The 57671-nt window shown below is 31.6% G+C and carries 52 protein-coding genes (1 of these 52 running past the window's edge); 41 read left to right on the forward strand and 11 right to left on the reverse strand.

Going from position 1 to position 57671, the window contains the following annotated elements; all coding sequences use genetic code 11:
- Positions 1-433: 433 nt before the first annotated feature.
- Positions 434-1573, forward strand: coding sequence for an SGNH/GDSL hydrolase family protein (locus L3X37_RS13415; RefSeq protein ID WP_237240681.1), 1140 nt, complete (start codon positions 434-436; stop codon positions 1571-1573).
- A 683-nt stretch (positions 1574-2256) separates the two neighbouring features.
- On the opposite strand, the gene L3X37_RS13420 is transcribed toward L3X37_RS13415, so the two are convergent.
- On the reverse strand, positions 2257-2610 hold the full coding sequence (locus L3X37_RS13420) for a 4Fe-4S dicluster domain-containing protein (protein WP_237240682.1): 354 nt from the start codon (positions 2608-2610) through the stop codon (positions 2257-2259).
- Between the two features lie 68 nt (positions 2611-2678).
- On the opposite strand from L3X37_RS13420, the gene L3X37_RS13425 reads away from it, so the two are divergent.
- The 8 genes from L3X37_RS13425 (at position 2679) to L3X37_RS13460 (ending at position 11369) form a co-directional block, all read left to right on the forward strand.
- A complete protein-coding gene (locus L3X37_RS13425; protein ID WP_237240683.1) occupies positions 2679-3737 on the forward strand; it encodes an acyl-CoA reductase in 1059 nt (352 codons plus the stop codon).
- Positions 3738-3907: 170 nt separating this feature from the next.
- Positions 3908-4972, forward strand: coding sequence for a 3-phosphoserine/phosphohydroxythreonine transaminase (serC, locus tag L3X37_RS13430; protein ID WP_237240684.1), 1065 nt, complete (start codon positions 3908-3910; stop codon positions 4970-4972).
- 48 nt (positions 4973-5020) lie between these two features.
- A complete protein-coding gene (locus L3X37_RS13435) occupies positions 5021-5971 on the forward strand; it encodes a D-2-hydroxyacid dehydrogenase (protein WP_237240685.1) in 951 nt (316 codons plus the stop codon).
- A gap of 121 nt (positions 5972-6092) precedes the next feature.
- Positions 6093-6731 (forward strand): DUF937 domain-containing protein, encoded by a 639-nt coding sequence (locus tag L3X37_RS13440; protein ID WP_237240686.1) that lies wholly within the window; start codon positions 6093-6095, stop codon positions 6729-6731.
- Between the two features lie 208 nt (positions 6732-6939).
- Entirely contained in the window at positions 6940-7383 is a 444-nt protein-coding gene (locus tag L3X37_RS13445; RefSeq protein WP_237240687.1) for a DUF6146 family protein, read from the forward strand.
- 35 nt (positions 7384-7418) lie between these two features.
- Positions 7419-7913 (forward strand): DUF6787 family protein, encoded by a 495-nt coding sequence (locus L3X37_RS13450; protein ID WP_237240688.1) that lies wholly within the window; start codon positions 7419-7421, stop codon positions 7911-7913.
- Positions 7914-8308: 395 nt separating this feature from the next.
- On the forward strand, positions 8309-10534 hold the full coding sequence (locus L3X37_RS13455; RefSeq protein ID WP_237240689.1) for a TonB-dependent receptor: 2226 nt from the start codon (positions 8309-8311) through the stop codon (positions 10532-10534).
- 268 nt (positions 10535-10802) lie between these two features.
- Positions 10803-11369: a fatty acid desaturase gene (locus L3X37_RS13460; protein WP_237240690.1), complete on the forward strand. Its 567-nt coding sequence runs from the start codon at positions 10803-10805 to the stop codon at positions 11367-11369.
- 30 nt (positions 11370-11399) lie between these two features.
- Here the strand turns inward: L3X37_RS13460 and L3X37_RS13465 are convergent, their stop codons facing one another.
- Both L3X37_RS13465 and folE read right to left on the reverse strand, forming a co-directional pair.
- Positions 11400-11690, reverse strand: a complete 291-nt coding sequence (locus L3X37_RS13465; RefSeq protein WP_237240691.1) for a hypothetical protein — start codon at positions 11688-11690, stop codon at positions 11400-11402.
- A 44-nt stretch (positions 11691-11734) separates the two neighbouring features.
- Positions 11735-12322 carry a GTP cyclohydrolase I FolE gene (folE, locus tag L3X37_RS13470; RefSeq protein WP_237240692.1) on the reverse strand — a complete coding sequence of 196 codons (588 nt, stop codon included), beginning with the start codon at positions 12320-12322 and terminating at the stop codon, positions 11735-11737.
- Between the two features lie 246 nt (positions 12323-12568).
- On the opposite strand from folE, the gene L3X37_RS13475 reads away from it, so the two are divergent.
- A complete protein-coding gene (locus tag L3X37_RS13475; protein ID WP_237240693.1) occupies positions 12569-13231 on the forward strand; it encodes an ABC transporter ATP-binding protein in 663 nt (220 codons plus the stop codon).
- 52 nt (positions 13232-13283) lie between these two features.
- A complete protein-coding gene (locus L3X37_RS13480; RefSeq protein WP_237240694.1) occupies positions 13284-14048 on the forward strand; it encodes a TIGR02757 family protein in 765 nt (254 codons plus the stop codon).
- Positions 14049-14222: 174 nt separating this feature from the next.
- On the opposite strand, the gene L3X37_RS13485 is transcribed toward L3X37_RS13480, so the two are convergent.
- A complete protein-coding gene (locus L3X37_RS13485) occupies positions 14223-16115 on the reverse strand; it encodes a M61 family metallopeptidase (RefSeq protein ID WP_237240695.1) in 1893 nt (630 codons plus the stop codon).
- 102 nt (positions 16116-16217) lie between these two features.
- Here L3X37_RS13485 and L3X37_RS13490 point away from each other — a divergent pair, with 102 nt between their 5' ends.
- The 6 genes from L3X37_RS13490 to L3X37_RS13515 all read left to right on the forward strand — a co-directional run bounded on the left by L3X37_RS13490 (position 16218) and on the right by L3X37_RS13515 (position 22124).
- Positions 16218-17225 carry a glycosyltransferase family 2 protein gene (locus L3X37_RS13490; protein WP_237240696.1) on the forward strand — a complete coding sequence of 336 codons (1008 nt, stop codon included), beginning with the start codon at positions 16218-16220 and terminating at the stop codon, positions 17223-17225.
- Positions 17226-17262: 37 nt separating this feature from the next.
- A complete protein-coding gene (locus L3X37_RS13495; protein WP_237240697.1) occupies positions 17263-17874 on the forward strand; it encodes a 3-keto-disaccharide hydrolase in 612 nt (203 codons plus the stop codon).
- A 71-nt stretch (positions 17875-17945) separates the two neighbouring features.
- Complete coding sequence (locus L3X37_RS13500; protein ID WP_237240698.1) at positions 17946-19871, forward strand: vWA domain-containing protein; 1926 nt, start codon at positions 17946-17948, stop codon at positions 19869-19871.
- Positions 19868-21124: a dihydroorotase gene (locus tag L3X37_RS13505; protein ID WP_237240699.1), complete on the forward strand. Its 1257-nt coding sequence runs from the start codon at positions 19868-19870 to the stop codon at positions 21122-21124. Before L3X37_RS13500 ends, L3X37_RS13505 begins: the two co-directional genes overlap by 4 nt.
- A gap of 1 nt (position 21125) precedes the next feature.
- Entirely contained in the window at positions 21126-21467 is a 342-nt protein-coding gene (locus L3X37_RS13510; protein WP_237240700.1) for a hypothetical protein, read from the forward strand.
- A complete protein-coding gene (locus L3X37_RS13515; protein WP_237240701.1) occupies positions 21468-22124 on the forward strand; it encodes an alpha/beta hydrolase in 657 nt (218 codons plus the stop codon).
- Between the two features lie 14 nt (positions 22125-22138).
- Here the strand turns inward: L3X37_RS13515 and L3X37_RS13520 are convergent, their stop codons facing one another.
- Positions 22139-23155 carry a LacI family DNA-binding transcriptional regulator gene (locus L3X37_RS13520; RefSeq protein WP_237240702.1) on the reverse strand — a complete coding sequence of 339 codons (1017 nt, stop codon included), beginning with the start codon at positions 23153-23155 and terminating at the stop codon, positions 22139-22141.
- Positions 23156-23476: 321 nt separating this feature from the next.
- Here L3X37_RS13520 and L3X37_RS13525 point away from each other — a divergent pair, with 321 nt between their 5' ends.
- The 17 genes from L3X37_RS13525 to L3X37_RS13605 all read left to right on the forward strand — a co-directional run bounded on the left by L3X37_RS13525 (position 23477) and on the right by L3X37_RS13605 (position 44326).
- The gene (locus L3X37_RS13525; protein ID WP_237240703.1) at positions 23477-24739 is read left to right on the forward strand and encodes a DUF6807 domain-containing protein; all 1263 of its coding nucleotides are present in this window, start codon (positions 23477-23479) and stop codon (positions 24737-24739) included.
- An 87-nt stretch (positions 24740-24826) separates the two neighbouring features.
- Positions 24827-25615: a ThuA domain-containing protein gene (locus tag L3X37_RS13530; protein WP_237240704.1), complete on the forward strand. Its 789-nt coding sequence runs from the start codon at positions 24827-24829 to the stop codon at positions 25613-25615.
- Between the two features lie 17 nt (positions 25616-25632).
- Entirely contained in the window at positions 25633-27009 is a 1377-nt protein-coding gene (locus L3X37_RS13535) for a Gfo/Idh/MocA family protein (protein WP_237240705.1), read from the forward strand.
- A gap of 169 nt (positions 27010-27178) precedes the next feature.
- Complete coding sequence (locus L3X37_RS13540) at positions 27179-28495, forward strand: putative oxidoreductase C-terminal domain-containing protein (RefSeq protein WP_237240706.1); 1317 nt, start codon at positions 27179-27181, stop codon at positions 28493-28495.
- Positions 28496-28500: 5 nt separating this feature from the next.
- A complete protein-coding gene (locus tag L3X37_RS13545) occupies positions 28501-29319 on the forward strand; it encodes an SDR family oxidoreductase (protein WP_237240707.1) in 819 nt (272 codons plus the stop codon).
- An 18-nt stretch (positions 29320-29337) separates the two neighbouring features.
- Positions 29338-30534, forward strand: a complete 1197-nt coding sequence (gene uxuA / locus L3X37_RS13550) for a mannonate dehydratase (protein WP_237240708.1) — start codon at positions 29338-29340, stop codon at positions 30532-30534.
- A gap of 67 nt (positions 30535-30601) precedes the next feature.
- Positions 30602-31279, forward strand: a complete 678-nt coding sequence (gene trmD, locus L3X37_RS13555) for a tRNA (guanosine(37)-N1)-methyltransferase TrmD (protein WP_237240709.1) — start codon at positions 30602-30604, stop codon at positions 31277-31279.
- 18 nt (positions 31280-31297) lie between these two features.
- Positions 31298-31798: a hypothetical protein gene (locus L3X37_RS13560; protein WP_237240710.1), complete on the forward strand. Its 501-nt coding sequence runs from the start codon at positions 31298-31300 to the stop codon at positions 31796-31798.
- 282 nt (positions 31799-32080) lie between these two features.
- Positions 32081-32431, forward strand: a complete 351-nt coding sequence (rplS, locus tag L3X37_RS13565) for a 50S ribosomal protein L19 (protein WP_099563257.1) — start codon at positions 32081-32083, stop codon at positions 32429-32431.
- Positions 32432-33295: 864 nt separating this feature from the next.
- On the forward strand, positions 33296-35503 hold the full coding sequence (locus L3X37_RS13570) for an NADP-dependent isocitrate dehydrogenase (RefSeq protein WP_237240711.1): 2208 nt from the start codon (positions 33296-33298) through the stop codon (positions 35501-35503).
- Positions 35504-35577: 74 nt separating this feature from the next.
- Complete coding sequence (locus L3X37_RS13575; RefSeq protein ID WP_237240712.1) at positions 35578-37953, forward strand: TonB-dependent receptor; 2376 nt, start codon at positions 35578-35580, stop codon at positions 37951-37953.
- A gap of 93 nt (positions 37954-38046) precedes the next feature.
- The gene (locus L3X37_RS13580; RefSeq protein WP_237240713.1) at positions 38047-38913 is read left to right on the forward strand and encodes a DUF4249 domain-containing protein; all 867 of its coding nucleotides are present in this window, start codon (positions 38047-38049) and stop codon (positions 38911-38913) included.
- A 182-nt stretch (positions 38914-39095) separates the two neighbouring features.
- Positions 39096-40340, forward strand: a complete 1245-nt coding sequence (locus L3X37_RS13585) for an efflux RND transporter periplasmic adaptor subunit (protein WP_237240714.1) — start codon at positions 39096-39098, stop codon at positions 40338-40340.
- A 1-nt stretch (position 40341) separates the two neighbouring features.
- Positions 40342-41718, forward strand: coding sequence for an ABC transporter permease (locus L3X37_RS13590; protein WP_237240715.1), 1377 nt, complete (start codon positions 40342-40344; stop codon positions 41716-41718).
- 69 nt (positions 41719-41787) lie between these two features.
- Positions 41788-43248 (forward strand): TolC family protein, encoded by a 1461-nt coding sequence (locus tag L3X37_RS15485; RefSeq protein WP_237240716.1) that lies wholly within the window; start codon positions 41788-41790, stop codon positions 43246-43248.
- Between the two features lie 30 nt (positions 43249-43278).
- Positions 43279-44100, forward strand: a complete 822-nt coding sequence (murQ, locus tag L3X37_RS13600; protein ID WP_237240717.1) for an N-acetylmuramic acid 6-phosphate etherase — start codon at positions 43279-43281, stop codon at positions 44098-44100.
- A complete protein-coding gene (locus L3X37_RS13605) occupies positions 44087-44326 on the forward strand; it encodes a DUF6095 family protein (protein WP_237240718.1) in 240 nt (79 codons plus the stop codon). The genes murQ and L3X37_RS13605 overlap by 14 nt, the downstream gene beginning before the upstream one ends.
- Before the next feature lies 1 nt (position 44327).
- Here the strand turns inward: L3X37_RS13605 and L3X37_RS13610 are convergent, their stop codons facing one another.
- Complete coding sequence (locus tag L3X37_RS13610; RefSeq protein WP_237240719.1) at positions 44328-44828, reverse strand: hypothetical protein; 501 nt, start codon at positions 44826-44828, stop codon at positions 44328-44330.
- A 286-nt stretch (positions 44829-45114) separates the two neighbouring features.
- On the opposite strand from L3X37_RS13610, the gene L3X37_RS13615 reads away from it, so the two are divergent.
- The gene (locus tag L3X37_RS13615) at positions 45115-46662 is read left to right on the forward strand and encodes an FG-GAP repeat domain-containing protein (protein ID WP_237240720.1); all 1548 of its coding nucleotides are present in this window, start codon (positions 45115-45117) and stop codon (positions 46660-46662) included.
- Between the two features lie 331 nt (positions 46663-46993).
- Here L3X37_RS13615 and rocD read toward each other — a convergent pair whose 3' ends face one another.
- On the reverse strand, positions 46994-48238 hold the full coding sequence (gene rocD, locus L3X37_RS13620) for an ornithine--oxo-acid transaminase (RefSeq protein ID WP_237240721.1): 1245 nt from the start codon (positions 48236-48238) through the stop codon (positions 46994-46996).
- Between the two features lie 581 nt (positions 48239-48819).
- Between rocD and rlmD the strand changes: the two genes are divergently transcribed.
- From rlmD to L3X37_RS13635, 3 genes are all read left to right on the forward strand, one after another.
- On the forward strand, positions 48820-50235 hold the full coding sequence (rlmD, locus tag L3X37_RS13625) for a 23S rRNA (uracil(1939)-C(5))-methyltransferase RlmD (RefSeq protein ID WP_237240722.1): 1416 nt from the start codon (positions 48820-48822) through the stop codon (positions 50233-50235).
- A gap of 64 nt (positions 50236-50299) precedes the next feature.
- On the forward strand, positions 50300-50821 hold the full coding sequence (locus tag L3X37_RS13630) for a DUF6452 family protein (RefSeq protein WP_237240723.1): 522 nt from the start codon (positions 50300-50302) through the stop codon (positions 50819-50821).
- Positions 50787-51515, forward strand: coding sequence for a DUF6048 family protein (locus L3X37_RS13635; RefSeq protein ID WP_237240724.1), 729 nt, complete (start codon positions 50787-50789; stop codon positions 51513-51515). The genes L3X37_RS13630 and L3X37_RS13635 overlap by 35 nt, the downstream gene beginning before the upstream one ends.
- A gap of 172 nt (positions 51516-51687) precedes the next feature.
- Here the strand turns inward: L3X37_RS13635 and L3X37_RS13640 are convergent, their stop codons facing one another.
- Positions 51688-53142 (reverse strand): Gfo/Idh/MocA family protein, encoded by a 1455-nt coding sequence (locus L3X37_RS13640; RefSeq protein ID WP_237240725.1) that lies wholly within the window; start codon positions 53140-53142, stop codon positions 51688-51690.
- 178 nt (positions 53143-53320) lie between these two features.
- Positions 53321-54478 (reverse strand): THUMP domain-containing class I SAM-dependent RNA methyltransferase, encoded by a 1158-nt coding sequence (locus L3X37_RS13645; protein WP_237240726.1) that lies wholly within the window; start codon positions 54476-54478, stop codon positions 53321-53323.
- Between the two features lie 185 nt (positions 54479-54663).
- Here L3X37_RS13645 and L3X37_RS13650 point away from each other — a divergent pair, with 185 nt between their 5' ends.
- The 3 genes from L3X37_RS13650 (at position 54664) to L3X37_RS13660 (ending at position 56674) form a co-directional block, all read left to right on the forward strand.
- Positions 54664-55395 carry a class I SAM-dependent methyltransferase gene (locus L3X37_RS13650; RefSeq protein WP_237240727.1) on the forward strand — a complete coding sequence of 244 codons (732 nt, stop codon included), beginning with the start codon at positions 54664-54666 and terminating at the stop codon, positions 55393-55395.
- Between the two features lie 52 nt (positions 55396-55447).
- Entirely contained in the window at positions 55448-56122 is a 675-nt protein-coding gene (locus L3X37_RS13655; protein WP_237240728.1) for a ZIP family metal transporter, read from the forward strand.
- Positions 56123-56245: 123 nt separating this feature from the next.
- Positions 56246-56674, forward strand: coding sequence for a DUF4268 domain-containing protein (locus L3X37_RS13660; protein ID WP_237240729.1), 429 nt, complete (start codon positions 56246-56248; stop codon positions 56672-56674).
- Positions 56675-56774: 100 nt separating this feature from the next.
- Here L3X37_RS13660 and L3X37_RS13665 read toward each other — a convergent pair whose 3' ends face one another.
- Positions 56775-57269: a GNAT family N-acetyltransferase gene (locus L3X37_RS13665; RefSeq protein ID WP_237240730.1), complete on the reverse strand. Its 495-nt coding sequence runs from the start codon at positions 57267-57269 to the stop codon at positions 56775-56777.
- A 21-nt stretch (positions 57270-57290) separates the two neighbouring features.
- On the reverse strand, positions 57291-57671 hold the 3' portion of the coding sequence (gene trhA, locus L3X37_RS13670; RefSeq protein ID WP_237240731.1) for a PAQR family membrane homeostasis protein TrhA. Its footprint extends 246 nt past the window's final position; 381 of the gene's 627 nt are visible here — the last part of the coding sequence; the start codon falls outside the window, past its right edge; it ends in the stop codon at positions 57291-57293.

Genomic DNA, 57671 nt, shown 5'->3' on the forward strand with positions numbered 1-57671 from the left:
AATTAATTTATACAACCAAATAAGATTACATTTATCTTTAGACTATAAAACACCTAATATGGTATATTTAAAAACAGCTTAATTCAATTTTAACCTGTAGCCATATTTCAGGACTAGACATTCCCCACATCACGAAAACGAGATTAATTTCTCAAGCTAACGTGAAATTTTTAGGGGATTTTAATAAAATTTGGTTCGAAATATTGCTGAATAGACTACGAATAAAGAGATACAGAATAAAAACAACAAAATTTAACATTAGTCTCAATTATCAATATCGTTTTCATATAGAGATTAACTTCAGTAATTGAAATGAGAATTTTAGCTTTGTATAAAGTTTTATGTGATTGGATTGGATTGGATTAGCTGAGATGTATATAAAAATAAATTTCAATATTAACTTTAAATTGACTAATAATAGAGGGAATTAAACATGAAAAAAATTACTATTAAATCTTACCTGTACATACTGTTTAGTTTGTTTACACTTCAGTCGTTTGCCCAAGGAGACGTCTCTACTACAGGAACGAAAGCGAAACTTGGGGAAAATAACATCAAAAATTTAATTGCACCTAATAACGGTAAACTAATCTATAATGGCGTACTCTTTTCACTTGTGACAGAAACACAAGCTGAGTTGTATCGTTATTCCGAGGATTATTTTAATAAAGGAATGGATGGTACATTGAATTTGAAAAAAGCAAGGACTCAACCGGGAATCAGCATTAGTTTCAAAACAAATAGTCCCTTAATCAAGTTAAAATTTGCCGAATTAGAAAATAGCTCAATCAGAAAAAGAAGGTTTTCTGTTTTTAAGAATGGAATATTGGCATTTGATAATATTTCTGATATAGAATTTACCATTGCAAATCCAGCTAAAGATATCGCCAAATGGGAGGTTTATTTACCCTCCTTTTCGGGTGTAAAGTTTTTAGGTATGGAATTGACTAATGACTATACTCTATATGATTTGCCTGTTGAAGACAAACCACTCTACATGGCTATTGGCAACTCAATAACACACGGTACTGGACAAAGTGGAACAATCGATACTTACCCATACAGAGTGGCTGAATCCCTTGGATTCAGGCTTATTAATTTGGCTACGGGCGGTTCCCGTATCTCCACCTCAACTCTGAGAAATTTTAATGATGTATCTCCAAGGCTTATAACCATTTTATGGGGGTATAATGATGTAAATCAAAAAAAACCACTGTTAGATGTTATGCCAGTATACGATTCTTTGGTAAGTAGCTTATGTTCCAAATACCCACAGGCTGATATATATTGCATATTACAGACATTTACCACTAAAGTGGTTGGTACAAGGAATGATGACAACCGCATTGATTCATTACGAAGCTGGACTCGCTCAACTGTTGAAAATCTTCAAAAAACTCATAGCAATCTGTATCTAATAGATGGTGCAGACTATGTAATATCAGAAGCAGACTTAAATGATAAGGTGCATTTGAATAATCAAGGGGCTAAGAAATTAGCTGTTGGTATTGTTACTGAATATAATGCCAATATACGTAAACAGTCTGTCAATGACGCCTTAAAAATGGATTGAGAAATTAGGAAACAAAATCAAGCTGAATAAAACGCCATACCTAAAAAGATCATCCTAACGCTATTTGTATTAAGTGGGCTTGGGTTGAAAGCCCAAGTGAACCTAGATTCACTCTACGCTGTTTGGCAAGATCAATCCCAATCTGATTCTGTTAGATTTAAAGCATACTCGGACTCAAATCTGGAAAACATATAATATTTTATGACTTGATTTCGAAAGATAGAATTCAAATTATAAGAATATTAAGCGAAAGAATGGATTTAAAAAATAGATTGACTGAATAAAAACTACACCCAACAAAGACGTGTATAATTAATGGCTAGTTCTCGCCTACTTACGAAAATCCTCGCGGATTTTCTATTCGGTTTGTATTTGCTAAATTAGTTGCTGAAACACGCAACGAAATCATACACAAAACCGTTATCCTATAATACTGAATACTAAAATCTCTTTATTTTTTTTCCTTGTTTTTTTAACGTAACACATTGAAATTTTGCAACTTATACTCAAGTGTTTCAGTTTCTTGTCCGAAAAGAAAAAGGCAGTTTAAAACAAAAAAGAACATTAAGGGTATTTTGATTTTATATCGATTAATTATTTAAATATTTTTAAAATATTCTCGTAGAAATAAAAAACCCCGAGCTTTCGCTCAGGATCTATATTATATTAAATGTCATTATTTACTAACCATTAGGATGCATAAAACGCTGCTTAGCCAATAATTCTTCTTCAGTTTCGACAACATCTTCATCTGGCACACAACAATCTACTGGACAAACCGCAGCACATTGCGGCTCATCATGAAACCCTTTACACTCAGTACACTTATCTGGTACTATATAATAAATTTCATCACTAACAGGTTCTTGCGCTTCATCAGCATCAACTTCGTTTCCATTTGTAAGCACAACTTTTCCTTCTAAACTTGTTCCATCTTTATAGCGCCAATCGTCTGCACCTTCATAGATTGCAGTATTTGGGCATTCTGGCTCACAAGCACCACAATTTATACATTCGTCTGTTATTATAATTGCCATAGCGTTTTTTTCTTTCTAAATTTGCAGACGCAAAAATAACGCCAAAACCATTCATAACCAAATAGAGAATGAATTTACAACAAAGAATTAACGCTTTTGTAAAATTAGGAGATTTTATAAGTCAATTTTCTAATGAAGCTATCCAAAAAAAGGATAATGTGGAACACAACGATGTATTCTTTGACGGTTTTAAGCACCAATTAAAATTAGCCGAAGAGCATAACGGCTGGTTTACTCAAGAAAATATAAAATTTGCATTAAATGGATGGTCAAACTCTTTAACTCTAGAAAATTTAACAAAGTGGTTACAACCTTATAATTTAAAGGTTTCTAGCCCTAAAAAAGTTGTCATAATTATGGCAGGAAATATTCCATTAGTTGGGTTTCATGATTTTTTATCGGTGCTAATTTCAGGGCATCAGGTTTTGGTTAAACAATCTTCAAATGATAAACATTTACTTCCTTTTTTAGCAAAATATATAGAATATGTTGAAAATGATTTTAAAGGTAAAATTAAATTTACTGAAGAAAAAATTAAAGATTTTGATGCAGTAATTGCCACTGGCAGTAATAATACTGCGCGGTATTTCGAGCACTATTTTAAAGGGAAACCAGCAATTATAAGAAATAACAGAAACTCGATTGCTGTTTTAAATGGCAAAGAATCTACTAAAGATTTAAAAAACTTATCCGAAGACATTTTTAGGTACTACGGATTGGGTTGCAGAAATGTGTCAAAACTTTTTGTTCCTAAAGACTATAAATTTGATGCTTTTTTTGAAGCCATATATCATTGGCATCCTATTATAGAAAAAGCTAAATATGCAAATAATTACGACTATAATAAAGCCGTTTATTTAATGAGTGAATTTGATATGCTTGAAAATGGTTTTTTTATGATTAAAGAAGATAAAAGCTACGCATCGCCTATTGCCTCCTTGTTTTACGAATATTACAATAATGTTAAAGAATTAAAGCAAAAAATTGAGGACGATAAAAATCAAATTCAGTGCATTGTTTCTCACGGATTTATAAACCATGAAATTGCATTTGGCAAAACACAAAATCCTCAACTTTGGGATTATGCAGATGATGTAGATACTATTGCATTTTTGTTAGCAAATTGATGAAAAAATTATTGATTATTCAACAAAAATTCTCATATAAATTAAGACATTTGCAACTTAAAATTTCAATCATTAAAAAATGAAACATCCATGATTAATATTTAATCACACAACCAAATGATTATTTAGGATGTTACATGTGACCGTTGAATAACAATAAATATAAACACATGAAAAAACATAACTTTAGTGCAGGGCCATGTATTTTACCTCCAGAAGTATTATTAAAAGCTTCCCAAGCTGTTGTAGATTTAGACGGAAGTGGTTTATCTTTAGTTGAAATATCACACAGAAGTAAAGCTTTTGTTGATATTATGGAAAAAGCCAGAGCATTAGCTTTAGAATTACTTGGTTTAGAAGGTAAAGGTTATAAAGCTTTATTTTTACAAGGCGGAGCAAGCACGCAGTTTTTAATGGTTGCTTTAAACCTTTTAGAAAAAAGAGCAGGCTATTTAAACTCTGGCACATGGGCAGATAAAGCTATTAAAGAGGCGAAAATTTATGATGACATTTATGAAGTAGGCTCTTCTAAAAATGCTAATTACAACTATATTCCAAAAGGTTACGATATTCCTTCAGATTACGATTATTTTCATTGTACATCAAACAACACCATTTTTGGAACACAAATGAAATCATTCCCAAAATGTGATATCCCTTTGGTTTGTGATATGAGTAGCGATATTTTTTCTCGAAAACTAGACTTTACACAATTTGATTTGATATATGCTGGCGCACAAAAAAATATGGGTCCAGCAGGAACTACACTTGTAGTAATTAAAGAAGATATTCTTGGAAAAGTATCACGTAAAATTCCATCTATGATGGATTACAAAGTACATATTAGTAAAGGCAGTATGTTTAATACGCCCCCTGTATTTGCAGTATATACTTCTATGTTAACCCTAGAATGGCTAAAAAACCTTGGTGGAATTGAGACCATAGAAAAGGAAAATGAAAAGAAAGCACGCTTAATGTATTCTGAAATTGATTTAAACCCATTATTTAAAGGTTTTGCTACTAAAGAAGATCGATCTAGCATGAATGCAACATTCACTTTAGAAAACGAAAACCTAAAAGAAACATTTGAAACCATGCTAAAAGAAGGTGGTATTAATGGTTTGAATGGGCACAGAAGTGTTGGTGGCTACAGAGCATCAATGTATAATGCATTGCCACTAGACAGTGTTAAAGCATTAGTAGAAATAATGAGCGAATTAGAAAGTAAAGCATAAATTAACTATAAAGCATATTCGCTTTTGCGGAAATAAAAAATTAAAAAAATGAAAGTATTAGCAAACGACGGTATTTCTCAAAGTGGTATAGATGCACTTGAAAAAGCTGGTTATAATGTAAGCACAACCACAGTAGCTCAAGAACAATTAATTAATTACATCAACCAAAACGATATTACTGTTTTATTAGTACGAAGCGCAACTACGGTTAGAAAAGATTTAATAGACGCTTGCCCTAGCTTAAAAATTATAGGGCGTGGTGGTGTTGGCATGGATAATATTGATGTAGAATATGCACGCGAAAAAGGGCTTTCAGTTATAAACACACCCGCGGCATCATCACACTCTGTTGCTGAGTTAGTATTTGGACATCTTTACGGTTTATCACGTTTTTTACACAACTCTAACAGAGATATGCCACTAGAAGGTGACAGCAATTTTAAAGGCTTAAAAAAAGCCTACGCTAAAGGAACCGAGTTAAAAGGAAAAACTTTAGGTGTTTTAGGTTTTGGTCGAATTGGTCAAGCTACTGCAAAAGTGGCTCTAGGAATTGGCATGAAAGTAATTGCTTTTGATCCGTTTTTAGAAAAAGCCAATTTAGAACTAGAGTTTTTTGATGGTCAAACCGTAAATTTTAATATTGAAACTATTTCTAAAGAAGATGTTTTAAGACAATCTGATTTTATTACTCTGCATGTTCCTGCTCAAAAAGATTATGTTATTGATGAGGCAGAGTTTAATATCATGAAAGATGGCGTGATTTTAGCCAATGCAGCTCGTGGTGGTGTAGTAAACGAAATTGCTCTTGTAAAAGCAATAGAAACTGGAAAAGTAGCAAGAGCTGCTTTAGATGTTTTTGAAAAAGAACCTAAACCAGAAATCCAATTATTAATGAATCCTTCGCTTTCGTTAACTCCTCACACAGGCGCCGCAACTAACGAAGCACAAGATAGAATTGGTACAGAACTAGCATCACAAATAATAAGCATTCTTGGATAAAAGAATTGTTTTAAAATAAAATGTGACCTAAAAGGTATATTTGAGTCCTAACTATATGTTGGGACTTTTTTTGTACCTTCAACATCCAATTTTATTAACCCTTTAAAAACAAAATATAATCATGTCAGGAATTTTAGATTTATTAAACAGTGACTTAGGAAAAACCATTATTAGAGGTGTTTCTAATCAAACCAATCAACCTCAAAACAAAACACAAGATGTCTTAACTATGGCTTTACCTGTATTAATGCAGGCTATGAAACGAAATGCTTCAACTCCACAAGGCGCTGAAGGTTTACTAGGTGCTTTAAAGGGTAAACACGATGGTAGCATTTTAGATAACTTAGGAGGCTTGTTTGGCGGCGGTATTGATTCTAATGTACTTGAAGATGGTGGTAAAATTTTAGGGCATGTTTTAGGTAATAAGCAACAAAATGTACAAAATGCATTAAGCCAAAAATCTGGAATGGATGCTGGTTCTATTGCTCAAATACTTAAAGTTGCAGCTCCAATTTTAATGGGGGTTTTAGGAAAACAAACTAGACAACAGCAAGTAAGTAGTCCAAGCGGTATTGAAGGTTTACTTGGAGGCTTATTAAAAGGAAACTCTCCACAACAAGAACAAAGCTTTTTAGAATCTATTTTAGATGCTGATGGCGATGGTAGTGTAATTGATGATGTTGCAGGAATGGTGCTTGGTGGCAACAAAAAGAAAGGAGGGCTTGCTGGTTTACTAGGTGGCCTTTTTGGAGGGAAATAAATTTCACTTAAATATATTTTAAAAATAGTTAAACATCAAGTTTAGCTATTTTTTTGTTAAAAGGATTCCAAAATAATAGACAGAGGAATGATTTTTGTATTTTTACTTAAAAAAAGTATAGTTCACTCACAGAAATAGTTCGTTAACTCATTCTAACTATTACGGCTTTTTAGTTATCTATACATTTGAAAAAGAAAAAAATATTCTCATGAAAAAAATTATTTACACCCTGATGGTCTTTGGATTTATGTATAGTTGCAATACTCCAAAGACAACGGTTTCTCAAAAAAAGAAATCAGAAAAAGAACTTGCTATAGCAAGTAACGACACCGTTACAATTGCTAATGAAGACTTAGAATACGAACTTATCATTATTGAACCTGGTTTTAATGTTTGGCTTCAAAGTATAGCAAAACCAGAAGGCTTTTATTCTCAAGATTTTTTAGAAAACAGAAATTACCTTTTTGTAACTGAATGGAACCAAAGAGTACTTCAACCTTTCCGTTTTAATACTGATTTATATCAATTCCAGATTGATTATCAACCCACTATAGATTATGGCTATGAGTTAAATTATAAATTGTATAATTACTTCATTTACTTTCAGTTAAATTACAAACAACAATTAACTGGTTTTGTGCCCAGAATTTAAATCACTTTAATTACTTTTGCTTCTAAAATTTTAAAGTGAAGAAATTTAAAGAGTACTGGCAAATACAAAAAAACTGGCAACTTATTTTTCCTTTTTTAGGACTAGTTGGCTTGGGTTATTCATCATTAAAATTATCCAAAATCTTTATAAATGATGAAAATATTGTTTTTAGTTTATTGTTAAGTGTTATTCTATTTTTTTTACTTTTAAAATTAATTTTATTTATTTTTAGAAAATTAGAAAAAAAATGGGAAGTTAGCTTTAAATGGGAAATGATAAGTATTTTTTTAGTGTTCGCCATTACGGGTTCATCATCTATTTTTATAGGTAAACCATTAATAAAGCTAATGGGTATAAACAAAGAAAACTTACCAACCTATGTATATTGGGCCTTATATATTGTCTTGGGCTTTATATTTTATCAAGTATTACTAGTTTTAATTGGCTGGATTTTTGGTCAATATAAGTTTTTCTGGAATTTTGAAAAAAAGATGCTTCGTAAAATTGGCTTTAAACGTTTTTTAAATTAGTGCAAAGCATAAAAAAACATACCGCTTTTAAAGTAATAACTTTGGTTATTGCAGTTGTATTTTTAGCACCATCAGCTGTAAAATTCTCGCACATATTTACTCACCACACCCACAAGGTTTGTAAGGGAGAACAAACCACGCATATACATAAAATTGATTTTGATTGTGATTTTTATAAATTTCAACTTAATAAGAACTTTACCCAGTCGCTTTTTTATATTGACTTATTTTTAGATAAAAACAAGCCTCAATTAATTGCTTCACAATATCATTTTTTAAGTAAATATAAACGTTTACAAAGTTCTCTTCGCGGTCCTCCTGCCTTAATTTAATAATCATATTACATGCTGAAGTTCTTTCAGCTAAACTATTATTAAATTAAAATCAAAAAAATAATGAAGTTATTTATTAAAATGATTATAGCATTAGCTATATCAAATTTATATTCTCAAAACTCAATTGAAGGCGTTGTAACAGAGGTCGAAACCAATTCTAAATTAGCTTATGTAAATGTATATATCCCGCATTTAGAAAAAGGAACAAGTACAAATGATAATGGAGGTTTTGTAATAAATAATATACCTACTGGTACATATAGTATTATATTTTCTAGCATTGGTTATAAAACCAAATCAATTCAAATTACTATTCCAGTTAACACCCCCATAAAAATTCAATTAATCCCAACTGCAATAGAAATGGAAAGTATTATTGTTTCAACACCTTTTCATAAGATACAGCGTGATAATGTAATGAAAGTTGAGCATAAAAATATTTCAGATTTAAAAACAAATGGTGCAATAACCTTAGCCGATGGAATTACTAACATAGCAGGTGTAGAGAGTGTTACAACTGGTTTAGGCATAGGCAAACCTGTTATTAGAGGATTGAGTTCTAATCGTGTATTAGTATACACACAAGGCGTTCGATTAGAAAATCAACAATTTGGGAGCGAACACGGTTTAGGTGTTAATGATGCAGGAATTGAAAGTATTGAGGTTATAAAAGGTCCTGCATCACTACTTTACGGTAGTGATGCATTAGGTGGAGTGCTTTACCTTAATCCAGAAAAATTTGCCAATAATAATACTGCTTCTGGTGATTTTGGAGGTTCCTATTTTAGTAATACAAGAGGGTTTAATACCAATGCCGGGTATAAGTCTTCTGAAAATAATTTTAAATTTTTATTTAGAGGAAGCTTAACGGAACATTCAGATTACAATACAAAAACATACCGAGTTACTAATACACGCTTTAGAGAACAAGATTTTAAAGCAGGACTAGGGTATCAAAAAAATAATTTTAAAACCGAGCTTAGGTACAATCTTAATAATTCTAAGTTAGGGATTCCTGAAGAAATTGGAGAGCAGTCGTTAAACAGAACACCTTTACTGCCTTTTCAAAGTATTACAAATCATGTATTTAGTTCAAAATCAACTTTGTTTTTAAATCATTCGAAATTAGATATCAATTTAGGTTATATCTATAACGATAGAAAAGAGTTTGAAGACCATCACCATGATGAACATGAAGATGACCATGATGAAGATAAACACGAGGGTGAAATTGAAGAACTTGAAGCGGCACTTCATATGAAGCTTAAAACACATAATTATGATGTAAAATATTATCTACCAAAACTTGGAAAATTTGAAACCATTGTAGGTGCACAAGGCATGAATCAAACCAATACAAATTATGGTGAAGAACAACTTATACCAGATGCAACAACCAACGATTTTGGCGTTTTAGCGACATCTCATATTCATTTTGAAAAATTAGACATTCAACTTGGGGCACGTTTTGACAATCGAAATATAAATATTACTTCAGGTATTAATAAAAAATTTAACAGCTTTAATGGTGCTTTTGGTATTAAAAAAAATATATTTAAAAATATTACTGCGCGATTAAATTTAGCAACTGGTTTTAGGGCTCCTAATTTATCTGAATTAGCATCAGATGGAACTCATGAAGGGACTAACAGATACGAAATAGGAAATGCTAATTTAAAAAGTGAGCAAAATTTTCAAACCGATTTAGCTTTAGAATTTAAAAATGAGCATTTAGAAATTTTTGTAAATGGTTTTTACAACAGTATAAATAACTATATTTTTCTTTCACCAAATGGGAATATTATTGATGATACTCCTGTTTTTGTTTATTTACAAAACGATGCAAAACTTTATGGTGGTGAATTTGGGCTGCATTTTCATCCACATCCTTTAGATTGGTTGCATTTTGAATCGAGTTTTGAAACTGTTACTGGAAAGCAGAATAACGATACTTATTTACCACTAATTCCAGCAAACTCAATTAGTAATACTGTTAGGGTTGAATTTGAAGAACGTTGGATTAGTAAGGGTTATGCATTTATAAAACTTAGATCTACATTCGATCAAAATAATGTGAGTGGTTTTGAAACAAATACAAATGGGTTTAACCTTTTAAGTGCAGGATTAGGTGGTAATGTTTTAGTATTCAATAATGAATTAAATATTACAATATCTGGAAACAACTTAACAAACAAAACCTATATAAATCATTTATCGCGTTTAAGGCCTGATGGCATTTTTAATATGGGTAGAAATATAACTATTGGCTTAAATTATTACCTATAAAAGATTAATATCCTGTTTTAAACAATCTAGCCAAAATAGATTATTTAAACACCTTATGCTAAAAGTATTGTTTCACTAATTATTTTATGTTTAATTTTTTTGTATTTTTGTTAAACAATATTTAATTTAAATTAACTTGAGGGAGAAAAAATTAATACATAAGGCAACGGATCCTTTTGGTTTAATAATTAGTGCAATAATTATTATTTGCTGGTTTATCAGTTTGTATTTATTACTAACTTGGGAGCTAAATTACTTTAACACTGGTATGTATCTAGCCATACTTTTACAAACACATTTGTATACAGGCTTGTTTATAACAGCTCACGATGCAATGCATAGTTCTGTTTCTAAAAACAGAAAATTTAACAACCTTACAGGCTGGATAACCTCAATATTATTTGCCTTTAATTTTTACGATAGATTATTAGTTAAGCACCATGAGCACCATAAGTTTGTTGCAACAGAAAAAGACCCGGATTATCATGAATCTGGTAAGCTATGGCTATGGTACTGGAGTTTCATAAAACGCTATGTTACTTTAAAACAACTCATTCTAGTAACTATTACTTTGCAACTGTTAAGACTTGTGTTTCCTTTAGAAAATTTAGTTATATATTGGGTTTTACCTAGTATTTTATCAACATTTCAACTCTTCTATTTTGGCACATATATTCCGCATAAAAAAGGACACGAACACAATAATAAACATAAATCTACAACACTAAAAAAAAATCATCTTTGGGCATTTGTAAGTTGCTATTTCTTTGGGTATCATTACGAGCATCATGATACCCCTGGTGTGCCTTGGTGGCGATTATGGAAAACGAAATAAAAAAAAGATTTTTTTATAATTATAACATTGTTATTCATTTTTAACTTCAACCTCAACTGCAATAGGTTTTTCTTTTTTATTAAATACATAAGTTAAAAACCACATAATGGTAAATGTTGGTACAATATCAAATCCAGGAATAATTTCTTCAACAAAAGACACAACACCTGCTATTTTACCTTTATTACCTTTATACATTTTGCTCATTAAATATGCTGATGCTGGCGCCCAAATTATATCAATAATGGTTAGCATACCCACAATATCAAACACTATACTTAGTGCTAATTTTTTATTTTTACTTAAATCTTCTAAATTCATAACTGTTTTACTTTAATAATTATAACACAAATAACATACCAAAATTATTTGCCAATCAACTTTAAAAACTCATTTCTTGTTTCAATTTTTTCGAACTGCCCTCTAAACCCAGAAGTAGTGGTTATAGAGTTTTGTTTTTGTACACCTCGCATCATCATACACATATGTGATGCTTCAATAACTACCGCTACACCTTGCGGTTTTAAAGTATCATTTATACAATCTAAAACCTGCTCTGTTAACCGCTCTTGCACTTGTAAACGTCTTGCAAACACATCAACAATTCTAGGTAATTTACTCAAACCAACTATATGTCCATTTGGTATATAAGCAATATGCGCTTTACCAAAAAATGGCAAAATATGGTGCTCACAAAGCGAATATAATTCAATATCTTTTACAATAACCATTTCGTTGTATGATTCTTTAAACATAGCGCTTTTTAGAATTTCAACAGGATCTTGATTATAACCTTGAGTTAAAAACTGCATAGCTTTGGCTGCACGCTCTGGAGTTTTTACTAATCCATCTCGCTCTGCATTTTCACCTAAATCTTCAATAATGTTTTTATATCTTTCTTTAACATCATCGGTTACTTGCATGTTATATTCTTCAAAACTCTTATATGGCATTCTTAATTATAATTAATAAAAATTGGACATTTATATATATTGGTTTTAAAGTTAACTAAATTTTAGCTCTCTTCAATTTATATTTTTAAAGACTTATTTTTTAACTTTAAATTATGCTAATATTTTATTTAAGGCTTAAATAGCCTATAGACTATGGCTCAATTAAAAAAGTATTCAACAATAAAACAAATTGTTAATTGTACATGACAGCTTAAAGTAGTATTTTCACAATTCTTATTTAGTACAATGATTAAAGCAAAAAACATTCATAAATTCTACAACGATTTACACGTATTAAAAGGTGTAGATATTAATGTAAAAAAAGGTGAAATCGTATCTATTGTTGGTGCTTCTGGTGCTGGTAAAACAACATTATTACAACTTTTGGGCACTTTAGATAGAGCTTCTACAAAAGAAGATTTCAGTATCATTATAAACAAAACCAATATAAATTCGTTAAACGATAAAACTTTAGCTAAATTTAGAAATGAACATATTGGTTTTATCTTTCAATTCCATCAATTATTACCAGAATTTACTGCTTTAGAAAATGTTTGTTTACCAGCCTTTATAAAAGGCACAAAAAAAGTTGATGCCCAAAAACGCGCCAAAGAGCTTTTAGATTTTTTAGGGTTGTCGCATCGATATAACCATAAGCCTAATGAGCTTTCTGGCGGCGAACAACAACGCGTTGCTGTTGCTAGAGCATTAATAAATAATCCTGATTTAATTTTTGCCGACGAACCTTCTGGCAATCTTGACAGTGAATCTGCCGAAACTCTACACAGTCTGTTTTTTAAGTTACGCAAAGAGTTTGGACAAACCTTTGTAATTGTTACTCACAATGAAGAGCTTGCCAATTTAGCTGATAGAAAATTAACTATGGTTGATGGTAAAATTGTAAATTAGCTTTTATTTTATCTTAATCGTTTTATTGGTTTTAGCTATCTAAATTTTTAAATTGAAAAAAGCAGAACTTAAAGAATTTCTAGATGAGAAAGTCGTTCAATACAACAATCCAAAGTTTATTGAAAGCGATCCTATTCAAATCCCACATCAATTCAATAAAAAAGAAGATATTGAAATTTCTGGCTTTTTAACTGCAACTATTGCTTGGGGAAACCGTAAAAGCATTATAAACAACGCAACACGGTTAATGGTTTTGTTAGATAATTCGCCTTTTGATTTTGTTTTAAATCATAAAGAAACTGATTTAGAAAAACTACAGTCCTTTGTTCATAGAACTTTTAATGGCAATGATTGTGTACAATTTATTAAGTGCTTAAAGCATATTTATTTAAATTATTCTGGGCTAGAAGATTTGTTTGCTAAACATGCTGAAACTGATTCGCTACAAAAATCTATTTCAAATTTTAAATCTACCTTTTTTGAGATTGAACACTTACAACGCACACAAAAGCATGTGAGCGATCCTCTTAAAAATTCGGCAGCAAAACGTATTAACATGTTTTTACGTTGGATGGTTAGAAATAGTAATACTGGTGTAGATTTTGGAATTTGGAAAAGCCTCTCCCCTAGTCAGCTTTCATGCCCGTTAGATGTCCATTCTGGAAACGTTTCTAGAAAATTAGGCCTTTTAAAACGAAAACAAAATGATGCCAAAGCCTTACTAGAATTAGATACTGCCCTACGCAAACTAGATCCAAAAGATCCTGTTAAATACGATTTTGCTTTATTTGGTTTGGGTATTTTTGAAGGGTTTTGAGTTTAGATTAGGGATTGAGGCATACTTCGGGCTAGACTAAGCACAGGTTTGTTGGAGCTCGCCAACGTAGGAGTATGTGACTACCTAAAACCCTACCCTTAGGGTAATAGGATAAAAAACGATTGATAAGTTGTTCATCAATCGTTAATCTTAAATCTTAACGATAAAGTATAATTAGCCTTTTAACCAAGCTTCTTTTAAACTTTTTTGAGATTCGGTAGCATCATCTAAAGGTAAAATACCTTTTCCAATAGTATAGGTTTTAGTAGTTTTTGTTTTTATAACAATGTCTTCTCCTGCTCTATTTAAAACAACTTCGACATCCATTCCTGGTTTCCAAGAAAACACTCCTTGTAATACATTGTTAGCATTCAGCATGGTTAAGTCTGTACCATTAATAGATTTTATTACATCGTTTGGTTGGGCACCATTATCTGCCCAAAAACTATTCTCTGATACCATATCTGTAAAAAATATAGTGCCCTTTTGTCCGTCACCACTAACTATTGGAGCGCCATTCATAAGTATATAATTGGTTTCTACTTTGCCTTCTCTTATTTCTAATCCAACTTTTTCTAAAAAATCATTGTAGTTTATTGGAATATCTCCTATAACGTGATCATCAAAAAACTCGCGCAACGAAGGGTAAGTCATAGCCACAATTTCATCTATTAATTTATCATCTTCAAACGGTTTGTTTTTGCCATATTTATTTGATAATTCTTTCATTAAAGATAAAATACCTCTGTTGCCATTACTTGCTTCTCGCATTAAAATATCAATGCACATACCAATTAATGCCCCTTTTTGATACACGTTTAAATATTGATCTTTATATGGTGCTTTTAAAACATTTTCGCTCATAATAGTAAAACTCATGGCGTCATTCATTTGAGAAGCCATTTGAATTTTACCCATCATTTTATTGCAAAAAGAAGTCTCATCAACTAAACCTTCGCTTACTTGAAATAATGATGCAAAATACTCGGTTACACCTTCATACATCCACAAATGCTTTGAAAATGTAGGGTTGTTATAATTAAAATAATGTATATCCTCAGAGTGCACACTAAGTGGTGATACAATATGAAAAAACTCATGAGAAACCACATCTGTTAAACCTTCTTCTAAGGCTTCCTTTGGCATTGCTTCTGGCATAACTACCACAGTTGATGTATGGTGCTCTAAGGCTCCAAATCCTTTTGGTGAGGTTTCTTTTCCTTCAGATAAGTATATGTAAATATCGTAACGCGGTGTTGTATTAATATCTCCTAAATACGTTTTTTGAGCCTGCATCATTTTAAAGATTGTTTCTTTTAACGATTTAGCAGAATGTACTTTGTTTGGCGAATAAACGCTTAAAACTATTTTAATATCGCCTACCATAAACTCTTCAACATCCATATTGCCATACATCATTGGGTTATCAGTAATATCAAAATATCTAGGAGCAAAATAACTTGAGGTAGTATTTTTACCATCATCACTTAATTTTGAACCCATATTTTGCAATGCTGAAGTTCTCAATAAATCCGTTGAAGCCGTTACATCTAGTTTGTACTGGCTATTCTTTAAAGAATCAAAATACCCAATAAAACCATGTAAATTCAAAACATAATTATTAGCTTCAATATTTGTTCCTGCTGGTGAAAACGGCGTGTCTTTACCTATGCCGCCTTCTTGCTCAATATCAAAAGTATCATTAACTAGATATGTGATTTTATCTAATTTAGTGGCATCATTAATTGTCCAAGAATTAGTATCTGTTTTAGTAACTACCATTTCATTTCCTTTGTAATCATAGGCTTTAAAATCTTCAACATAACTTCCAAAATTACTAATTGAATAAGTGCCTTGGATCACTTTTGGCAATCTATAAGTTACAGTTTCTACGGTAAAACGCCCAGGGTTTATAGTTACAGGTGCTTTGTCATCAACAACTTTATCTAAATGTATTGCGGTTTCAATAGGCAAATTAATTGCTAAGTCGGTAGTAGTCTTTTTTGCTGAACTACAACTGGCTAGTAGTATTCCTGTAAATAGTGCTATTAATATTTTATTATTCATATTCAAAGTATAGATTTTGTTTATTGACGCCAAAAATAAGATTATGTTACGGCGACTAATCTTAAGGTTATGTTAAAAAGATGAATTGTGTATTTTTGCAACATGCAAAATCCGCTGATAAGCATATTAACTCCTTTTAAAAATACTGAAGTCTTTTTAGAAGACTGCTTAAATTCTATTATAAATCAAACTTACACGAATTGGGAACTGCTTATTATTGATGATGCTTCAACAGACTCAAGCTACAATATTGCGCAAAATTTTGCGAAAAAAGAGAATAGAATTAAACTGTTAAAAAATTCTGGCAATGGTATTATTGATGCCTTAAAACTCGCATTTAATAACAGTAAAGGCCAGTTAATTACCAGAATGGATAGTGATGATGTAATGCAACCCATTAAATTAGAAGTATTAGCAAATAAACTTTTAACTTATGGTAAAAAACATGTGGCTATTGGCTTGGTTAATTATTTTTCTGAAGATGGTATTAAAGCAGGTTATAAAAATTATGAAGTTTGGTTAAACAGTCTAACTAAAACAGGTAGTAATTATTCTGAAATTTATAAAGAGTGCGTTATCCCATCTCCTTGTTGGATGGTTTACAAAAGCGATTTAATTGCTTGTAATGCTTTTAATCCAAACACCTATCCTGAAGATTACGATTTAGCTTTTAGGTTTTATAAACATAATTATAAGTGTATTCCTTGTGATGAAGTAATACATAATTGGCGCGATTACAGTTCGCGAACATCAAGAACAAATGTGCATTATGCCGAGAATCATTTTATAGATTTAAAACTTCATTATTTTTTAGAGTTAGACTACAACACCAATAAAACACTCGTAGTTTGGGGAGCAGGCAATAAAGGCAAAGTAATAGCAAAAACATTGATTAAAAAAAATGTGTCTTTTAAATGGATTTGTGATAATCCAAATAAAATTGGGCGCGATATTTATGGAAAAATAATGCATCCTTTTTCATATTTAAAATCTATAAAAAATCCACAAAGCATTATTACTGTGGCTAATAGAACAGCCCAAAAAGAAATAAAAATGTATTTAAAATCAATGTATCAGATTAATGATAAAAATTACTTCTTCTTTTGCTAACAAATTCTTATATTCACTTACTAAAATTTTTCATATTATGAATTTAAAATCATTTTCAGCTTTATTACTTTTTTTAGTGTTTTTTTCAAGTTTGAGCATTACGGCACAAAAAAAAATATCCCTTTTTAATGGAAAAGATCTTAGTGGTTGGGTCGCTTATGGTACCGAAAAATGGTATGTAGAAGATGGCTATTTAATATCTGAAAGCGGTCCAGATAAAGAATATGGATATTTAGCAACTGAAAAACATTACAAAAATTTTGAGCTTACTTTACAATTTAAACAAGAAACAGATAATGGTAATAGTGGTGTTTTTATTCGTTCGACTATTGAAGGTACTAAAGTTAGTGGCTGGCAGGTAGAAGTTGCTCCTCCAAATAAACACACTGGAGGGATTTACGAATCTTACGGTCGTGGTTGGTTAATAAAGCCTGCTCCAGAAAAAGAATCTATTTTAAAATCAGGAAAATGGAATAAATTAAAAATTAGAGCTGTCGATGGTAAAATTACTTCTTGGTTAAACGGTGTACAAATGGTAACTATTGATGATAAAAAAATTGGAGAAGGTAACGGTAGTATTGCATTACAAATACATAGTGGCGGAGGTATTTTAATTAAATGGCGCAAATTACGTCTTAAAAAGCTTTAAATAAGAAAGTTTTTTTCTTTTCTATTTTACTTTTATTAAAAAAAATGTAGGTTTGACAAATCTAAAAAGGAATGCAGTTTAAACATCCCGAACTTCTTTACGCATTATTCTTTCTGCTTATTCCAATAATTGTCCATTTATTTCAACTCCGGAAATTTAAAAAGGTAGCCTTTACCAATGTGGCTTTTTTAAAAGAAGCAACGCTTAAAACACGTAAAAGTTCACAAATAAAAAAATGGCTAATTCTTTGTACAAGATTATTATTATTAGCTGCTATTGTTTTAGCATTTGCACAACCTTTTACTTCTAAAACAGATGCTCTAAAAACAGAAAAAGAAACTGTTATTTATCTAGATAATTCGTTTAGCATGCAAGCTAAAGGTGCCAATGGAGATTTACTAAAACGCGCCATACAAGACCTTATTAATAATATTCCAGAAAACGAAAACATTACATTATTTACCAATAATGCTATTTATAAAAACACGACTTTAAAAGCTATAAAAAATGATTTATTGCAAATTGATTATACCGCTAGTAGCTTAAATACTGAAGCCGTATTATTAAAAGGCAATACACTTTTTAACAGTAAAACAAATACTTTAAAAAACATTATTTTAATATCTGATTTTCAACAAAATAAAGAAAATTTAAATATTAAAAAAGATTCTTTAACAAACTTGTACTTTGTTAAATTACAGCCTGTAAACTCAAACAATATTATTATAGATAGTGCTTATATTTCTAACACCTCTCCAACAAATATTGAGCTTAGTGTTAAGCTAAAACAAAGCGGAGCAAAAGTTGAAAGCATTCCTATTTCATTATTTAATAATAATAATTTAATTGCTAAAACTTCGGTACAAATTGACGATGAAGCGACTACTAATTTTTCGCTCCCTGTAAATGAAATTATAAATGGAAAACTAACCATTAACGATGCTCATTTGCAATTTGATAATAACTTGTTTTTTAATATTAATAACGAATCAAAAATTAATGTATTAGCTATAAATGAAGTAGATGATTCATTTTTAAAACGCATTTACAATAATGAAGAATTTAATTATACATCAACTTTAACTAATAAAGTAGATTATAATACTATAGACAATCAGCACCTTATTGTTTTAAATGAAATAAACAATATCCCTAACGCTCTAGTTTCGGCTGCTAACGCATTTACAAATCAAGGTGGCTCATTAATTATTATTCCTTCAAAACATCTCGTAAAATCGTCCTACAATACCCTACTTTCAAACTACGCTACTTCTTTTAATGATTTAATAGCAACTGAAAAACGAATTACAACCATAAATTATTCACACCCATTATACAGTAATGGTGTGTTTGAAAAACAGGTGCGCAACTTTCAATACCCTAAAGTAAATAGTTTTTATAATGTGGTTTCAAATAGTGCTTCAAAAGTTTTAAGTTTTGAAGATGATAAAGCCTTTTTATATCAAAATAAAAATACATTTATATTTACAACACCTATAAATAGAGAAAATTCTAACTTTAAAAATTCACCTTTAATTGTTCCAACATTTTATAATATTGCCAAATTCAGCTTTAAAATTCCACAATTATACTACACAATAGGTGACGAAAATAGTTTCGATGTTGACACCCAATTGCAACAAGACGATATTTTAACGTTAGTGAAAAACGACATAAACATCATTCCAAAACAACAGTATTTTAACAACAAAGTAGTTATTAAAACCTCTAAAAATCCTTTGGTAGCGAATACTTACTCAATTAAAAATAGAGCAAAAACCATTGCAAATGTGAGTTACAATTATAATAGAAGCGAAAGCAATTTGATATATAGTAACCTATCTAATTTAGAGGGCGTAAGCGTAAGTGATTCTATTACAGAAATTTTCGACGCTATAAAAAGTGACTCAAAAATTAACGCCCTGTGGAAATGGTTTGTTATTTTTGCACTAATATTATTACTTATTGAAATGCTCATCTTAAAATATTTTAAATGAACACACTTATAAAGTCTGCTACAATTATTGATTCAAAAAGTGAGTTTCACAACACGACTCAAGATATTTTAATTGAAAAAGGTGTCATTTCAAAAATTGGGCAAACCCTAAAAAATCCAAATAAATATCGCGAAATTAAATTAGAAAATCTTCACATTTCACAAGGTTGGTTTGATAGTAGTGTATGTTTTGGAGAACCTGGTTTTGAAGAACGGGAAACTATTGCAAACGGCCTTAAAACTGCAGCTGCATCTGGCTTTACAGCAGTAGCAATGCATGCCAATACAAATCCTGTGATTGATACAAACTCAGACATAACATTTGTTACATCAAAATCAGCTAACAATGCCGTAACGCTATTACCCATAGGCGCACTTACTTTAAATAGCAAAGGTGAAGATTTAGCAGAATTATTTGACATGACAAGTGCTGGTGCAGTAGCATTTTACGATTATAAAAAACCTATTTCTAATCCTAACCTAATGAAAATTGCATTACAATACGCCAGCAATTTTAATGGTTTAGTATGCTCATTTCCTCAAGAAAACAAAATCTCAGGAAATGGCGTTATGAATGAAAACATAACAAGCACTACCTTAGGTTTAAAAGGAAATCCGGCTTTAGCAGAAGAGCTACAAATTGTACGTGACTTATTTTTATTAGAATACACTGGTGGAAAATTGCACATTCCAACCATTTCAACAGCTAAATCGGTAGACCTAATTAGAGTTGCTAAAAAGAAAAAATTAGATGTAAGCTGTAGTGTCGCTATCCATAATTTATATTTTACTGATGAATCTCTAAACGATTTTAACACTCATTTTAAAGTACTGCCGCCATTACGAACACAACAAGATGTTGAAGCCTTAATTGATGGTGTAAAAGATGGCACTATTGATATGGTTACAAGCGACCACAACCCTATTGATATCGAACAAAAGAAAATAGAATTTGATCATGCCGATTATGGTACTATAGGACTTGAATCTGCTTTTGGAGCATTACAAAATATTTTTACAACTAAAAAAACAATTGAGATTTTAACCAAAGGAAAATCGAGATTCGGATTAGAACAAAACTTTATAAATATTGGAAATACAGCTAATATTTCCCTTTTTAATCCAGATACAAAACACACATTCACCAAAAAGAATATCATTTCAAAATCTAAAAATGCTATTTTTGAAAACGAAACTTTAAAGGGACAAGCTTACGGTGTTATTTCTAATAATCAAGTAGTTTTAAAATTATAACATGACAGAACAAGATATAGATAAAGGACGCAAAAATGCTATCATAAGCTATATAACCATTTTTGGAGTTATTATTGCTTATTACCTAAACAACGAAGATGATAAAAAAAGTGATTTTGCTAGTTTTCACATTAGACAATCGTTAGGTTTGTGGCTTTCGTTTATAGTTATAAACTTATCAGTGACAAGAAATTTTGATGTTTTTATGCTTAGAGCATGCACATACATATTCTTTTTTACACTTATCATATATGGTTTGTCAAATGCTATTGCAAGAAAATCACAACCTGTACCACTGCTAGGAAATTTATTTCAAAAAATATTTTCAAATTTAGGTCGATAAATGCCTTATAATTCTCCAACACTTGAGCATATAGTTAGAGCATCTACTCTAAAAGAAAATGCGCCGTTATTAATCATGCTACACGGTTATGGTAGCGATGAAAACGATTTATTTTCATTCGCTAACGAATTACCCGAAGAATTTTTCATCATTTCAGTTAAAGCACCATACCAATTGCAACCTTTTGGTAATGCTTGGTATGCCATTAATTTTGATGCCGATAAAGGCAAATGGAACGACAACGAGCAAGCTAAAGAATCTCTTAAATTAATTGCAAATTTTATTGATGAAGCCGTAAACAATTATCCTGTAAATAAAAACAATGTGTCGCTTTTAGGTTTTAGCCAAGGCAGCATATTAAGTTATGCCGTTGCGCTTACTTACCCCAAAAAAGTGCAAAATATTGTGGCACTGAGTGGTTATGTAAACCAAGATATCTTACCAAAAAATATTGAAGAAAAAAATTATTCCAATTTAGATTTTTATATCTCACACGGAAGCGTAGACCAAGTTATTCCTGTAGATTGGGCTCGACAAACACAACCTTTTTTAAATACACTAAACATTAAAAATACCTATTCTGAATTTCCTGTTGGACATGGTGTTGCTCCACAGAATTTTTATGAGTTGAAAGATTGGCTTAGTAAACGAATTTAATTAGCTAAAGTAAGCTATTTTTTTGAAGACTCTCTTACTATTAGTTTGTGACGTAAACTTATTGAATTTGTTTCTTGTAAGTTAATATTCCCTTTTATTTGATTAATAATACTCTCGCCAGCTAAAAGTCCCATACTATACCCTGGATATTCAATAGTACTTAATGTTGGCGAGACTAACTCAGAAATAGGATCATTATTAAATCCAATAACTTTAATATCATTGGGTATACTAAAACCCTCTGTTTTTAGTTTTTGCATACAATGAGCTGCAAACGAATCACTTAACACAAACAATCCATCAATTGGCACATTCATACTTTTTATATAATCTACTACATCCTTAGCGCTTTGTGGTTCCATAGAAGTTTCAATAATGTTAACCTCATTAAAAACAATGTTATTATCTTCTAATGCTCCTTTATAACCTAATAATCTATTACTATATACATTTCGTTTTAAATTCCCTGTTACAATTAAAATGTTTTTACAACCTTGTTGAATTAAATGATTAGTAGCATCATAACCAGCCTGAAAATTATCAATTACAATGGTAGGGCAATTGGGCAAATTAAATACACGATCCATAAATATTAAAGGAATTTTTGATTTGATGTAAGGCATAAAATGTTCGGAACTTTCAGAATTAAAAGCTAAAGACACTAAAAGAGCATCTACTCCACTATTATATAGCGTTTTCGCATTCATTATTTCCTTCTCTACAGACTCCAATGACTGACTGATTATTAAATTATATCCCGCTTCATTAACAACTTTTTCTACACCTGCTAAAAGTGTAGACATAAAATTAGAATTAAGCTTAGGAACAATAACCCCAATAGCATTTGATTTTTGCGTGCGAAGATTTACAGCAAACTTGTTAACCTTGTATCCCATTTCATTCGCCTTAAAAACTACACGGTCCTTAGTTTTTTGACTAATAGAAGGATGGTTATTTAAACTTCTGCTAATAGTACCAGGGGAAACATTTAATTCTTTTGCTAAATCGTAAATTGTAATCTTTTTTTCCATTAACAATAATCATTTATACCCCAAAAACATACATATACTATTAAACAACATCAATATTACGCAACAAATAATTTCGAAAATTAATTAAATATTTAAATAATCTTTCGATTATAATGTAAATTTAGTTAAAAATATTAAAAAAATATTCATAAAATACAAATTCAAAAGTATTCAGTTGTTTAATTTTATGCAATCGGTTGCGTAAAATAATAATATCCTATATATTTGTATGTTTTTAATTTATAAAAAGCTCTATTTTAATTAATAGCTTCTAATTATGTGAATGTTTTTCCTTTCTAAAAATCAAAACAAGTAGCACTAATGAAATTATATTTACTTTTCCTTATCCTTATTAACACTTTATTTAGTTGTACTGAAGACCTTATACATTTAAAAGTAGATACTGGTGCTTACGACAGGTTAGATTGCCCCGTTTTTTTAGATTATAGCATTCTAAATCAAAAAGAATCTATTGAAAATCTTCAATTAGTTGAAATTATAAATAGCGACTTTATAAATACCCCTTCTCAGATTAATAAACAAACAAAAAAACTTTGGTTTGTTTTAAATGGTTTTACTCCTAAAGAAACTAGCCGGAAATTTGCTCTAGTCAGTAAATCAAAGCAAGATAATAACACTCCTATTAAAATCCTTAAAAAAGATGGGGGCTTATTGTTAACTTCTAATGGAAATCCTATTTTAAATTATCAATTCGAAATTAAAAACCCGCCAGAAGGTGTTGATGAAAAGTATAAAAAATCTGGTTTTATCCACCCTGTTTATTCGCCCGAAGGCGAAGTATTAACTAGAATTCAGCCACCAGACCACTATCACCATTATGGTATTTGGGGACCTTGGACCAAAACACATATAGAAGGACGGTTTGTAGATTTTTGGAATATAGGAGATGGACTGGGTACAGTTTTATTCAAAGATTTTTTAAACGAAACCCAAGGTGATGTTTATAGCAGTTTTACAGCATTGCAAGAACATATAGATTTTGGGGCTGAAGAAAAAAATAGAATTGCGCTAAATGAAGAATTGGAAATTAAAGCTTGGAATATCTCAACTAAAAAAAAATCTTGGTTGATTGACTACACTACAAAAATTAAAAGCCCTTTAGATTTAGGCATTCTTTTTGATGCGTATCGCTATGGTGGCGGTATTGGATTTAGAGCTACTGAAAAATGGCATAAAGACAATGCATCTGTATTAACATCTGAAGGAAAAGATCGTTTATCGGCTGATGGCACTTCTGCTAAATGGGCTATAATTGAAGGTGAATCTGAAACAAAAGAAGGGCGAAGCGGAATTTTATTTATGGGTTACCCTGATAATAAAGAATTTCCAGAACCCATGCGAGTTTGGCCTATTAATAGTAATGGAGGAAGAGGTGATATGTTTTTTGAGTTTTGTCCCATTCGCCACATAGAGTGGAAAATAGAAAGTAAAAAAGAATATAGTTTAAATTATCGAATGCTTATTTTTGATGGAGAAATGACAGCAGAACAAGCAGAAATACATTGGCAAGGATTTGCTAACCCACCAAAGGCAACCATAATCTCTAAACAATTAAATAAATGAAACATCCATGATTAATATTTAATCATACAACCAAATGATTATTTAGGATGTTACATTTGACCGTTGAATAACAATAAATATAAACACATGAAAAAAATAGCATTAGCAATTCTGTGTATATTTACTCTCATAAATATGCAAGCAAATAATGAGGGAATTGAAATATTAAAGAAAAAGAAAGTTTTAATATTTACAAAAAATGGTCTTTCCTTAAATGGAAAAAAAGGATATGTCCACAAAAACATTCCAAATAGTATAAGGGCATTAGAAGCAATTTGTAAACTTGAAAAAATAGAAACTGTAGCTAGTGAAGATGCATCATTATTTACTGATGAAAGTTTAGCTCAATTTGATGCCATCATTTTTTCAAACGCAAATAATGAAGTTTTTGATACAGAAGAACAAAGAAAGGCATTTCAAAAATATATTAGAAATGGCGGTGGATTTGTTGGAATACATTCATCAAACGCCGTAGCAAGAGATTGGCCGTGGTATTGGGCGCTTGTTGGGGGAAAGTTTGTAAGACATGCACCGCATCAAGAATTTGATGTCGTTGTTACAGATCCCAATCATCCCTCAACCGAATTTCTAAATAAAAAATGGAAAGTAGATGACGAGTGCTATTATTCCAATAATTTAAATCCAGACATACATGTTTTACTTTCGGCAGATATGACTACCGTTGAAGACAAAAAGAAATCAGAATACCCTAATAATGTTTTTGGTGACTATTTCCCTTTATGTTGGTCTCACAAGTTTGATGGAGGTCGCCAATGGTATACCGCATTAGGGCATGACGCAGAGACGTATGATGATCCTACTTTTAGAAAACATTTAAGAGGAGGTATTCTTTGGGTATTAAAACTAAAAAAATAAACTAATCAATACTTAATATGGAACGTAGAAACTTTATAAAGAAAACAGCAGCTGGAGGTGCAGCAACATTATTGGTGCCAACCATTTTACCGTCAAATGTATTTGGAAAGAATGCGCCTAGTAACAAAATTAACATCGGTCAAATTGGTTGTGGACGTATTGCTCGCAGTCATGATATATACGATACCATTCGTTTTGACGACGCCCGATTTGTTGCGGTATGTGATGTAGATTCCCAACGAGCAACCGATGCTAAAAATCAGATTGATAGCTTCTACAAAGAAAAAACTGGTAAGAAGAAATACATGAATACCAGAGTATATGAAGATTATCGTGAAATGTTGTTGAACAAGGATATTGACGCGGTGGTTATTAGTACACCAGATCATTGGCATTCGCAACCCGCTATGGAAGCGGCATTAGCGGGTAAGGATATTTATTTGCAAAAGCCAACATCGTTAACTGTTAGGGAAGGGCAACAACTATGTGAAGCTGTACAAAAGAGTGGTGTTATTTTGCAGGTAGGTACTCAACAACGTTCTATGCCTCAGTTTCGCATTGCCGCTGAGTTGGTAAGAAATGGTCGTATAGGAAAAGTGCATACAGTTAAGATAGGACTTCCGGGTGATCCGGCAGGGCCAGAAGCACCAACGATGCCTATACCTCCAAACCTGAATTTTGATATGTGGTTAGGATCGACACCAGAAGTACCTTATACCGAAATAGGTGTACATCCACAGAATGACTATAGCAGACCAGGTTGGTTACGTCAAAGAAATTATGGTGCCGGTATGATTACCGGTTGGGGACAACATCATTACGACTCCGCTGCTTGGGGGATGAATACAGAACTTACAGGACCAATGTCTGTTGAAGCATTGGCTGAGTTTCCAAAATCAGGTCTTTGGAATGTACATGGCGACTTTTTTGTAAAACACGAATACGAAAACGGAATTACCGTATACACCAGTGGTGGATATACCAATGGTATAAAGTACATAGGAGAAGATGGGTGGATTTTTGTATCGCGAGGTGCTTATACAGCTTCATCTTCCGATCCGGTTGATAAAGAAAAAAGTGCAAAAGCGTTAAATGCTTCCGATCCAAAGATATTGGAATCTATAATAGGAAAAAATGAAATTCATCTTGAAAAAATAGACGATCAACACGGTAATTGGTTAGATTGTATAAAAACAAGAAAGCAACCTATTTCACCCATTGAAAAAGGACATAAGGCGTGTTCTATTTGTTTGATCAGCGATATCGCAATGCAATTTGACAGGAAATTAGAATGGGATCCCGAAAACGAAGTTTTTATTAATGATGACGAGGCCAATGCTATGTTGAGACGTGAACAACGTAAGCCATACGGTACCGATTATGTAAAGATGTAGATTAGATCACATTTGAAAAAAGGAACTCCTGTTTTGAATCAATAACGATAAAAACAGGCGGATTTAACTGTAATTTAGTAGTAAATAATATATAATGAAATCGCAAATATTAATTGTATTGTTGTGTTTTTGTATGTCCTGTACAAATAAAAATCAAGAAAATAAAACCATGAAAGATCCAGCTCCTAAAAAAGTAAAGCTGATGACTTTAGATCCTGGGCATTTTCATGCGGCATTGGTTCAAAAATCAATGTATGACCAAATTAATAAAAATGTTTATGTATACGGACCAAAAGGACCAGATATTGCCAATTATCTTAAACTTATAGAAGGCTATAACACCAGAGAAAACAACCCGACACAATGGGTTGAAAAAGTTTATGAAGGCGACGATTATCTTCAAAAAATGATTGCCGAAAAACCAGGAAATGTAATGGTTGTTTCTGGTAAGAACAATAAAAAAATCGATTATATTAAAGCAGCAGTTGATGCTGGAATACATGTGTATGCAGACAAACCCATGATAATAAGTCCTGAAGGTTTTAAAACTTTAGAACAGGTTTTTAAAACAGCCGCTGAAAAGGATTTACTGGTTTATGATATCATGACCGAACGCTTTGAAATTACCACCATTTTACAGCGTGAACTTTCAATGAACACAAATGTATTTGGAACATTAATTGAAGGCACACCTGAAAAACCAGCCATAACAAAAGAAAGTGTGCATCATTTTTTTAAATACGTTTCTGGTAAGCCTTTAAAAAGACCAGAATGGTTTTTCGATACTAAGCAACGCGGAGAAGGTTTAAACGATGTATCAACACATTTAGTCGATTTGGTGCAATGGGAAGCTTTCCCAAATGTAATTTTAAAAAAATCAGATATAGAAATTATAGATGCCAAACATTGGACTACAGATTTATCAAAAAATATGTTTAAAAAAGTAACTGGTGCTGATACTTTTCCTGATTTTCTAAAAAAAGATTTAGATGGAGAATTATTAAAAATTAATTGCAATGGCTCCATAACATACAAGATAAAAGATAAAGTTGCTAAAACATCTGTTATATGGAATTTTCAAGCTCCAGAAGGTACTGGCGACACCCATTATAGCATTATGCGAGGCACTAAATGTGATTTGATTATAAAACAAGGGGCAGAAGAAAATTATAAACCAAAATTATACATTAAGATAAATTCTAATGCCGATAAAGTTGCGTTTGAGGACAATTTAAAAACTCTAATTAGCACAACTATTAATAAAAAATATCCTGAGGTAAAACTCGAAAATATTGATGATGAAACTTGGACTTTAAATATTCCTCAAGAATTTAAAATAGGTCACGAAGAACATTTTGAGCAAGTAACACAAAACTTTTTAAAGTATCTAAAAGACGGTAATATACCTGCTTGGGAAGTTCCTAATATGATTGTTAAATATTACACGACTTCTGAAGCTTTTAAGTTTGTTAACAGTAACAATTAAGCTAAATGGATAACGAATTATACAGTATTAAAAATAAAATAGCAGTTATTTCTGGCGGTGGCGGTGTACTTGGAGGCAATATTGCAAAACACTTTTTAAAAGCTGGAGCAAAAGTTGTTATTATCGACATCCGTCAGGAACAATTAGATGCTAAATTGAAAGAATTCAAAGAAATTAGTGCACACTGCATTGGTTATATTGGAAATGTTTTAGATAAAGAAAGTCTCGAAAATGTACGTGAACAAATAATTGACAAATGGGGTCGAATAGATATTCTTGTTAATGCAGCAGGAGGAAATATTCCTGGAGCAACTTTAACACCAGAGCAAACCTTTTTTGATATGAAAATGGAAGATTTCAATAAAGTAACAAACCTTAATTTAAACGGTTCCGTTTTACCTTGTATGGTTTTCGGCAAAAGTATGGCTGATCAAAAAAGTGGCTCTATTGTTAATGTATCTTCAATGGCAACATATTCTGCGATAACTCGAGTTCCAGGATATTCAGTAGCAAAAACAGGAATTAATATTTTCACCCAATGGTTAGCTTCAGAAATGGCTTTAAAATTTGGAGAAGGCATTAGAGTAAACGCCATAGCACCTGGTTTTTTTATTGGCGATCAAAACAGAAAAGTATTGATAAATGAAGATGGTTCGTTAACCGAACGCAGTAAAAAAGTAATGGCAAGAACACCCATGAAACGGTTTGGTAATATCGATGAACTAAATGGTACAGTTCAGTTTTTATGCTCCGAAGCTGCAACATTTATCACAGGAACAATTCTTCCCGTTGATGGTGGTTTTTCTTCATTTAGTGGTGTTTAATAACGCTTTATATATAAAATGAATCTTGAGAAAACATGGCGGTGGTTTGGTGATAATGATAATATCTCATTGTCTGAAATTAAACAAATTGGTATAGAAGGTATTGTAACTGCATTACACCATGTTCCAAATGGGGAGATTTGGGCTATTGAAGAAATAAAAAAAACTCAAAATAAAATTGAGCAATATGGTATGCGATGGTCGGTTGTAGAGAGTCTTCCAATACACGAAAGCATTAAATATGGCGGTGATAATCGAGATAAAGTCATATCAAATTATAAAGAAAGCCTTAAAAATTTAGGAGCCTGTGGTATTAAAACTATCTGCTACAATTTTATGCCAGTTATAGATTGGATTAGAACAGAATTAGACCATAAACTACCCAACGGCTCAGAAGTTTTATATTTTAATTTTGTTGATTTTGTGGTATTCGATCTTTGTCTTTTAAATCGTGAAGCTGCTACAAAAGAATACCCTACAGAAATTGTTGATAAAGCAAAAGACAGATATAGCAAGATGTCACAAACAGATATTGCAAATCTGGTTGATACCATTATTGTAAAAACACAAGGGTTTATAGATGGTATTTCTGCTGATAATCCTAAACAAGCCATAATTATTTTTAAAAAATTACTAAATCAATATTCACAAATTGATGATACCAAACTTCGCGAAAACTTAAAATATTTTTTAGAAGCTATTATTCCAACGGCAGAAGCTAATGGTATCAAAATGTGCATTCATCCTGATGATCCTCCAATGAAAGTTTTAGGTTTACCCAGAATTGTAAGTTCCCGTGACGATATTAAATGGATATTAGATGCAGTGCCTTCTCCTTCAAATGGATTAACATTTTGCACAGGCTCTTTAGGCGCTGGAATTCATAATAATTTAGATGTTATGGTTAAAGAATTCTCTTCGCGTATTTATTTTGCGCATCTAAGAAGCACACAACAAGAACCGAACGGTAATTTTTATGAAGCCGAACATTTGGAAGGCAGTGTAAATATGCATAACATCATTAAAAGTTTAGTTTTAGAAGTTAAAAAAAGAAATTCTGAGCGAATCCCAATGCGCATAGATCATGGTAGAAAAATACTTTCAGATTTTGATAACAACTACAACCCTGGTTATCCGCTTCTGGGAAGAATGAAAGCTATGGCTGAAATAACGGGAATGACAATGGCTATTGAAAAAAGTTTAGAAGCAAATTAAAGATAAAAAGCCTCTCAATTAATTATCTTTGAATCCCGATTAACTATCGGGACTTAAATATGTTATCATGCGCATCGATATTATTACCGTTTTACCAGAATTACTTAAAAGTCCGTTTGAAGCTTCTATTTTAAAACGTGCTATTGAAGCTGGTTTGGTTGAAGTCCATTTTCATAATCTACGCGATTACACCACAGACAATTACAAATCTATTGACGATACACAATTTGGCGGTGGTGCAGGTATGGTAATGATGATAGAACCTATCGATAAATGCATCTCTGCTTTAAAAAAAGAACGCCACTACGACGAGGTTATTTATATGACACCCGATGGAGAAACTTTAAATCAAGGCATTGCCAACCAACTCTCGTTAAAAGAAAATATTATTGTTTTATGTGGACACTATAAAGGTGTAGACCAGCGTGTACGTGACCATTTTATAACGCGCGAAATATCAATTGGCGATTATGTATTATCTGGTGGTGAGTTGGGTGCAGCTGTACTTTGCGATGCTGTAATACGATTAATCCCTGGTGTTTTAGGTAATGAAACCTCTGCCCTAACCGATTCATTTCAAGATGATTTGTTAGCACCACCTATTTATACAAAACCTCGTGAGTATAAAGGTTGGAAAGTACCCGAATTATTATTTGGAGGCAACTTACCCGAAATTGAAAAGTGGCGCGAAGAACAGGCTTATTTAAGAACAAAAGAGCGACGACCGGATTTGTTGAAGGATTAAACTTTTTTAATTAAAACAATGACTGAATTTATTCCACCAATTAGTGATAGAGAAACAGATGAGCTGATTGAGATTGCTAATTGTAAAGATGAAAACATATGGCAAAAAGAAGCTATTAAACAAGCAAAAAAAGAATTAATAAAAAGAAATATTTCTCAAGAACAACAAAACAAAATTTCAAAAGAGAAAAAGACTATTCAAAAGCTTGAAATAGAAGCTGAATTACAAAGGTTAGAAAATAATAAAACTGAAAGTTATACCGTTTTTGAAATGGTTATACTTTTTCTTTTTGGTCCTCTGATCTTTTTTAACATTTTCGGTTTAAGCCATCATACAATTTTCACATTAAGCAGTGAAAACTACTTCTTAAAGTTAAAACAAAGGATTTTAATATTCGTTTTAAGTTTCAGCGCTTGGTTTATTTATTTAAACTACTCATCAAATAAATCTGAAGAGAAAAGACTTGAAGAAATTGAAAAAATTGATATTTCTGATTGGAAGAAAAGACATGGTTATTAAAGATTCAACCCGTGTTAAGGATAGCAGCGGCATCCTTTTTTTTAAGGCACAAGAAAGATATAGCCCTTCGACTGCGCTCAGGATAAACTACTAGCCTGACTTTTTTGCTTTTACAAAACATTAAACGATTACCAAATTTTAAAGCAAAAAGGAACACCCAAAAAAATATAAATAAAAATATTGTAGATTATTAATTAATACTTATTTTTGCAGCCAATTTCGGGTTAACCTCTGGCGAAAATCGTGAATGTTGTTCTGAATCAATCAATTAAATTTAAAGATATGGAATCTTTAGTAAAATTTGTTCAAGACGAATTTGTAACAAGAAAAGATTTACCAGAATTTGCAGCTGGTGACACTATTACAGTGTATTACGAAATTAAAGAGGGTAACAAAACGCGTACTCAGTTTTTTAGAGGTGTGGTTATTCAAAGAAGAGGTTCTGGAACATCAGAAACTTTTACAATTAGAAAAATGTCTGGATCTATTGGTGTAGAGCGTATCTTCCCAGTTAATTTACCAGCATTACAAAAAATAGAAGTTAACAAACGTGGTGCTGTACGTAGAGCAAGAATCTACTACTTTAGAGGGCTTACTGGTAAAAAAGCTAGAATTAAAGAACGCAGACGTTAATAATACAAACTGCATTGTAGTATTTAAAAGCCTTGAGACTTCTCAGGGCTTTTTTATTAACAAAAGTTAATAAGTACGGTTTATAAATAGTTGATATCTAATAGCTTAAAAAGTTTGATTTTTTAAATTGTGATTATATATTAGCAGAAGAAATTAACAACAGTCTCGATTGGTTTCGTGTAAAAAGCGAATTTGTATTAAGATCTAACATAGAGTAACGTTCTTTATATATAATTGTTTTTTGAGGTTTGGATGCGCCACGTGTATGCGTGTGTAAGCAGAGAATCATGACGCTGTAAAAAGTCCCAGATGCGCAAGTAGATGGAATCTAGTATGGCAGAAAGCTTGAAAAGGTAGCGTTAACGAAAGGGAGCGCTATACATAGAGCAATGCTAAGGAGTTTACCAGACATGAAAATGAAAGGCTAACTGCTACGCATCAAGAAAAACAATTAAACTGAAGCATTTTGGTAATAGGTCAATACATTTTGAAAATTACAACACAGAATGTTTCATTGAAATAACAGTACTTGAATTGAAACGGTTTTATGAAAATTAAAACTACCGTAGTAGTAATACTAATAGATCACGTAACGTTATTTCAAAGAAAGCCATGTCAGAGTAGATTAAATTCTACAGTGATATGGCTTTTGTTTTTTTATAATTTAAGCACCTGTTTTTTTAGCAATATCTTACATGATTTAAACTTTTTTAGCTTTCTACTAAATTTACTTTAAACCGCTTTACTTCATTACATTTTTTAAACAATTTTAAAAGTCAATTTTTGTATATTCGCGTCGCGAAAACGATATCGTTATTTCTGCACTTACTTTTTAGTTATAAATCTTAAAAAAACACAAGGCGAATGTCTAAAATTATCTATACAAAAACTGATGAAGCACCAGCTTTAGCAACACGTTCTTTTTTACCAATAGTAAAGGCTTTTGTTAAATCTTCTGGAATTAATATTGAAACAAAAGATATTTCTTTAGCAGCCAGAATTTTATCAGCTTTTCCTGATTTTTTAAATGAAGACCAACGCGTTTCAGACGATTTGGCTTTTTTAGGAGCATTAGCAAAAAAGCCAGAAGCTAATATTATTAAGTTACCAAATATTAGTGCTTCAATTCCGCAATTAACTGCAGCAATATCAGAGCTTCAATCTCAAGGTTTTGGCATTCCAAATTACCCAGACGAACCTAAAAACGATTCAGAAAAAAGTATAAAATTACGTTACGATAAAATTAAAGGAAGCGCCGTAAACCCAGTATTACGTGAAGGAAACTCAGATAGACGCGCTCCTAAAGCCGTAAAAAATTACGCCAAAAAGAATCCGCATTCTATGGGTGCATGGTCTAACGATTCTAAAACACATGTAGCAACTATGAGCCATGGCGATTTTGCACACAATGAAAAATCGGTAACCATAAACAATGCTACAACAGTTAAAATTGAACATATAGATGCTAATGGAAACACCACCGTTTTAAAAGATAATTTAGCTTTATTAGAAGGCGAAATTATTGATGCTACGGTAATGAGCAAAAAAGCGCTATTAAGCTTTTTAGAAGAACAAGTAGCAGATGCTAAAGCGAAAAACGTATTGTTTTCACTACACATGAAAGCTACCATGATGAAGGTTTCTGACCCTATTATTTTTGGTCATGCCGTACGTACATACTTCAAAGATTTATTTGAAAAACATGGAGAAACATTTGAAGAAATTGGTGTTGATGTAAACAACGGTTTTGGAGATTTACTAGAAGACATAAAAAAATTACCAGAAACTAAACGTAAAGACATTGAAGCTGATATTAAAGCTGATTTAGAAAACGGACCAGATTTAGCCATGGTAAATAGTGATAAAGGCATTACTAATTTACATGTACCAAGCGACGTTATTATTGATGCTTCAATGCCAGCAATGATTAGAACTTCTGGACAAATGTGGAACATTGATGGCAATCTACAAGATACTAAGGCTGTGATACCTGATAGCAGCTACGCAGGAATTTATACAGCAACTATCGATTTTTGTAAAAAACATGGTGCTTTTAATCCTACAACTATGGGAACCGTTCCTAATGTTGGATTGATGGCTCAAAAAGCTGAAGAATACGGATCGCATGATAAAACTTTTGAAATTCCTTCAAATGGCAGTGTTCGTGTTGTAGATAGTTCTAACAATATTTTAATTGAGCACACTGTTGAAACTGGAGACATTTGGCGTATGTGTCAAGTAAAAGATGCTCCAATTCAAGATTGGGTAAAATTAGCTGTAACAAGAGCTAGAGCATCGCAAACTCCTGCCGTATTTTGGTTAAATGAAAATAGAGCTCATGATGCCGAATTAATTAAAAAAGTAAACACCTATTTAAAAGATCATGATACTAACGGCTTAGATTTGCGAATTTTATCGCCAGTAGATGCAACCATTTTTACCTGTGAAAGATTAAAAGCAGGTAAAGACACCATATCGGTCTCTGGAAATGTGTTGCGTGATTATTTAACCGACTTATTTCCAATTCTTGAAGTTGGCACAAGTGCAAAAATGTTATCTATTGTACCCTTAATGAATGGTGGCGGACTATTTGAAACCGGTGCTGGTGGATCTGCCCCTAAACACGTACAACAGTTATTAGAAGAAAATCACTTGCGTTGGGATTCTTTAGGTGAATTTTTAGCACTCGCTGTTTCATTAGAACATTTTAGTGAGGTTAATAATAACGCAAAAGCTAAAATACTAAGTGAAACGTTAGATAATGCCACCGAAAAGTTACTAGAAAACAAAAAAGGACCATCTCGAAAAGCCGGGGAATTAGATAATAGAGGAAGCCATTTTTATTTAGCCATGTATTGGGCGCAAGAATTAGCAAAGCAAAATAAAGATGAAGCACTAAAAGAAGAGTTTTCAATATTAGCAAAGCAACTAGCAGATAATGAAACCGAAATTATAAGTGAATTAATAGAAATTCAGGGTAAACCAGCAAGTATTGGCGGGTATTATGAGCCTAATGAAACATTAATAAATCAAGTGATGCGACCTAGTAAAACACTTAACAGTATTTTATAATACAGTATCTATATATTTTGTTAAAAGCTCCTAAAATTAGGGGCTTTTTTATATTTTTATAAAAAAATTGCTACATGAAAAACTTTATGTTATGGTTTACTATTGCCATATCTTTATACAGTGTCTCACTAAATGCTCAAGAAAAAGTTACTTTAAGCGGTGTAATTTCAGAAGAAAAAAGTAACGAAACACTTATTGGTGTTAACATTTTATTTCCCGAGATAAGCACTGGAACAACCACCAATGAATATGGTTTTTATTCCATCACCTTACCAAAAGGCACTTATACTATAACTATACGTTATTTAGGCTACACAACTGTAAATGAAACTATTGAATTAAATAATGATATTACAAAAAACATAAGTTTAGTTGAATCTATTGAAAGCTTAAACGAGGTTGTAATTACTGAAGATATTGAAAAATTAAGTATTAAAAAACCTCAAATGAGTGTTAATAAATTAACCTCTAGTACCATAAAAAAAATCCCCGTTGTTTTAGGCGAAGCAGATATAATTAAAGCTATCACGCTACTTCCTGGAGTTACCAGCGCTGGCGAAGCTTCTTCTGGTTTTAATGTAAGAGGTGGGTCGGCCGATCAAAATTTAATACTCTTAGATGAGGCTATTATTTATAACTCATCACATCTATTTGGTTTCTTTTCGGTTTTTAATCCAGATGCCATTAAAGATTTACGCTTATATAAAGGAGGGATTCCCGCTCGTTACGGTGGGCGTGTTTCCTCGGTTTTAGATATCTATCAAAAAGAAGGAAACAGTAAAAAATTTGGTATTAATGGTGGTATTGGTATAGTTGCTAGCAGGTTACTTGCTGAGGGGCCTATAAAAAAAGATAAAGGCTCGTTCCTATTTGGTGGTCGATCTAGTTATGCGCATTTATTTTTGCCGTTATTCGATTTAAATAACATCGCTTATTTTTATGATTTAAACACCAAACTGAGTTATAAATTAAACGACCGAAATAACATTTACTTGTCTGGATATTTTGGTAGAGATGTATTTAGAATTGAAGATACTTTTGAAAACACTTATGGTAATTCGGTTTTAAATTTTAGATGGAATCACTTGTTTTCAGACAAATTATTTTCTAATCTATCATTAATTTATTCAGATTATTACTACGATTTAAAATTAAGTTTTGTTGAATTTGATTGGGTTTCTGGAATTCAGAATTTTAATGCGAAATATGATTTTAAACATTATTTAAGCGACAAATTAAAACTTCAATACGGGTTAAATAGTATTTACTACAAATTTAATCCAGGAGAAATAAACCCAACGGTTGAAACTTCGGGTATTAATCCTTTTAAGCTTATTGATAAGTATGCTTTTGAGAATGCTTTATATTTAGATGCCGGACATCAAGTATCAAAAAAATTGGCATTATCGTACGGGCTAAGATTGAGTTCGTTTTTACGTTTAGGGCAGGACGAACTAAATATTTATGCGAATGATCAACCTGTTGTTTTTAATGACGATTTTCAAATTTACGAAAAAGCAGATCCTATTGGTACTGAATCGTTTAACCGTAACGATGCCATTGCAAAATTCTTCAATTTAGAACCTCGGTTTTCAGCAGCATATCAAATCAATTCAAATAGCTCTTTAAAAGCAAGTTATAACCGAATGAGTCAATATTTACATTTATTATCTAATACCAACTCACCAACACCTTTAGATGTATGGACGCCAAGTGGCAAATACGTAAAACCCCAACTGCTAGATCAATACGCTATAGGCTACTTTAAAAATTTTAATAATGATGTGTACTCATTAGAAATTGAAAGCTTTTATAAAACTATTAAAAACCGAATTGATTACATTGATGGCGCAGATTTAATAGCAAATAACGCCATTGAACAAGCTATTCTTAACGGAGAAGCTAGAGCTTACGGACTAGAGTTTTTATTAAGAAAAAATGAAGGCAGATTTAAAGGTTGGTTAGCTTATACCCTATCGAAATCTGAACAGCAAACAAAAGGCAGAACGCCAAACGAGTTAGGTATCAATAATGGCAACTGGTATAATACCCCTTTTGATAAAACTCACGATATCTCTATAACTACAAGCTATAAATTAAATGATAGATGGGAAATTAACTCTAATTTTTTGTTTCAAACGGGGCAACCAGTAACATTTCCAAATAGTCAATATGTATATAATGGTATTAATATTCCTAATTATGGCGAGAGAAATGATAACAGATTACCAGCTTACAGTAGGTTAGATGTTTCGTTAAAATATCAACCAAAACGAGCAAAAAACAAAAACTGGCAAAGCCACTGGGTATTTGGCATATATAATATTTATAATCGCAGAAATGCACAATCAATAAATTTTAGTCAAAACACAACAACTGGATTTAACGAAGCGACACGCTTTTCCATTTTTGGAATTGTGCCTTCAATATCTTATAATTTTAAACTTTAAGCTTATGAAATGAGTCATAACAAATCTGGTTACCCACCGAGATTATTATTGGCGAATTACATCTGACCGATAAAAAATAATAAATTTAGACAGATGAATAATTTAAAAAAAATACATGAACACTTAATCAATGTAACCATTGTGAACAAGAAATTAACATGCCTATTTTTAATAAGCTTAATTATATTTTCTTGTGAAGATGTTATTCAAGTCGACCTTGAAACTGCTCAAACAAGATTAGTTATAGATGCCTCTCTAAACTGGCAAAAAGGCACTAGCGGTAATGAGCAATTTATAAAACTTTCGCTAACTGCACCCTATTTTAATAATACTATTCCTCCAGCAACAGGAGCTACTGTAATTGTAACAGACTCAAATAGCAATACCTTTAATTTTACTGAAGAAGGTAATACTGGTATTTACACAAACAATACTTTTATTCCTGTAATTAATAGAGAATACACGCTAACCATTACTTATAATAATGAAGTTTACACTGCTACTGAAACATTAATACCAGTATCTCCAATTGAATTTGTTGAACAAGAAAACGATGGTGGTTTTGCGGGCGACGAAATTGAAATAAAAGCTTTTTACACAGACCCAAAAGATATAGAGAATTTTTATTTATTCGAATTTAGAAAACTAGCTACAAATATTATTAGTCTTGAAGTTTATGATGATGAGTTTACAGACGGAAATCAAATTTTTGCCTTTTATTCAGATGAAAATATTTCAAGCGGTGATTTATTAGAAATAAAAAATTATGGCATTTCTAGACGTGCATATAGCTATTTAGATATTTTACTACAACAAACTGACGATGAATCTGGTGACCCATTTGAAACCCAACCTGCAACCGTAAGAGGCAATTGCATAAACACAACTAACCCAGACAACTACCCATTAGGTTATTTTAGGATTTCGGAAACAGATACCTTCACTTATGTGATAGAATAACTTTTTTTATTAAGAGTTGGCACAAAAGTTGTGTGATATTTATAGAAGTAAATTAAATTTTTTCAAAGAATCAGCGTCATTTATAAATAGAATCATAAAATTATGATTTTATTAACTGTAAGAAATTATTTGTATTATACTTTTAAGCTGTTTTAATATCACCAATCAAAAAACCATCCAATATGAATAAAAAAAGACTAACCATCATAATAGGAGCTATACTCCTATTAATTATTTCCTATTTTTATTTTGGCGCTAATAGCGACGAAGATAGTTCACTAACTTCCAAGGTAGTAAAAACAGATTTTATAAACGAAATCATTACTTCAGGAGAAGTGCGTTCCACTAGTCTAAAAAACATCAATGGTCCTAGAAATTTAAGAAAATTTAGACTAAGAGATGTGAAAATTCAAGATTTAATAGCAGAAGGCACTATTGTTAAAAAAGGTGATTACGTTGGTAGATTAGATCCTGCAGAAGTCAACGAACAAATACTTGATGCCAGATTAAATTTAGAGTCTGCCCAATCACAATTTATACAGCAACAACTAGATACAACACTCACCTTAAAACAAGAACGAAATGCTATTAAAGATCTGCAATTTAACATAGAAGAAAATAAACTAGAGCTAAAACAGTCTATTTACGAACCACCAGCAACAATAAAAAAACTTGAAATAACCATAAAAAAACTTGAACGAGATTTAAGGGAAAAAAAAGATGATTACGATATAAAAATACAGCAAGCTAAAGCTAAAATGGTTGAAGTTTCTGCAGAGGTAACGAAAAACCAAAAAAGCTTAGACGCCTTGTTAGATTTACTAAAATCATTCACAATACATTCAGAATCAGATGGTATGGTTACTTATGTTACAGAGTGGGACGGTAGAAAGAAAAAAGTAGGCTCAAGTATAAGCGCTTGGAATCCAGCTATTGCCTCTTTGCCTGATTTAAGTAAGATGGAGTCTAGAACCTTTGCCAATGAAGTTGATATTAGAAAAATAAAAAAGGATATGCCTGTAACGGTAGGCTTTGATGCTTTTCCTGAAATACAACTAGAAGGTATTGTTACAGATGTTGCCAATGTAGGTGAAAAGAAAAGAGGTTCAGATATAAAAGTTTTCCAAATACTCATTAAATTATTAAAAACTGATGATAATATTAGACCAGGAATGACCACATCTAACAAAATATTGACTTATACTGAAAAAGATGTTTTAACAATTCCGTTAGAGTCTGTGTTTACAATAGACTCTATAACCTATGTTTACAAAAAATCTGGTCTTTCAACAGAAAAAAGACAAGTCATCTTAGGTAAATCCAATAACAACGATATTATAGTTAAACAAGGTTTACAAGAAGATGATATTATATTTCTTAGTAAACCGGAAAATTCTACCAACGAAACTATAACTCTAATTAAATAAGATGTTAGACAAACTATTTTTAGAAAAATTAAAGTCTAATTTCGTTGAAGCCTTTAGAGTTATAAAAACCAATAAAATTAGAACTTTTTTAACTGCTCTCGGAATTATTTTTGGAGTAGCGGCAGTAATAGCTATGTTAGCAATTGGTAACGGTGCCGAAAAAGAAATATTAGCGCAACTAGAGCTAGTAGGGGTTAACAACATAGTAATTACCCCTATTCCAGATGAAAAAGATGACAATAATGAAGATGATGAAAATAATGAAGGAGCTAATGAGTCTAAAAAAATATCTAAAGGATTAGATTTATTAGATGTTGAAAGCATTAAAAAAAACATTCCATCGATTAAGGTTAGTAGTCCCGAAATTATTATGGATACCTATGTTATAAACAATGGTAGACAGAAACCCGTAAAACTTATAGGCATATACCCATCGTTTTTTCAGGTATCAAATATACAACTGGAAAAAGGTAAAAATTTTTCCAATTACCAATTAAAAAATGCATTACCAGTATGCATTATAGGGAAAAAATTAGAAAAAAAACTATTTACTGGCGAGGGCTCTATTGGTAAATATATAAAAGTAAAAGATGTTTGGCTACAAATTATTGGCGTAATAGAAGAAAAACTAATCTCTGAAAAAGCGCAAGAAAACTTAGGTATAAGAGATCTAAATCAAGATGTGTACACACCTATCAAAACATTTTTGGTTCGCTATAAAAACAGAAAAATTATAAGCGAAAAACCTTTAGATTTTAGTGGTGGTGGTATAATTATAGTAAACGGAAATAACCAAGGTCCAAAAAAAAGAATCCCAAGAGGAAATTACCATCAAATAGACAAGCTTACAGTACAGGTTAATAAATCTACTGAATTAAAAGCTACTGCAGAAGTATTGAGTAAAATGTTAAAACGAAAACACAATGATGTACTAGATTTTGAAATAACCATTCCTATTCAACTACTTAAACAACAACAAAAAACAAAACAAATATTCAACATTGTTTTGAGTATTATTGCTGGTATTTCTTTATTAATTGGTGGTATTGGTATTATGAATATTATGCTAGCATCAGTACTTGAAAGAACAAAGGAAATTGGAATTATAAGAGCTATTGGAGCTACCGAAGAAGATGTGATTTTGCAGTTTTTAGCAGAATCGATACTTATAAGTGTTGGAGGTGGTATTATCGGTATTATTGTTGGAATAATAGGTGCTTACATTATTGAAATAGCATCTGGTATAGAAACCATATTATCAATAAACTCTATATTATTATCCTTTTTTATAGCTGTAATTGTTGGTTTAATATTTGGAATATTTCCTGCTAAAGCAGCAGCAAATAAAAAACCTATAGAAGCTCTAAGATCTGAATAAAACATAATTTATTTAGCTATTAACCATATAATAAAATCTTATCAATCAACTAACATAAACTAAATCCTTGTGAAAAAATTATTCATATTACTAGTAATAACACTCCCGTTAATAAGCTTCTCACAATCAAAAAAAATTACCTTAACAGAAGCTATAAACATTGCTCAAAAAAAATCGCCAGAGTATAAAAGAAATCTTAATAGAAATCAGGCAAATTATTGGCGTTTTAGAAATTACAAAGCAGGCTTTTTACCTCAATTTAGGCTAAATGCTACTTTGCCAGCGTACAGTAATAGAATTATAAGACAAACAAATGATGCTGGACAAGATATCTTTGTAAATCAAAATCAGTTGGTTATTGAAGGTGGTTTATCTGTGTCTCAAAGTATACCTTATACAGGCGGTACCTTATCAGTATTCTCTAATTTAGAACGTGTTGAACTTTTTGGGTTAGCAGATAATATCCAATATTCTGTGGTCCCTCTTAGTCTTAGTTATTTTCAAGAGTCTCTCCTATTCAATCCATTTAAATGGGATAAAAAAATTGAACCTTTAATTTATGAGGAGTCTAAAAGAGAGTTTGTTGAAAATATGGAGCGCATATCGGTAAACACAGCACGTAGATATTTTGAATTACTTAAAGCACAAATGCAGTTAAAAATTGCTGAAGTAAACCTTTTAAATCAAGATACTTTATACCAAATTGCAAAAGGCAGATTTAAAATGGGTAAAATTGCTGAAAACGAATTATTGCAAATGGAGTTAACCCTTTTAAATTCTAAAAATAATGTTACCACAAATACTGTTGAACTTAAAAGAACATCTCAAAATTTAGCGCGTTATTTAGAATTAGACACAGAAGATATTGAATTGGATATTCCTGAAGAATTACCTCTTTTTGATGTAAGTATTGAAAAAGCTTTAAGTGAAGCACAATCGAATAGAAAAGCAATAATAGAATTTAGAAGACAGCGTTTAGAAGCTGAAAAAGAAGTTGCTTTTCAAAAAGGCAATAACCGCCTGCAATTAGGAGTAAGAGCTAATTTTGGTGTTTCCCAAAATGGAGAAGATTTTAACGATCTTTTTAGCAGCTATAATAAACAACAAAACGTTTCGGTTACATTAGGTATACCTCTTTTTGATTGGGGCGTATCTAAATCTAGACGCAAAATGGCAGAAGCTGATTTAAGTTTAACTGAAAATAATATTAAACAGGATAAGCAAGAATTTGAGCAAGAAATATATTTACATGTTTTAAACTGGTCTAGCCAACGCGATTTTTTATTCACTGCCCAAAAAGCTAAAGAGGTAGCTACAAAAAGGTACGATATATCTAAAAAACGATATGTTTTAGGGAAAATTGACATCTTGAATTTAAACGTTGCTTTAGAACAAAGGGACAGAGCTGTACTTCAATATTTAAATTCATTAGAGGATTTTTGGAGAGATTATTATGTTTTAAGGCAACTCACGCTTTACGATTTTATAAAGGATGAAAAAATTGAAGTAGAAGATATTATTTTCGATTAAGTTTCATTATTAATTCATTATTTTTGGATTATGAGCTTTATAAAAGTAACTGAACAGGATTCAAATTACAATCATCTAGAAAAGATGAGTGTTAAGGAGTTAATTACTAACATAAATAACGAAGACAAAACTGTACCGCTAGCAGTAGAAAAATCACTTCCACAGATAGAATTATTAATAGAACAAATTATTTTAAAACTAAGAAATGGTGGCCGATTATTTTATATAGGAGCAGGGACAAGTGGTAGATTAGGAATTTTAGACGCTTCGGAATGTCCACCAACATATGGTGTTTCTCATAAATTAGTTGTAGGCTTAATTGCAGGTGGCGATATTGCCATACGAAAATCTGTTGAAGATGCTGAGGATTCAATTACCCAAGGGTGGAAAGATTTACAAAAACACAATATTAACGAACAGGATGTTGTTGTTGGTATTGCTGCTTCTGGAACTACACCTTATGTAATTTCAGCTTTAGAAACTTGTAATGAAAATAACATTATTACTGGCTGTATTACTTGCAATGCAAATAGTCCGCTATCTAACGCATCAAAATACCCTATTGAAGTTACAGTTGGCCCTGAGTTTGTAACTGGGAGTTCAAGAATGAAAGCTGGTACTGCTCAAAAATTAGTTTTAAATATGATTACCACTACAACCATGATACAACTTGGTCATGTAAAAGGAAATAAAATGGTAGACATGCAGTTAAGCAATAACAAACTTGTAAATAGAGGTGTAAGAATGGTTATGAATGAAATTAATGTATCCGAGGAAAAAGCAAAAAAGCTTATAGATAAATTTGGTAGCGTTCGTGTCGCTGTTAAAAATTACACAAATGGAAACCAGTAAAACCGATAAAAACTTACTTGTAAAAGGGTTGAAAACTATGGCAATTTCTTTAGGTTGTATGTTTTTAGGTCCAACACTTTATTATATTGCACTAACTAATAAAGAAAAACCACTTTATATTCCCATATTAATTATTGCAATAATTGTTTGTGTGTTAGCTATCTTTTTTGCTTTTAAAGGCATCAATACTATTTTAGATAGTATGTTTAAAAAAAGTAACTCCTAAATTAATTTGACATAATAGATTTTGGAGTAGTTGGGTTGTAACCAAAATCTGCATCATCAAAAGAAATATTCAATCCTTCTAATATATAATTTATAATAGCATAGTGGTGTATGGTATGGCTGTTAGCTTGAGCAAAAACAGCGCCTAAAGTATATTTTATTTGAGTTTTTCCTAAGCCTAAATCGTCAACAACTTGTACTGTATCGTCCATATTAAAATCAGAATTACTTAATTTTTCAATAACGGAATTTAAATAATTCTTAGCGCAATCACATTTAGACTCTACATCTTTACTCCTACTTCTTGCTGTTAAATCTATTACCTTATCAGCATCTATATTAAATATACAATCATAAAAATCTAATATGTGTCTAATATGTGTGCCAACACTGGAATAATAAGGAGCTAATGAAGTATTACAAAGTGTATCATCTTGTAAATTATCAAGTAAATTTTTAGATTTTTGGAGTGTTTTTAAAGTAGATTGAATGATAATATCCATGGAAACTAATTTAGACAAATATTTTTAACTTAAAAATTATTTTTCACCTAGTCCTAAAACTAGTAATAACTTACATTTTAATAATACAATAATTTCCCACTCTGCTAAAGTATCTCGTAAATTTATGACTATTGAAAATTATGGTGTGCTATTTACAATAATAAAAAATTATACTGAATATATATATTGACTTAAAGTAAGTTCAGTATTTTTATAAACTAAAATTAAGCAATTTATTTTACTAGTTTTATTCTATAAATTACATGCTAAACTAATAAGGGAGTAAATGACATTTTTAAAAACAGCAAATTTTGCGTTTATATTTTTTATTTTAATAGCAGTAAATATAATTTTCTTTAGCACTAATAAAGAAACTAAATTGTATATTTCTATTAACAATGATTTTACGACAGACACTATACTTTCTGGCAAACAACTAGCCGAAATTTATTGCAAAATTTGTCATCAATTTCCAGAACCAGCACTATTAGACAAAACTACTTGGATTGAGAATGTATTACCTAATATGGGACTTAGAATGGGAATCAAAATTCCTGATGTAAATCCATTTGCGGGCACTCCAAAAGAAGATCTTGATTTGGTAAAATCTTTAGGTATATACCCAGACAAGCCAATTATCACTCAAAATCAATGGGCTAAAATTATACAATACTATAAAGATGAAGCCCCAAACCAACCTTTAGAACAAAAAATAGAATCAGAAAAATTTAACAATCTTCCATTATTTAAAGCCGAAAAGGTTTTTATAAACAACAAAGGTTTTCCTAGAACCTCCATGTTAAAATATGATGTATATACAAATCTATTATATGTTGGTGATGCCAGTAACTTAATATATGTTTTAGATAATAAAATGGCTGTTAAAAAAACTTGGAAAATGCCAAGTCCTGCTGTTGATATTGACTTCCCTCCCAATAGTTCTCCAAGAATATTAACCATTGGTAAATTTAGTCCTTCCGATCAAAAATTAGGCAGTCTTTTATACAATAATAAAAGTATACAAAACTTACCCAGACCTGTCGATTTTGCTACTGCAGATTTAAATATGGACACAAAAGAAGACATTGTTATTTGTGGCTTTGGGCACAATACAGGCAAGCTATTATGGTACGATAACTTTAACACAGAAAAAGTACATATATTAAAAGATTTACCTGGGTCTAGAAAAGTTGAAATAGCTGATTTAAATAATGATAACAAACTAGATATTGTAGTTTTAATGGCTCAAGCCTTCGAACAAATATCTGTTTTTTACAATAAAGGAAACAATACATTTGAAGAAAAAGTAGTTTTAGAGTTCCCTCCTGTTTACGGTGTTAGTTATTTTGAATTAGTAGATTTTAATAATGATGGACATAAAGATATACTTTTAACTAATGGTGATAACTGGGATTATTCTATAATTAGAAAAAACTACCATGGTGTTAGAATTTATTTAAATGACGGACAAAATAATTTTAAAAAATCATTTTTTTACCCATTATACGGTGCAAGCAAAGCAGTAGCAAGAGATTTTGATAAAGATGGCGATTTAGATATTGCTGCTTCAGCTTTTTATAATGATGAAGATAAGCCGGAACAAGCATTTATTTACTTAAAAAATGATGGGGAAATGAACTTCAAAGGATATTCTACACCTGAGGCAGCATCAGGAAAATGGCTAACTATGGATGTTGGAGACTACGACAACGACGGAGATATCGATATATTTTTAGGCTCCTATTTTCATACATTTGGAGAATATTTTAAGCAAGTTTCAAAGGGCGTTTCGGAGTTTCCACAATTATTAGTACTTACTAATAATTTGGAATAATGAACTGCCTCGACACAGAGCTTACGAGGTACTAAAATAAACGTAGTTGATTTTTGTGAACCAATTTTTTCATTAAATGAAACATCCATGATTAATATTTAATCACACAACCAAATGATTATTTAGGATGTTACATGTGACCGTTGAATAACAATAAATATAAACACATGAAAACTCGTATTGTCAATGATAATAATTTTAACTTCTTTTGACTTATAAAGAGAAAAGACCTCTAAATGCTTATAGAATATTTCACTGGTTATTCCTTTTATTTCATACACAAAGCTACCTCCATTAATAGGAGAAAAGCTGATTTTTCTTTCATAATTTATTATTTTTCAAACTGATTTAAGGTGCTTATAATAATGTTTACACAATCTAATAACTGATCTTCTGTCATAACTAAAGGCGGTGCAAAACGAATAATATTTCCATGTGTTGGTTTAGCTAATAAGCCGTTGTCACGTAAAGCTAAACAAATGTTCCAAGCGGTATCGCTATCTTCATGATCATTAATAACAATTGCGTTTAATAATCCTTTTCCTCTAACAAGTTTTACTATATTACTGTTCTCTATATATTTATTCAATTTAGATCTAAATAATACCCCTAGATCTTCTGCGTTTTCAGTCAACCCCTCTTGTTTAACAACTTCAAGAGCAGCTATTGCTACAGCTGCTGCAATTGGGTTTCCTCCGTAAGTACTACCATGGTTTCCAGGTCTTATCACATTCATTATCTCATTATTAGCAAGTACAGCAGAAACTGGATAAACACCTCCACTCAAGGCTTTTCCTAAAACTAAAATATCAGGTTTAACATTTTCGTGATCTACAGCAAGCATACGCCCAGTTCTAGCTATACCTGTTTGGACTTCGTCTGCAATAAATAAAACATTATAGGTTTCGCATAAATCTTTTGCTTTTGCTAAGTAACCTTCACTTGGTACATAAACGCCAGCCTCACCTTGAATTGGCTCGACCAAAAATCCTGCAACATTAGGATTTTGAGCTAAAACATCTTCAAGCGCTTGTATATTATCGTATTCTATTTTAATAAAGCCCTCTGTATACGGGCCAAAGTTTTTACGAGCCACCGGATCGTTAGAAAAAGAAATTATGGTAGTAGTCCTACCATGAAAATTATTTTTACAAACAATTATTTTCGCTTTATTGGTGTCTATTCCCTTAACCTCGTAAGCCCACTTTCTACATACTTTTAATGCTGTTTCAACAGCTTCAGCTCCTGTGTTAATTGGTAACACTTTATCGAAACCAAAATATTGGGCAACATACTTTTCGTATTTACCTAACATATCGTTATAAAAAGCACGAGAAGTTAAGGTAAGTGTTTGTGCTTGATGCGTCATGGCATCAACAATTTTAGGATGACAATGCCCTTGGTTTACTGAAGAGTAAGCCGATAAAAAATCGTAATACTTCTTTCCTTCTACGTCCCAAACATAAACACCTTCTCCTCTACTTAATACTACTGGTAATGGATGATAATTTTGAGCGCCATACTTGTTTTCTAAGGCCATAGCCTCTTGCGATGAAATGTGGTCTAAAACAGCCATTTTAAAATAATTTAAGGTTTAATGTCTAAATAAAAAGACATCGTTTAACAATACATTAGTAGTGCAAACTTTAATAATTAAATCTCGCTTAGCGAGTAAAACAACCATTCCTTCTGTACCTTTATTCTTTCGGAATCCCAAAGGTTATCTGGACGAAAAAGCAGCATGGGAGAGAAATCATCCCTAAGTACTGCAATATTAATAAATTTTTATGGTGTTTTAAAATTTTATCTGATTTTGTGATATAAAGATGATACTTGTAATCCTAGTCGTTTCTCCTCTCTTAAAATCGTATTTTTATCCATTTAATCCAAGCAAAAACCTTTAACATACTTAAACCTATTAAAAATACAATACTTCCTAACCGAGTTTTAGTAGGTCTTTGACAGCTTTAACATTAAAAAATTCGACTAAACAATAGATGAATAGTCTAAAAAAAAAACAGCAGTCTAGATAACCTCCATACATTAAAGACAGTAAAAATTATAAAAGGTTCATACTATTTCAATTTATTTTCATCATTGCCTAAAGTTAATGGAAATAAAGCGTCATATATTTATTCCTATTATTATTTTTGCAGCATGTCAAAAAGAAGAAAACAGAGAAAACAAGTATTTACTAACATAGAAATTATTGATGCTGGAGCTAAAGGAAAAACCATAGCCAAAGCACCTGATGGAAAAGTGATTTTTTTACCAAATGCTGTACCGGGCGATGTGGTAGATGTGCAAACATTTAAAAAAAGAAAAGCCTATTACGAGGGAAAAGCAATTACATTTCATAAATTATCTGATAAAAGAACTAAACCAGAATGTGAGCATTTTGGAACTTGTGGTGGTTGCAAATGGCAAAATATGGCATACGAGCATCAATTGTTTTACAAGCAAAAAGAAGTAACCAATAACTTAACACGTTTAGGTCATATAGAATTACCTGAAGTCACACCTATTTTAGGTTCTGCAAATCAGTATTTCTATAGAAATAAAATGGAATTTTCGTTTAGTGATTCACGTTGGTTAACATTAGAGGAAATTCAATCAAACGAAAATTTAGGAAACAGGAACGCCTTAGGTTTTCATATTCCAGGAATGTGGGATAAAATTTTAGATGTAAAAAAATGCCACTTACAAGCAAATCCATCAAACGCTATTAGAAATGCTGTTAAGCAATTTGCAATTGGTAATAATCTAGAGTTTTTTAACACAAGAAATCAAGCAGGTTTGTTGCGTACTATAATGATTCGTACTTCTAGCATTGGGGATATTATGGTTTTAATTCAGTTTTTTAAAGAAGATAAAGCTAAACGTGAATTACTATTAGATTTTCTTTCTGAAGCCTTTCCACAAATAACATCTTTACAATATGTCATCAACGGAAAAGCAAATGACACTATTTACGATCAAGATGTAATTTGCTATAAAGGAAGTGATCATATATTTGAAGAAATGGAAGGTTTACGATTTAAAATAAATGCCAAATCATTTTATCAAACCAATTCCGCGCAAGCGTACAGGTTATATAGAATAACACGAGATTTTGCTGGATTAACAGGAAACGAACTCGTTTACGATTTATATACTGGCACAGGAACCATTGCACAATTTGTTGCTAAGAAAGCAAATAAAGTTATTGGTGTTGAAGCTGTACCAGATGCTATTTTAGCGGCTAAAGAAAATGCACAATTAAATAACATTAATAATGTTGAATTCTTTGTTGGCGATATGAAGCACGTTTTTAATACCGAGTTTATTAATACACATGGGCGACCTGATGTAATAATTACAGATCCGCCACGAGATGGGATGCACAAAGATGTGGTACAACAAATATTAAACATAGCACCACATAAAATTGTTTATGTAAGTTGTAATAGTGCAACACAAGCCAGAGATTTAGCGTTAATGGATACTATGTATAAAGTTACAAAAACGCAAGCCGTAGATATGTTTCCACAAACGCATCATGTTGAAAATGTAGTTTTACTTGAAAAACGGTAAGATGTTTAATTGTTAATTCGTTTATTTGTATAAAATGAAAATAAAATACTTTAAATATTCTCTTTTGCCAATTATTATATTAGTAATTGGTATTACTGTGAGTTGTGAACGCGACGATTTATGTCCGGAAAGCACATCTACAACACCAAGTTTAATTATTAGAACTTTTGATGTAAACGAGCAGGAAAATAAAAAAAATGTATTTGGTCTAACCATTAAAGGCGAAGGCAACAATAATTTTTTAGAAGGCTATAAAACTGCAACACGAGACTCTATAGTATTGCCTTTAAAAACAATTGGTTCATCTACGGTTTATAATTTTTATAGTAATTCTACCATAGATGATAACGGGACACCAACCGATGAAAGTGATGATGTAATTTCTGGAAACTTAGATGTTATTACCATAACCTACACCACCGAAACCGTTTTTGTATCTCGAGCATGTGGTTACAAAACCATTTTTAATGATGTTGTGATTTCTGTTGAAGACGATAGCGATAATTGGATACAATTAATACAACCTGTAAATAACCCACAATCTGTAGAAGATGAAGCAGCAGCACATTTTAAATTATTTCATTAATGGTATCATTTTACTACTTTTTTGTGTACCTGTAAATGCGCAAAACAACAGCATACCAGATACCGTAAGTGATTCAATCAAAATTAAACAAAAATACGGGCTTAGAATTGGTGGTGATTTTGGTAAACTAATTAGAACAGCTTTAGACGATGAGTATTCTGGTTTTGAAGTTTTAGCCGATTACCGAATTAAAAAGAATTTATACCTCGCTGGCGAAATTGGTGTTGAAGAAAAAAATAATACTACCGAGTTTATAGACATTACTACATCAGGAAGCTATTTTAAAGCTGGAATAGATTATAATTCGTACCAAAACTGGCTAGATATGGATAACATGATTTTCTTTGGGTTTCGTGTTGGCGCCAGTGCCTTTAGTCAAACTTTAAATAGTTTTACTGTGTATAATACCAATCAATATTGGGGAAATCAATTCACATCAAATATAACCAAAGAATTTAATGGTCTAACAGCAATTTGGGCAGAACTTATTGTAGGTTTAAAAGCAGAACTGTTTAATAACCTATATATGGGTTTAAATGTGCAACTTAAAGTGTTAGCAAGCGAAACAGAACCCGAAAACTTTCAAAATATATACATTCCGGGGTTTAACAAAACCTACGATAGTAGTGGTATTGGTGTTGGTTATAGTTATACTATTTCGTATCGTATTCCGCTTTATAAAAAGAATAAGTAGTTTTATTTTAAATACAATTTTAAAATTACGTATATCTACGTATTACTTTTATAAGTAGGAAATTTTAACTTCGCTTATCGATGAATATCAATTTTTAAACAGATTAATATCCACAAGTTAATAAGTGCACTTTAAAAATCGCGACTCAAAACCACAATTCATTTAATAGATTCTACCCCAAAGAATAACCATCTCTATAATTACGCTTCACATATTTGTTAGCAGGTTCAAAGTTGGTAATTTTCATGTTCTCTGCATCCCATAATAAACGTTTTCTTCCGTAGTATTTAGAGCCGCCCCAAAAACTATTACTTTCAGCCTTAGGATCTACTTCAAAATAGGCTTTAAGTGCTAAATTACCTATTAAAATGCTTTCAGTAAAGGGACCTGCATAATCAAAAGAAGAACTAGTTTCGGCATTTCCGTAACCTGCCATACAGGCATTTACCCATTGTAAATAATGTCCTTCCGGAACACGTGGTAAGGTTTCTTTAACCGTAATTTGCTCGTTTAACGATAACGGTAATAGTCTTGGTTTTACACCATAACAATCGGCTAAAATTTTGCCTTTATCTCCAATAAAAAGAACGCCTCCATCCCAGTTTCCAAAGGCTTCGTTATCGCCTAATTCTTCTGGTCTTTCTGGCATTAATCCGCCATCCATCCAAGATACTTTTATAGCCCCTTTACCATCTGTTCTTGGATAGCTTAAATGTATTTTACTTGCCGTTGGGAAACTTTTAGGGTAACTAGCCATTTCAAATTTTCCCTTAAAAGCATCTGCAACACTACATTCTACTTGATTAGGATACAAAATTGGAAGTATTCTGTACACCGGATCCATAATATGACAAGCCATATCGCCTAACGCTCCTGTTCCAAAATCAGACCACCCTCTCCAATCAAATGGCAAATAGGCATCGTTATAATCGCGCATTTCGGCAGTACCCAACCATAAATCCCAATTTAATCCTTTAGGGATATTGTGTTTTACAGTTGGTGTTTCTAAGGCCATAGGCCAAATAGCTCTATTAGTCCAGCATTTAACGGTATGTACTTCTCCTATTAATCCGGTGTCATAAAGCTCCTTCATTTTTCTAACACCATCGCCAGAACCACCTTGGTTGCCCATTTGCGTAACCACTTTGTATTTTTTTGCAGCTTCGGTAAGCATACGCGCTTCCCAAATATCATGTGTTAATGGTTTTTGTACATAAACATGTTTTCCCATTTGCATAGCTGCATAAGCTTGTACAGCATGACTATGATCTGGTGTTGATACAGATACTGCATCAATATTGTTTTTTTCTTTTTCTAGCATTTCCCTATAGTCGTTGTAATACTTTGCTTTAGGGAAAGCTTCTCTAGATTTAACCGCTTGCCTATCGTCAACGTCACATAAACCCACAATATTTACATTAGGACTTTTAGCAAATGATGAAATATCACTTCTACCTTTTCCACCAACACCAATTCCAGCTATATTAAGTTTATCGCTTGGTGGCACATAACCTTGTCCGCCTAAAACATACCTAGGAACAATCATAATTCCTGCGGTTACCAACCCAGAACCTTTTATAAAATTTCTTCTTGAAGTGCTCTTTTTTTTTGATTGTTTTTTTGACATAATTGGTGATTGTTTTTAGGTTACTTAAATGGATGTTCAAGATAAATTATTTCTATGAAATTAGCAGAATTATTTTTGCTACTTTTTGTGCGGATATTTAAAAACAAGAAAATTGGCATGCAAATATTTAGTAAAATGGCAGTACAAATAGTAATTTTATGATTAGTTAAGGTAAAGTCTATTTTAAGTACTTCACCTTTTTACTTCCTTCGTACATTACATACTTAACCAAACGTGCTTCTAGTTTAGCATTGAATAACTGTATTTTTCTAGAAGGTCTTAAACCCACATGCTTTAAAGCATCTAGGTTACTAGTAATAAACCAAGCATCTGTACCTGGGTAATTTTGTTTTAGAGTATCTCCAATGTTTTTGTAAAACTCCTGCATGTCTATATTTAAACGCTCGCCGTAAGGTGGATTGAAAACCATGTGTAGTTTTTTATCGCCACCTTTTTGAGTTTTAAAAAAATCTTCGTGTTTAACGTCAATAAAGTCTTCTAATTGGGCATTTTTTACATTGTCTTTGGCTTTGCTTACGGCACTTGGTGCTTTGTCGTAACCCATTATTTTATGATGAAAATCGCGTGTTTTACTTAACAGTGATTCTTCTATTTTTTCAAATAAATCGACATCCCAATCTTGCCAACGCTCAAAAGCAAATTCTTTTCGCATTAGGTTTGGTGGTATATTACAGGCAATCATTGCAGCTTCAATAAGCATGGTACCAGAACCGCACATGGGGTCCATAAAGTCCGATTGCCCGTCCCACCCCGATAACATAATCATTCCTGCTGCTAAAACTTCGTTTATTGGAGCAATATTAGTTGCTGTTTTATAACCGCGTTTGTGCAGCGAATCACCAGAAGAATCTAAGGAAATGGTGCATTGTCGTCTATCAATATGTACATTTATTTTTATATCGGGGAATTTTAAATCAACATTTGGTCGCTGTCCTGTGGTATCTCTAAATTTATCTACAATGGCATCTTTAGTTTTTTGGGCAATGTAAAGCGAATGCGAAAACAAATTAGAATGTATAGTGGCATCAACCGCCAAAGTGCCTGTAGGTTTTAAATAATTTTCCCAAGACATTTTATAGATTTTATTATACAAATCTTGCTCACTACTAACACTAAACGAATGGATAGGTTTTAAAATTTTAACAGCGGTACGTAAGCCTAAGTTTGCTTTATACATAAAGCCTTTATCTCCAGAAAAAGCCACATTACGAACCCCTTTTTTTACGTCTTGTGCACCTAGTTGTGTGAGCTCTTTTGCAAGTAATTCTTCAAAACCAAATAAGGTTTTGGCAACCATATTGAAATTTTCTTCCATTTTTTACGTCGAATAGATTACAAAAATAACGTAATTTTGCGCAAAGTAACTAGCATTTGCAGATAATGGGTTAAGGATTGATGCGACATCCTTTTATTTGGTGATTGAGGCTCTCGAAGTGGCCAAATAAAAGATATAGCGGAAAGCCTGACCACGCCAAAGCGTGGTAACCCTATAAAAAAATTATGAGTAATAAAACTACCAAATGGTTTACATCGTGGTTTAATACGCCATTTTACCACATTTTATATAAAGATAGGGATGATACCGAAGCGCATGCATTTATGGATACGCTTACAAATTATTTAAATATTCCTGAACGCGGTACTATTTTAGATTTGGCATGTGGGAAAGGCAGGCACGCAAGGTATTTAAACAAAATTGGCTATAATGTTACGGGGGTTGATTTGAGTGAAAACAGCATTAATTTTGCTAAGCAATTTGAAAATAATAGTCTTCGTTTTGAGGTGCATAACATGTGTAAACCTTACCATAAGCAATTTGATGCCGTTTTTAATTTATTTACTAGTTTTGGTTATTTTGAGAATGATGAAGACAATTTAAACACTATTAAAGCCATTAAAAGTAATTTGAATGAATTTGGTTTTGGGGTCATCGATTTTATGAATAGCGAATTTGTTATCGATAATTTAGCACCCGAAGATGTTAAAATTATTGACGATATTACCTTTAATTTAAAACGTTATTTAGAGAACGATTATATTATTAAGGACATTTCGTTTACAGAAAATGGTAACGATTATAATTTTCAAGAACGTGTTAAGGCGTTTACTTTAAACGATTTTGAAACCATGTTTGAAGCTGCTGATGTGCATTTATTGGATGTTTTTGGTGATTATAAATTGCATAAATTTAATGCGAAAACATCTGAACGCTTAATAATGATTTTCAAATAGCCAATAATTGGCATTTAATTATGCTCACTGCTGTGGGTTATTATATTTTAGAATGAATAAATTTTTATTTCCTGTATTAGCTGTTGTTATTGGCATACTTATAGCCAGTCTTAGCAAATACAAAAAAACATGGAACACCAAGCTACTACTCTCTTTTAGTGGTGCTTTTTTATTGGCTTTAACGCTTTTTGAGTTACTCCCCGAAGTTTACAATCACCTAGACACCAAACTTACTGGTTTGTATATTATGTGTGGTATTGTGTTGCAAATTGTTTTAGAACTTTTCTCAAAAGGCGCTGAACATGGGCATGTACACATACACAAAGATGAAACTCATTTTCCATGGTTATTGTTTATTAGTTTATGTATTCATAGCTTTTTAGAGGGCTTTCCAATACACGAAAATAACGATATGTTGTATGGTGTTTTAGTGCATAAAATTCCTATTGCTGCTTTAGTAAGTATGTTTTTGTTTCAATCTAATTTTAGCAAAATACAAATTACTATGTTTATAATTGTTTTTGCAGTTATGACACCTTTAGGAACTTTTATTTCGAATACTTGGGAAGCAATTGCAGATTATGCGCATATTATTAATGCTATTGTTATTGGGATATTTTTTCATATTTCTACTACAATTTTGTTTGAAAGTGGTGAAGGACATAAGTTTAACTTATCAAAATTTATAGCTATTATTTTAGGTGTTGGGGTTGCATTTGCAATTTAGAAAGCCTTTCCCTTCCCCTTTCCAAAGTAAAGTGAACTGTTATGCAAAAATAATGTAATAGATAAAGAGTAATCACACAAAAGTGTCTCCTTCCCTTTGGGAAGGATTAAGAATGGGCTTTTAATGTTTAGTAAAGAAGAATCACGCATACTACGACAAGAATTCTGGACGAGTTTTGGGAAGTCTTTTCCACGTAAATGGATTTTATATAATACAAAACTTAAAGGGTTCTCATTTAAATTTTATTTTGACACCAAATCTGCATTGGTGGCTTTAGATTTAGAAGATGATTTAGAACATCGGATTAAATATTGGGAAAAGTTACTGGCTTTAAAATCGATTTTGTTAGATGATTTTTTACCTGATGCTATTTTTGAAGAAGAATATCTGTTAGAAAATTATAAAGAAATTTCTAGAATTTATGTGCCTTTAAAACAAAAAGTCTCTATTCATAATAAAAATTCGTGGCGTGATGTAATGGAATTCTTTGATGAGAAAATGACTCTGTTTGAAGCTTTTTTTGAGGAATATAAGGATGTTATTGAAGGATAATCGTCATTGCGAACCTAGTGAAGCAATCTGTTTAATATAGTTCTAATTTTATTTTAAAAGATTACCACGTCGCTCTGATCCTAGTAATGATAGTTTACATTTAAACCTTTTTCTCCATAATATAATCATCCATAACAAAGCCATTGCCAATATCTGTTACAAAGGTGAATATTTTTTTAAAACCCAATTTTTCATAAGCTATTATTGAATTGGTGTTATTAATATTTACACCAAGTCTAATCGCTTTTAGACGATAGGATTTCGCCTTTTCGGTAATAAACTCCATAGCTGTTTTTCCGATTTTTTTTCCACGAAACTTACTTAACACATAAATTTTACTTAAAAACAGGTGTTCCTTTTCTTTTTTAAAACCAATGTAGCCTACTGGTGTTTTATTAAAAGTTAATATGTAATATTCAAATCCTTCTTCTTCTATTTGTTTTGAAATAGCATTAGCGGATTGAAATTTATCGAGCATATAATCAATTTGAGGCTTACCAACTATAGGTATGTAATGTTCGCGCCAAATAAGATTGGCTAACTCTTCAATTAATAAAAAGTCAGAAGTTTTGTTTGCTGGAGTAATTTCAATCATAAAATCTAAAATAAGAAATGTTTAAATCACACAGAAAAAAATCATAAAGAAATGAAAAACGGCACCTGCCAAAACAAACAAATGCCAAATAACATGATTAAAAGGTATTTTTTCAATGGCATAAAAAACAATTCCAACGGTATAAGCTAATCCACCTGCAAACAATAGTAAAATACCATTACTACCAATACTATTTGAAAGATTTGTAAAATCAAACACAATAAGCCAACCCATTACTAAATACAGAAGTGTTGAAAAAACCTCAAAGCGCCCTGTAAAAAACAATTTTAGTATAACACCAAAGACTGCAATTGCCCAAACCGTCCAAAAGAGTGACCATCCCAAACTTTCGTTTAGCGTAATTAAACATACTGGAGTGTAAGTTCCTGCAATTAAAATATA

It is taken from the genome of Wocania arenilitoris (genome assembly GCF_021728535.1).
In the GTDB taxonomy this organism is placed as follows: Bacteria; Bacteroidota; Bacteroidia; order Flavobacteriales; family Flavobacteriaceae; genus Wocania_A; species Wocania_A arenilitoris.

What these genes read in the sequence shown, in the direction of transcription:
- L3X37_RS13510 (WP_237240700.1), top strand. Translation starts at nt 21,126, where the DNA reads ATGACAGAACAAGATATAGATAAAGGACGCAAAAATGCTATCATAAGC.
- L3X37_RS13640 (WP_237240725.1), bottom strand. Translation starts at nt 53,142, where the DNA reads ATGTCAAAAAAACAATCAAAAAAAAAGAGCACTTCAAGAAGAAATTTT.
- L3X37_RS13590 (WP_237240715.1), top strand. Translation starts at nt 40,342, where the DNA reads ATGTTAGACAAACTATTTTTAGAAAAATTAAAGTCTAATTTCGTTGAA.
- L3X37_RS13500 (WP_237240698.1), top strand. Translation starts at nt 17,946, where the DNA reads ATGCAGTTTAAACATCCCGAACTTCTTTACGCATTATTCTTTCTGCTT.
- rplS (WP_099563257.1), top strand. Translation starts at nt 32,081, where the DNA reads ATGGAATCTTTAGTAAAATTTGTTCAAGACGAATTTGTAACAAGAAAA.
- L3X37_RS13440 (WP_237240686.1), top strand. Translation starts at nt 6,093, where the DNA reads ATGTCAGGAATTTTAGATTTATTAAACAGTGACTTAGGAAAAACCATT.
- L3X37_RS13445 (WP_237240687.1), top strand. Translation starts at nt 6,940, where the DNA reads ATGAAAAAAATTATTTACACCCTGATGGTCTTTGGATTTATGTATAGT.
- L3X37_RS13580 (WP_237240713.1), top strand. Translation starts at nt 38,047, where the DNA reads ATGAATAATTTAAAAAAAATACATGAACACTTAATCAATGTAACCATT.
- rlmD (WP_237240722.1), top strand. Translation starts at nt 48,820, where the DNA reads ATGTCAAAAAGAAGAAAACAGAGAAAACAAGTATTTACTAACATAGAA.
- L3X37_RS13490 (WP_237240696.1), top strand. Translation starts at nt 16,218, where the DNA reads ATGCAAAATCCGCTGATAAGCATATTAACTCCTTTTAAAAATACTGAA.
- L3X37_RS13655 (WP_237240728.1), top strand. Translation starts at nt 55,448, where the DNA reads ATGAATAAATTTTTATTTCCTGTATTAGCTGTTGTTATTGGCATACTT.
- L3X37_RS13585 (WP_237240714.1), top strand. Translation starts at nt 39,096, where the DNA reads ATGAATAAAAAAAGACTAACCATCATAATAGGAGCTATACTCCTATTA.
- L3X37_RS13530 (WP_237240704.1), top strand. Translation starts at nt 24,827, where the DNA reads ATGAAAAAAATAGCATTAGCAATTCTGTGTATATTTACTCTCATAAAT.
- L3X37_RS13515 (WP_237240701.1), top strand. Translation starts at nt 21,468, where the DNA reads ATGCCTTATAATTCTCCAACACTTGAGCATATAGTTAGAGCATCTACT.
- L3X37_RS13535 (WP_237240705.1), top strand. Translation starts at nt 25,633, where the DNA reads ATGGAACGTAGAAACTTTATAAAGAAAACAGCAGCTGGAGGTGCAGCA.
- L3X37_RS13540 (WP_237240706.1), top strand. Translation starts at nt 27,179, where the DNA reads ATGAAAGATCCAGCTCCTAAAAAAGTAAAGCTGATGACTTTAGATCCT.
- L3X37_RS13485 (WP_237240695.1), bottom strand. Translation starts at nt 16,115, where the DNA reads ATGAATAATAAAATATTAATAGCACTATTTACAGGAATACTACTAGCC.
- L3X37_RS13460 (WP_237240690.1), top strand. Translation starts at nt 10,803, where the DNA reads ATGTATCTAGCCATACTTTTACAAACACATTTGTATACAGGCTTGTTT.
- L3X37_RS13475 (WP_237240693.1), top strand. Translation starts at nt 12,569, where the DNA reads ATGATTAAAGCAAAAAACATTCATAAATTCTACAACGATTTACACGTA.
- L3X37_RS13495 (WP_237240697.1), top strand. Translation starts at nt 17,263, where the DNA reads ATGAATTTAAAATCATTTTCAGCTTTATTACTTTTTTTAGTGTTTTTT.
- L3X37_RS13665 (WP_237240730.1), bottom strand. Translation starts at nt 57,269, where the DNA reads ATGATTGAAATTACTCCAGCAAACAAAACTTCTGACTTTTTATTAATT.
- L3X37_RS13570 (WP_237240711.1), top strand. Translation starts at nt 33,296, where the DNA reads ATGTCTAAAATTATCTATACAAAAACTGATGAAGCACCAGCTTTAGCA.
- L3X37_RS13425 (WP_237240683.1), top strand. Translation starts at nt 2,679, where the DNA reads ATGAATTTACAACAAAGAATTAACGCTTTTGTAAAATTAGGAGATTTT.
- L3X37_RS13575 (WP_237240712.1), top strand. Translation starts at nt 35,578, where the DNA reads ATGAAAAACTTTATGTTATGGTTTACTATTGCCATATCTTTATACAGT.
- uxuA (WP_237240708.1), top strand. Translation starts at nt 29,338, where the DNA reads ATGAATCTTGAGAAAACATGGCGGTGGTTTGGTGATAATGATAATATC.
- L3X37_RS13660 (WP_237240729.1), top strand. Translation starts at nt 56,246, where the DNA reads ATGTTTAGTAAAGAAGAATCACGCATACTACGACAAGAATTCTGGACG.
- L3X37_RS13465 (WP_237240691.1), bottom strand. Translation starts at nt 11,690, where the DNA reads ATGAATTTAGAAGATTTAAGTAAAAATAAAAAATTAGCACTAAGTATA.
- L3X37_RS13545 (WP_237240707.1), top strand. Translation starts at nt 28,501, where the DNA reads ATGGATAACGAATTATACAGTATTAAAAATAAAATAGCAGTTATTTCT.
- L3X37_RS13525 (WP_237240703.1), top strand. Translation starts at nt 23,477, where the DNA reads ATGAAATTATATTTACTTTTCCTTATCCTTATTAACACTTTATTTAGT.
- L3X37_RS13505 (WP_237240699.1), top strand. Translation starts at nt 19,868, where the DNA reads ATGAACACACTTATAAAGTCTGCTACAATTATTGATTCAAAAAGTGAG.
- L3X37_RS13610 (WP_237240719.1), bottom strand. Translation starts at nt 44,828, where the DNA reads ATGGATATTATCATTCAATCTACTTTAAAAACACTCCAAAAATCTAAA.
- L3X37_RS13420 (WP_237240682.1), bottom strand. Translation starts at nt 2,610, where the DNA reads ATGGCAATTATAATAACAGACGAATGTATAAATTGTGGTGCTTGTGAG.
- L3X37_RS13650 (WP_237240727.1), top strand. Translation starts at nt 54,664, where the DNA reads ATGAGTAATAAAACTACCAAATGGTTTACATCGTGGTTTAATACGCCA.
- L3X37_RS13520 (WP_237240702.1), bottom strand. Translation starts at nt 23,155, where the DNA reads ATGGAAAAAAAGATTACAATTTACGATTTAGCAAAAGAATTAAATGTT.
- folE (WP_237240692.1), bottom strand. Translation starts at nt 12,322, where the DNA reads ATGCCATATAAGAGTTTTGAAGAATATAACATGCAAGTAACCGATGAT.
- L3X37_RS13415 (WP_237240681.1), top strand. Translation starts at nt 434, where the DNA reads ATGAAAAAAATTACTATTAAATCTTACCTGTACATACTGTTTAGTTTG.
- serC (WP_237240684.1), top strand. Translation starts at nt 3,908, where the DNA reads ATGAAAAAACATAACTTTAGTGCAGGGCCATGTATTTTACCTCCAGAA.
- L3X37_RS13615 (WP_237240720.1), top strand. Translation starts at nt 45,115, where the DNA reads ATGACATTTTTAAAAACAGCAAATTTTGCGTTTATATTTTTTATTTTA.
- trmD (WP_237240709.1), top strand. Translation starts at nt 30,602, where the DNA reads ATGCGCATCGATATTATTACCGTTTTACCAGAATTACTTAAAAGTCCG.
- murQ (WP_237240717.1), top strand. Translation starts at nt 43,279, where the DNA reads ATGAGCTTTATAAAAGTAACTGAACAGGATTCAAATTACAATCATCTA.
- L3X37_RS13455 (WP_237240689.1), top strand. Translation starts at nt 8,309, where the DNA reads ATGAAGTTATTTATTAAAATGATTATAGCATTAGCTATATCAAATTTA.
- L3X37_RS13605 (WP_237240718.1), top strand. Translation starts at nt 44,087, where the DNA reads ATGGAAACCAGTAAAACCGATAAAAACTTACTTGTAAAAGGGTTGAAA.
- L3X37_RS13435 (WP_237240685.1), top strand. Translation starts at nt 5,021, where the DNA reads ATGAAAGTATTAGCAAACGACGGTATTTCTCAAAGTGGTATAGATGCA.
- rocD (WP_237240721.1), bottom strand. Translation starts at nt 48,238, where the DNA reads ATGGCTGTTTTAGACCACATTTCATCGCAAGAGGCTATGGCCTTAGAA.
- L3X37_RS13560 (WP_237240710.1), top strand. Translation starts at nt 31,298, where the DNA reads ATGACTGAATTTATTCCACCAATTAGTGATAGAGAAACAGATGAGCTG.
- L3X37_RS13635 (WP_237240724.1), top strand. Translation starts at nt 50,787, where the DNA reads ATGAAGCAGCAGCACATTTTAAATTATTTCATTAATGGTATCATTTTA.
- L3X37_RS13645 (WP_237240726.1), bottom strand. Translation starts at nt 54,478, where the DNA reads ATGGAAGAAAATTTCAATATGGTTGCCAAAACCTTATTTGGTTTTGAA.